A 53,976-nucleotide genomic window follows, 5' to 3' on the forward strand; every position below is an offset into this window, starting at 1 on the left:
GTCAGGATGCTTTAAGGCTGACAAGATAATATTTTTAACCTCTAATTCCTTTTGATTTGCGTTCTCTCTTATCGCTTTTAGTCTAAACTCCAGTTGATAGGTAAAGTGATGATAAATTCTGTTCCTTGACTTGGTGTCGACTTGACGTGAATAAAACTTTTTGCAAAATTGTGAAGAGTAGTTGCGGATAGCGGGTTTCTAAATCAACAACTTTGGCTTTTGCCCCCCAACGGGCGTAACAATAATAAGCTTCTGTCATGTAGACTTGAGCGATTTTTTCTTTGCCCCAATCGAGATAGAATTTGGCGGCAAGTTCGTCCGCAAGGGCTTCTTCGTTGAGGAATTGGTTTTCTTTGGCGAGGGCGATGGCGCGATCGTATTGTTCCAAGTCATCCAAAAACATCACTAATGGATGTTCAGCCTGCATAAAGACTTGAGTGAATTTCTGGAATAATAAATTAAATCTATTTTGTGCTGCTGTTCCTGATAGTTCTGGGGCTGGTGGTTGCTCACCAATTATCCTGACTAATTCGGGAATGACTTCAATAATTACCTGTGCATATTGCCCAACAGCTGATACTATATTGCTTTTCCCGGCTTGCAGTTGAGCATCTGATTCTGAGAGCAATTGCCCGATCAAATTGCGAAAGGCTTGGACAAAGGCACTAAAGGGAATATTGCGCTGGAATTGATCATATTTCCCTTTAATAAAATAATGCTAAATCCTGACGATTTTCATATCTAGTATTCCCAGAGGGGTGTAGCAATTCATCATTTAAAAGAATACAAAAAATAAATTCTCCCTAAAAGGATATTTTAAAAGCTAAGGAATGTAGTAAAAAAGCTCACTCAGCGTCAACTCAAATTGTCGAAATTAGTAGCTTGGGTTTCTATAGCTTTTTTGCGTTTGCTCTGGGTGTTGCGATCGCTTATGCTAAATTAAGTCTGATTTTAATTATCTTCTGTGGACAGAAACCGCGAACCGTTTATCAGTCTGGCACTTTACCACGCCTTTAAATGGTCGGTCGTCAGCCCCATGTTTCACGCTTACTTTCGCGGCCAGATTTCTGGTGCGGAAAATGTCCCCCAATCAGGGCCGTTGCTGGTAGTGAGTAATCACGCTAGTTACTTTGACCCGCCAATTGTCTCCATGTGTGTACGTCGTCCAGTGGCGTACATGGCTAAGGAAGAGTTATTTAATATCCCCATTTTGGCGCAAGCGATTAAATTGTACGGTGCTTACCCGGTAAGTCGGGGAAATGCCGATCGCACTGCGATCCGTTCCGCCCTAGAATATCTCAATAACGGTTGGGCTGTCGGTGTTTTCTTGCAAGGCACCCGCACCTCCGATGGTCGAATTACAGACCCCAAAAGAGGCGCATTACTGCTGGCGGCGAAAGCAAAAGCCCCAATATTGCCGGTGAGTCTCTGGGGTACTGAGAGGATTTTAGAAAAAGGCTCGTCCCTACCTCGCGCAGTTCCCATCACTATGAGAATTGGTAACTTGATTGATGCCCCCAGTTCCACTAATAAAGAGGAATTGCAAGCGTTAACCCAAAAATGTACTACGGTAATTAACGAGATGCATGATTTAGGACGATGAAGTTAGAAGAGACGCGATTAATCGCGTCTGTACAGGAGTTAGGAGTTAATAAATAGTAATTAATAAACCTATTGCGAAAATACTTGAACTGCCAGGGACTCAAGTCCCTAGCTAATAGCAAAAGTGCGTTGAAACGGACTGAAACTACTGTAAGTAGTCTGTTTAAACCGAGTTAAGCTATTAGCCCTAAAATAAATTTTCGGGCGGGTGTTCAAATTTTGCAATAGCTCTAAGTAGAGCGGCGTGAATAATTCAAGGTTTGTAGTAAGGACTTTAGTCCTAATTTGTTCGCGTAGCGTCTCGTAGAGAGGGCTGAAGCCCTCACTAGGAATACATCTCAACATTTTTTACATTACTTAATCTACTTTGATTTATTCTCACCTACTTACTTAATGTAAAATAGTTTGTTAGCCAAGAAAAATTGATAAATGATGTCGGATTTAAGAGCGGAATTAACAGAAATTTTGGATGAGGCAGAGTGGGAATGGCTAATTCCTCATGTACAAAGAGATGCAGTAATTTTAGTGGCACCTGAGCTAAACTTGGTGGATGTTGGAGTAGCGATCGCTAGTGATAACATACCATCGGTGCAACAGTGGATTGATGAGCAATTGATTACTAAACCTACGATAGTACAGGTGGGAGAATGGAATGGGGAGCTACGCCAACGCGACAAGCGATTTCATACCCTCATTGTCCAGCCTTACGTTTTGGTGCAGGAAATAGTCGCTACTTAATTATTTTCTGTGTTGTTTTCACTGACGGTTGGTGTTGGAATAGTTACAGATCAATAGCTAAATCTAGAGCTTTTTGTTTACGGATAAGTCTGTTACTGATTCAGCCTAACTGAATGGTATTGGGTGATATTAGCTTGACTTAATCAAATCAACGATCGCTTTCACCAATACATCTGGATCTACGGGTTTAGAAATATGCCTTTGAAATCCTGCTGCTAGTGCTTGCTGCTGATTCATTTCCCCTGCATAGGCTGTCAGAGCGATCGCTGGTACCAATCCTCCTTGTTGAGGCGATCGCGCCCTCACTTCACGCATCAGCATATAACCGTCTGTCTTTGGCATTCCAATATCACTAATTAAAACATCTGGTATCGATTCAGACAGCGCTTGTAATGCTTCCTGTGCTGATGCTACGGGAGTTACTTCTACGCCGTAGTCTTGCAAAATAAAGGTAATCAAGTCGCGGATATCGGGTTCATCGTCCACCACCAAAATTTGAGTGTCTGAAAGCAGCGAAGATTCCGGCTGAGAATCTAAAGACTCGTTCTCTTCACGCCCAATATGTTCACTTCTGACCAAAAGCGGTAACTCAACAGTGAAGGTTGCACCCAATCCTTCTCCAGGACTTTCGGCTTGAACATTTCCCCCATGCATCTCTACAACTTTACGTGCGATCGCTAATCCTAAACCTAATCCACCAAATGTCCGCGTAGTTGTACTATCAGCTTGGCGAAAGTAATCGAACAGATAAGGCAAAAACTCTGGCGGAATTCCCTTACCTGTATCGCTAACCTGAATCTGAGCCTGCTTATCAGCTTCCATGAGTCGAATTTCTACCCGTCCTCCTATTGGTGTAAATTTTACTGCATTGGATAGTAAATTCCACACAACTTGTTGAAGCCGATTTGAGTCGCCCATCACTTGTCCTAAAGTGGGATCAAATATGGTCTGAATTTGAATTGACTTAGCTTGTGCTGCTAGTTGTACGGTTTCTAGTGCTGCTTCAACTACCATTACCAAGTTCACCGGACAGATATTCAGATTTAATTTTCCTTGGAGGATGCGAGACACATCTAACAAATCTTCAATTAGCTGGGTTTGTAACTTGGCGTTGCGTTCAATGGTTTCCAAGGCGCGGTTAGTGGTTTTTTCATCAAACTTGCCAGTCCGCAGCATTTTCGACCACCCCAGGATGGAGTTGAGTGGGGTTCGCAGTTCATGGGAGAGAACCGCCAGAAACTCATTTTTGATTTTGTTGGCGATTTCTGCTTCTTTACGGGCTGTCCGTTCTCGTTCGAGTAAATGAGCGTATTCTTTGGAGTGATTTGGCAGATTCAAGGCTGTGGATGTCCCCTGTTCAAGATGACATAGAATGTCATACTCAACAACTTGAATCTGAGGATTTTGTGCTGCTATTGCCAGTTTTGTTCCTAGTTCTGTTAATTTTTCCTCAAGCGCTGCTTGTCTTTGTTGATAAGATATTTCTGATTGCTCTAACTCAGCTACACGCTGCCGCATAACTACTAATTCATTAGTCAGTTCATCGTTAATTTTATGAATATTTAGCATTTTTTACACCGCTCATAACTCAACAATACCAATTTGAAGAGTAGGCATTCGCTAATTTTATTAAGTATGGATTTTTAAGCTCATAAATGCAATCCATCAAAAGGCACATAAACACTTCAAAATTCAAAATTTAACCTTTTAAAATCTAATTCTAATAACCGTAGTGGTGAACACTGTTACAAGCATATAAATCTATCTTTTCAGCATCGGTAAATAATGACCAGCCGACAAAAATTGCTAAGTACCTGAAGAAAGCTTATCTCTTCAGACGCATGAAACCTGCACCAATTAATAATCCTGCAATCTGCCCCCAGAAGACAACACCCGATTGATTTACACCAAGGGGGGGAATATTTAAACTGCCAATACTATAAAATAATTGTTGTGCAAACCACCAAAATATATAGAAAAAGGCGGGAACTTCGATAGGGATATACAAAATTATTAGGGGCAAAATTGTGTCAATTTTAGCTTGAGGAAACTTCATGACATATGCTCCTAAAATAGCTGCGATCGCGCCATTGCTCCCAATTAATGGTACTGTCAAACTCGGCTCAATCAGAATTTGGACTAAAGAAGCGATCGCGCCAGCAGCTAGATAAAATCCTAGATAGCGCCTATGTCCGAGAAGATTTTCTACAGTCTTCCCAAAAACCCACAAAAATAGCAGATTTCCCAATATCTGACTAAAACTGCCATGTATAAATATTCCCAAAAATAGTGAAATTGTTCGCCAAATTACAATTATCCAAGCAGCATTGTTAAAGAAGAGTGCATTTATAATTGCCCTACTAATCTGCGCTGGAATCACCCCCCAACTATTGACAAAATAGCCCAATCCACCACTAAATTCTAGTTGAAGTTCCCATAAAAATACGGTAACATTAATGCCAATCAGCCAGTAATTAATAATTGGCTTACTCCGACAACGAATATTATCACTAATAGGAATCATACTAATTCATAATTCGTAATTTGTAATTCATAATTAGGAAATACGAGGCAAGGCTTGATATAAGGGGTTTCTTATTTGCTCCCCACTGCCTCATTCTCCCTTAACGTGTGGCAAGATTGAAATCAGATCGCATCGCACTTAAGTAGGCAAACAAGATGCTAGGAAACACACTTGTAGGAAGATACCAAATTATTAGTAACTTGGGAGGTGGGGGTTTTGGTGAAACCTTTGTGGCTTGTGATACCCAATTACCCGGTTCACCTCCATGTGTTGTTAAGAAACTTAAGCTCCAGGCAAGTGATCCAATAACTTTGGAGACAGCTAGGCGTTTATTTGATACAGAAGCACAAGTTCTATATAAATTAGGAACTCACGATCGCATTCCGCAACTTTTAGCTTATTTTGAGGAAAATGCCGAATTCTATCTTGTACAGGAATTGATTGAAGGTCACGACCTGAGTCAAGAATTAACCCCAGGTAAAACCCTAAATCAAGACCAAGTAATTTCACTTTTACAAGAACTTTTGACAATCTTAGAATTTGTCCATCAACAGAATGTAATTCACCGTGATGTTAATCCCCGAAATATCCTCAGACGCCAACCAGATGGCAAATTAATCTTAATTGATTTTGGTGCAGTTAAACAAATTACTACTCAAATTATTACTCCTCAAGGTCAAACTATAGCTACTGTTGCTATAGGTACGCCTGGATATATTCCTGGTGAACAAGCTCATGGTACGCCAAAATTAAGTAGTGATATCTATGCTACGGGAATAATTGCTATTCAAGCTCTGACTGGATTATCACCAGAGGAAATAGTAAAAGATGCTGATACTAATGAAATTATCTGGCATAATCAAGCCACGGTAACGCCAGAATTCGCTCAATTCTTAGATAAGATGGTGTGCTACGACTTTCGACAACGCTACCCTTCGGCAACTGTAGCATTACAAGCACTGAAAGAGTTAACACAACCACCCGCGCAGACAATAGCATTAACTCCTATCTCTCCTATTTCTCTACCCAAAAATATCAACAAACCTCAACCGAAAAAAGGTATATTGAGTAAAATTTTACTAGCGATATTTTTATTTGGGGTCAGCGGAGTAGCATCAATATTTATTCTGAATCACATTAATTCCAATAACGCCATAGAGTTATCCAAACAAGGAAATACGCTTTTTGATTTGCAACGCTATCAAGACGCGCTAGCAGTATATGAAAAAGCAGTTAATATTAGACCAGATTATTCTCAAGGCTGGAATGGTCAAGGCAAAACGCTGGATAAATTAAAAAAATACAAAGAAGCATTAGTGGCATATGACAAAGCAATTCAAATTCAGCCAGATTATTTAGAAGCTTGGATTGGACGGGGTTTTGTATTAGGAAATTTACAGCGATATCGAGAAGCGATCGCCTCTTTTGACAAAGCCTTACAATTAAATAATGATAACTCAGAAGTCTGGAATGCTAAAGGTGAAGCTTTCAGTAATTTAAATCAATATGACCAAGCAATTAAATCTTATGAGAAAGCGATTGAACTCAAACCAGATAATTATGAAGCTTGGTACAAAAAAGGATTAGCTTTGCAGAATTCTAAGCGATATGAAGAAGCGATCACCGCCTACCAAAAAGTTGTTGATTTAAAACCAAACTATGAGCAAGCCTGGTATAATATTGGGAATGCTCTAGTGAATTTACAACGCTACAAAGATGCATTTACGGCTTATGATAAGGCAGTGCAATACCAGCCAAATTATTATCAAGCTTGGTTGTCAAGAGGTAATGTACTGCTGAATTTACAACGTTATCCAGAAGCGATTGAATCTTTTAATGAAGTAATTAAATACAATCCTGGTAACTATAAAGCATGGTATAATTTGGGCTGGTCGTTGCATCAAACACAACGCTATGTAGAAGCAATAAAATCTTATAATAAAGCCGCAAGAATTAAGCCAAATGATTATCAATTATGGTATAATATGGGGAATTCAGAATATATATTACAGAAATACGAAGATGCGATCGCGTCTTATAATAAGGCAGTTCGTTATAAACCAGACCATTCCGAAAGCTGGTATAGCAGAGGTAATGCCCTATTCAATTTGAAACGGTATCAGAGTGCGATCGCATCTTACGATCAAGCAATAAAATACAAGCCTAATTATCAACAAGCAATAGAGGCGCGTAACCAAGCCAAAATTCAGCTGCAAGGCGAAAAATCAAAGCCTGTAATCATCGTACCAATCATCCCAGTTCCTAATCCTATTAATCCACCGCAGACGATACCCTAGAGCATCGATTCAGTAATCAAAAACCTAACCCCCCAGCCCCCTTTCCTACTAGGGAAGGAGGAGAATTTAAAGCCTCTCTCCTTGCAGAATAGAGGTTTCGAGAGCGGTTTTCTAGATCCGGTGAAAAGTCAGACCTTTAACAAGGGGCTTAATCAATTGTCTAGTTAATTGATAAGCTAAACCATCAGGACTTACGCAAACAATAGCTGAAATCCTGATTTTTAGGTAGGGGCAATTCATGTAGCTTTAGTTTCCCGCAGGGTATTGCCCCTACGCGTGTAGTTTTGCGTAAGTCCTAACCATATCTAGTTTGCATATCTAAAATTTATATAACTCTTGTGGGGTGGGGCGAAAAGCCCACCCTAATGAGAGTAGGGGCACAATATATTGTGCCCCGACAATGATTGTATTCCACGCATTTAAAAATTGCTGTAACTACCGAATATTAACTTCTTGCAGGTAATTTGCTCCCTGAAGATATTCAACCTTAGTGACTGAGTTTTTAGGAACGAATAAATTTGTTCTTTTTGCAAAAGCTACCTTTTGATTATCAGCCAGCACCCGTTGTTTTTGAGTATACTCATTTAATTTGACTTGAGCTTGAGCATAAACTAGAGTATCTTGGGGAATATTTCGGAGAAGTTTGACAGCCCGATCAAAATCACCAATAGATGCTTGTTTATATGCTTTCTGTAAAAAGTAGGCTGCTCTGATCTGCCGTTTTCGATTGTATTCAGCCAACTTTTCTTGAACTAAAGTACCAGCATGACTTTCTTGAGGAATTTGACGCAGATATTGTAATGCAGTAGAAAAATCTTTTTCCCCGGCTCTTTCGTAAGCTTTTGCTAATAAATCTTGCGTTTGTGTTTCAATGTTAACGTATGCTTGCTGAACTAATTTACCTGTTTTAGATTGCCAATATAAAATATCTGGAACTTGAGAAGCAACATAAAGAACATCTGACGATCTGCCTTCATTCAAAGCTGTTTCAGCTATTTGATATTGGTGTGCAGCTACTTGCCATTGCTCTTGCCATTCTTCAATTGTCGCTTGCGCTTCTGGATAAACATTACTGTGAGAGGGAATTGATTTAGCAAGTGCGATCGCCTCTGGCAAATCTCCTGCTTGATATTCTTGGGTTGCTTTAGATAAAGTATCTGTTTCTGAGTATGCAGGTGAAGCATTAATTAAAGAATATACACTAAATCCCATCACCAAAGAATTAGCTGCCAGTCCTACTTTCATTCCTGTTAATAATGGTGATAATTTCCCAGATGTCAGATTTTGAGAATTATCATCTTCAATCGCCGCCTCTAGCAAAAATTGAGAATCTGCTTCTAATAGTGGTGGCTGAGTTTCCCAGATTATTTGTTTGAGTACCCGCAATACCTCACCCGCAGACTGAAAGCGGTTTTGATAATCGTAGCGGATCATTTGGCTGAGAATAGCAGCTAGATAATCGTTAACTGGCGTGTTTTGAGAACGCCAAAAAATTTCATTATCCTTAGCATAAGGATCAGCTTTTAATTGTAATGGTTCTAACCCTGTTAAAGCCTGAATGGCAATCATACCCAAAGCATAAATATCACTATTGGGCTGTGTTTGTCCAATAAATTGCTCTGGCGGTATATATCCTAATGAAGTGGCAGGAATTCTATAAATGGGCAATTCCGCACCTATACCAAAATTGATCGACTGGATTGAGCCAAAGTCAATCAGAATTAACTTCCCATCGCTATTACGTCTGATCAAGTTTTCCGGTTTGATATCGCAATGGATAACGCCTTGAGAGTGAACAAATTCTAGAATACCTAAGACATCTATCAAAAATTCTACAACTTCGCTTTCACTCCACAGACACCCCCACTGTTGATTAATGGGCAATTCCGCAGTCAGCGCATGTCCTTCAATATACTCTTGCACTAAATAAAATTGCTCGTTTTCTTCAAAGCAGGCGATGAATTCAGGAATTTGGTGATGGCTTCCCAGAAGCTTCAGGGTTTGGGTTTCAGTTAGAAACAGTAACCTCAGCATCTCCAAGTAGCCGGGTTCGCAACTGCTAACTTTAATCTGCTTAACAACGCATTGGGGATTCTCTGGATAATCTACGTCTACAGCAATATATGTTTGTCCAAACACCCCTGCACCAAGGCTTTGGACAATTTGGTAACGCCCTTGTAGTAATTTACCGATTATGTGGTGGGTCATGACCTGGTTACTCAGTAAGTCCTTTTATCTAGATTTACTGAGATTTCGACGTGTTTCCGGAATCATTGAAAAATAGATTTCCAGAACATTAATACTAAAATACAAACTTGATTTATTTCAGTACTTCTACTTAAAAAAGAGTAGGATAATTTATCAAAGTTTATGAAAGTTCTTAAATATTAATATAAAGATATATTTCTATATAATTAATAAAAAATCTCAAACTTAAAAGCTATTTCTTATCTTTTTGTAAAAGATCACACGTAATTTAAAGGGACAAATGGAGAAGTTATAAAAATTATGTAAACTTTATATAAAGTTTACATAATTTTTACTTACGATATTATTTCTCGTACTATCATGCTATTAACAATTTTGTTTGATTTAATACATAAGTTACAGTGCTAATAAAATCCTAGTTCAATATTAAATTTTTCACTACGCTTAGTTACTCTGATTGTGGAGCAACTGTGTAGCTTGAAAATTAGTGATTGCATAAGAAAAATTTTTGTGAATTTCACCTAAACAGGTTCAAATTTAAGGGATATTCCATGAAAAACTGTTACAAACTGGCAATTACGGCTGCTATTGTTGGATTCGGATTAGGAACACTGAATGTAGCACAAGCAGCAACTCTTAGTTTGAGTAGTTCAAATCAAGGTTTGTGGAGTACGGTGAGTGGTAACCAGACGGAGAACGACAACTATTTTACTGGAAGATTGGGCACGGATCTTTATCATAACTTTTTTACATTCGATCTTAGCGCTCTAGCTGAAGTCTCCACAGCAACTTTGCAAATTCAACGATTTGAGGGTTCAGGAGATCGAACAAATACTTTAGGTTTTTTTGATGTTTCAACATCTGCTGATGTACTTAGTCAAAAAGAGAATAATCCTAATGTCAATATTTATAATGATTTGGGAAGTGGTAAAAATTACGGTACTTTTAACGTTAGTACCTTTGGCAATCGAGACGAAATCCTAAGTTTTATTCTCAACTCAAATGCTATTGCAGATATTAACGCTAGGAGTGGAAAATTTTTCTAAATTGGAGGTGCACTTCTGGGTGATCTTAAAATTGGAGACCCGTATCTACCGTATCCATTTCTGTTTGGAGGTAGTTCTGGTTCGTCTGCGACACTTGTGGTTAATGCGGATCTAGCCACTGTTCCAGAACCTAGCACTCTTAGCGGGGTAGTGCTTGCTGGGATTACGGGTTTGTGGCTAAAGCGTAAAATAAAAGCGTTCCAAGCTGTATAGGCTAATTTACTTTGATACTTATCCAACAAAGTATTTTTTCCTAGAAATATTTCAATGCTCTTGCTTTTTTGCAAGAGCATTTTTGATGCTAATTTGTAAAAAAAGTTTATATTTATTGAGAATCTTCTCTACTTTCTTGTTCCTCGATCGCTTCAACTTTATCTGTCAACGGCTTCACTACCCGCGCGATCGCTTCTTGAATAAAAGCCTTGATAAATTCATCTCTGCGATTAATTTGAAACTGTCGCTGTACAACTTCCGTCATCCCACCATCACCCCAATCTTGATCATGACGAAAATATTCAATAAAACTTTTACCAGCAATTCGCGTTAAATAAGCTGCTGTCACGCCTTGAATTGCTCTACCAATAATAAAAGTAGCAACATTGAGTTGCAAAGCTGTAGATAATAATTGAATTGCTCCTTTAACAATGCCCAAACTGGCGATGGTTTTCGCTAAAGAAAGGGCTAACTCTCGTCCCCGTTCCATATTCAATTCACAGCCGTAGACTCTGCCAATTTCCACAACCATTTGAGCATTTACAGCAGCTGTCGCCAATAAATCTACAACTGGTATAGGCGTAACTGATACGACACCAGCACCAATCCACTGAAACCGTTCTACGATTTTGTCAGCTTGACGGCGACGCTGGCCATCGATGAGTTTTCGCGCCTCGTCTCCCAAGCGCAGAGATTGCAAAAGAATGTTATCCGCCACCAAATCTTCGCCCTCAGCCCGTAAAACAGTAGCCGTGCGCCGCAGCAAAGGGATAATATCCGGTTCTGGCTGGAAAGTTTCGCCAGTTTCGAGTTGTGCAGATTGGGGATTAGCAGCGATCGCCACTACATCATTAGTAGCAATAAATCCCCGTACCCGTTGACGCAATCTCGCAAGGATGGCTTCTTTATCTTCATCTGTATATAAATCAGTTTTATTAAGCACCAAAAGCGATCGCTTACCAATTTCTGCTAATCCTCGCAGTGGCTCATATTCTGAGCGCCGTAAGTCATTATCCACCACAAACAACAGTAAATCTGCTTCTGTCGCCAGTTCTCGCGCCATTTGTTCCCGTTCCGTTCCCGCCACCCCTGCTTCTAAAATCCCTGGCGTATCTGTAATTAAAATTTTGCGTTCTAATCCCTTCAACCGCAGATAATAAGTTTCTCCAACTTGGGTTGTACCCATCGGTGCATCCACTTGACCAACCATGCGTCCCATAATCGCATTAACTAGGGAAGTTTTGCCAGCACTCCCGGTACCAAATACCACTACTTGAATTTCACCCCGCGCTAGATTTGCTTCAATCTCCCGCGATTTACTTAATAAAGCCTGACGTGCTACTTCATCTTGAATTTGCCCTACCTGTTGGCGCACAGCCAACAGAGTTGTAGAAGCAGCGTCAGATTTGCCAGCCGGAATTTGTGCCGCAGTCACTCGCTTCGGGTTGCGGCGCGATCGCTTTTCCCCAGATCGAATCACTAATACATAATAGACAAAAGCGGCAACCAAGGCTCCGATGAGGATAATCAGCAGCAACAGCAGTAAATTGCCCAGCAACGGCGAATAGGACAATTGCCAATAGAGGCGCGATAGGGAATCAATTAGCCATAGGGCTAGCCCCAAAATGACGATCAGACCAACAATCAGCGTTACTATGCGTGACAGAGGCATGGTTGGGAAAAATTAGTGGGTATTCAGTAGGCAGATGCTTCTAATCTTAATAGTTTCAGTATTTTTTACCAGAGTGCTAGGAAGGTGCTTTTGAGCTTCTGAGGTTGAAACTTAAGCCTTTTAGTCCATCATAATTGGAATACTGAGTCGGAGCGATCGCTTTTTAGATAAAAATCAAGTAAGTGAATCAGATAGATTATTGTTGCGATCGTTGAGAGTGAGTGCTGATTATTTAATGCTGAAAAAAACCTCTTGCATGATAATAATACTTTCACCTGCGGCTATTTGGTAAAGATAGCTAATTAGGTTTTGCTGGATCTCATCAATTGTTACGGTTAACATGAGATATGTATGTATATTTCTAGTATATCAAGTTGAGACTTTTAAGCTATAGCAACTACTATTCCAGATTTAGCAGCAGCTTTTAAGCTTAATTTAAGAAACTGCAAATTCAGTATACTGTCTGATATCGGCTGGTTGGAAGGCGAGAACAATTTGATTTTTAGGAATACCAGCGTTCACAAATTCGTTGGACATACCGTATTCTGTACTATCTCTTTGAATCCAGATTTTGTTGTTGATAATATCAATATGAACTAAGCAACCATGCACCCGTTGATTATTTTCCCAGCAAGGGTGTTAGTAGTAGGTAATGGTTGTCTAGTTAGAAGCCCGAATATAAGTAATGATTTATAACTAATGACTAACTCCTGATTTGGAAGGAGATTATCATATACTCATATTTGTTAGTGGAGTGAAAGACATGGTTGCAATCAGCGGATTGTCTGGCAATGAAATCTTCTGTCTTCGACAACAGGGTATGTATCCGGGAGATTTAGTCATTGGCAACAGTGTCTTTTCACTGGGAATAATTGGGGGAATTGCATCAGGATTGAAAACAATTGTCGGTGGAGAAGTCAGCGAAGTCACCAGCATCATTCATGAAGGAAGGCAAAAAGCTTATGCCCGGATGTTGGCGGAAGCAGAAAAGCATGGCGGAATTGGAATTACAGGCGTTAACAATGAATTAGTCCAACAAGTTGGTAATGTCGAATTCCTCTCAATTGGCTCCTGTGTACACCAAAATCAGGAAAAAGCCGAGAAATTAGAATTTTCTACCTCAGCCGACGGACAGGAACTTTACTGCCAAATTGATGCCGGATTTGCACCGAAAAAGTTCGTCTTTGGCAATGTTGCCTACTCCATTGGATTAGGTGGCGGAATACTCGGCTCACTCAAAAGTTTAAAACGTGGAGAAATTAAAGAATTCTCCACTATCTTCAACCAAACCCGTCACTTAGCCTTAAAGCGAATTCAGTCTGAAGCCCAGAATGCTGGTGCTAATGCTGTGGTTGGAATTCAGACATCGATTATTCCCTTCGCTGCAATGCAAGAGATGGTGATGATCGGTACTGCTTCCTATCATCCCGCCCTGACCTCTGGTTTTAGTCAAAGTCCCATTACTAGCGATTTAACTAATCAAGAAATGTGGAGCCTGATCAACCTGGGTTATATGCCCTTAAAGTTGGTTTTGGGTGTTTCCGTATATTCTCTTGGTTTTGTTGGCGGAATTACATCAGCATTCAAGTCATTTGTGCGTGGTGAAATTAATGAATTGACTACATTAATTTATGAAGCACGGGAACAAGCTATTGCCCACATTGCCACAGACGCTGCTAATAGTGGCGCTGACCAAGTAGTTGGGATTAAAACTTATGTTTATCAGTTAGGTAGTGGGATTATCGAGTTCATGGCGATTGGCACTGCGATCAAAAAGCTGCCAGGAGTTACCACCAACTCGACTAATTTAATACCCCAAGCAATTATTTCAGATCGAGACACCTTTATAAACACCGCCGAAGGTACTACACTGACCAAATTAAATCAAACCTCATAAACATAAGTTATAAATTTGCTGGAACGATAAGCGTATTGCAACTAGCGCGATGCCGAAGGCGGCAAGCTACGCACTTCTTACCCCTCCCATAATCCCCTACAGCAAATTTCGTGAAATATCACTACAGCCACCTAGAATCGCAAAATTAATCCCACCTATAAGCTAAATGGGGTATGGGGAAGTGCGATCGCTCATCTCGTCGGGTCATTCCTCAAAATCGGATTCCTCCCTTTATAAAGTTATATAACTTTTTGCATTATTTATAACTAATAAGTTGACTGCTATTATACGAACTGTTTGTGGCTGCTTACAAGGTAGCCATAAAAAATCAATTACTTCCGACTGTCTACTTAAACGGAATTATGAAACATCCATTTGATCTAAAAATTTCTGAACTCGAATCTGTTGATTTAAAGATTACAGCGTTAAGCGATGACGAAGCTAATCAAGTTTGTGGTGGTTTGGCAACTCTTACCAAAGCTGTAGGTGAAGAAGGTGGTAGGTTTACTACCCTAGCTCTGGGCGAAGAAGGTGGTAGGTTTACTACCCTAGCTCTGGGCGAGGAAGGTGGTAGGTTTACTACCCTAGCTCTGGGTGAGGAAGGTGGTGGGCACTTATGTAGCTCTAGGTGAAGAAGGTGGTCGCTCTTAACCCAAAAATTTTTGGGTTAAAACCTTGAATAACTGCCTTAAATCTAGCTGATGACAGCATAATATCTGGAATGCTGTCTTCCATATATTATGCTGCACTTTTATTGCAATACCTTTGCCAATTTGGTGGCGAAGTATTGTTATTGAGGAATTATTTTTCTAAAAAATTACTATTTTGAGATGAACATTTTAATTTTAGGTAATTCTCAAGATGCTCATGCATTAGCTATGCAGCAAGCTCTTACTAAGGCAGGAGCAACAGCAGATTATTTCGATACTTATTCTTTCCCAACTCAATTAAAAATATCTTGGGAGCCAAAAACACAAATAGGAAGTTTAATATTACCTCAAGGAGTTAAGTTAGAAATTGGAGAAATACATAGTGTTTTCTGGCGAAGTTTTTGTGGTGTTTATGTGCCGTTTTTAAACAATTCTCACCAGCAGGACATTGCGATCAATGATTCAATGAGTACTCTGCGCTCTTTCATGCAGGCTTGTCGGGGGCGTTGGGTAAATTCCTGGCAAGCGTACCAGCTTCATAAAGAAAAACCTCTACAACTAAGTATGGTGAACAATATAGGGGTTTCAATTCCCCAGACTCTTGTCAGTAATGATCCAGAACAAATTATTCACTTTACTGACTCTTTAGATAAAGCTATCTTTAAGCCTGTCTATGGAGGCACATATACTAAATTAGTAACAGCAGAGCATCTAGACCCAAAAAGATTGAGTTTAGCACTACGAATTTCTCCGGTTAAGATACAGGAATATATTCCTGGTACTAATATTCGTAGCTATGTAATTGGTGAGTCAATTTATGCTGCTGAGATTCGCACTAGTCAGTTAGATTTTCGCCTAGACGAAAAAACTGAATTGATTCCATTAGAACTACCTTCTTCGATTCAAAAGCAATGTTTAGACATTGCGAAAGTATTGATGTTGGAGTGGACAGCCATTGACTGGCGTCTAAAACCTAGCGGCGAATATGTTTTCCTCGAAGCAAACCCCAGTCCAATGTTTTTGCATTTTGAGGAAAAAACAGGTTTTCCTATTACTCAACAGTTAGTTAGGCTATTGATGCAGTAGCTCTGGTAAAATGCTTAATGAGCCAAGCGCTATGAATTGGCTGCTGAGTTATTCTATAGCGTTGGGTCAACAACTGGCGATTCGTGGCTGTTTTGTTCTGTTGATATCTCATTTAAACCGCAAAACACAGACAAGTTATGCCAAATTGCCAGAACCTTTTTGGGTCTATTAGTTAATTAACTCGTAATGGCAGAAAATTAGGAAACATTAGTATTCACTCCAAACTAATTTTCCACAACCCGTCTAGTAGATTGGATTGTTGGAATTGACTATCACTGCTGCCAAGCCAATTATTGTCATAGACCAACCCAACACTGAACGTGCTATTTACAGGATATTGCCCTAGTTTTCCAAAACCTTCAATATTCTTTGAGTCAGTAATTACCTGCTGGTTCAAGGTTATGGTTGTTTGGTTGCCGTCGTCAAAGTAAATTGTGGCTCGTCTGTTGTGAAAGCGTACGTGAACTTTGTAGACACCACCAGTTGCATAGTAATAAGCTCTAGCAGGCAGCTTTTGACCATCAATATTTTGTCCTTTCAACTCAACTGCCATAGCAGGCGTGCAAAGCTGCAACAGGACTGGCAAGACTAAACCTAAAAGTTTCATTGGTAGTAACAAACACTTCAATCAAACTACTTTCTACTTTAAAAGATAAAACTAATTTGTGGGTTATTAGCGATCGCTATTTCTGATTTACCTAGAAAAGATTTGACCTCGACTGCTATTTTTTGCCCATCCTTTTCTGCTGCTAAAAGTCTTTCTGCTCCTAAATCAATACGAAATTCGATACCATCTACTGTAATAGATAAAGGATCATGAGTAATAAACCAATTATCCTTTTCTAAAGCTAAACGAACTGCATTGTGAAAGATATCTTTCGCTGACATGGAAATTTAAAATAATATTTTATATCCTATCATACCTAATTTTTTCAGTAATAGACCTCTTGCAAAAGTCCCAAACACCCCAGCCTAAATCCCCTCCTCACTTGCGGGGAGGGGAGACAAAGCGTAGCTTTGGCGGGGTGGGGTTCTTAATTTTTGATTTATGCAAGAAGTCTAATGTATTCCTCCCTTTGCTCCTTTGCACTAAATACAAAAAAAGGGATAAGTCCAAAAGCCTATCCCCTAAAAAATCAATTAATCAATCATCAAGTTCCAGTAGTCCAGGAATTGATGTACTCAATTTGATCTGGTGTTAGGCTATCAATCTTAATTCCAATAGCTTCCAACTTCAAACGAGCAATTTCTTGATCCACATCAATAGGAATTGAGTGCAAACCAGGTGCTAACTTACCTTTATTCTTCACTAGGTATTCAACAGCTAAAGCTTGGTTAGCAAAGCTCATATCCATAACCGCGCTGGGATGTCCTTCAGCCGCAGCTAGGTTAATCAAACGTCCTTGTCCGAGAACGACAACTGATTTACCAGTTGTCAACTTATACTCTTCAGTGAAAGGACGGACTTCCTTGATTTCCTTAGCTTGAGAAGCCAAGTATTTCAAGTCAAGTTCAATATCAAAGTGACCGGAGTTACAAACGATCGCACCGTCTTTCATGGTATCAAAATGCTCGGCGCGAATTACGTGCTTGTTACCGGTAACTGTGATAAACAAATCACCAACTTTAGCAGCTTCTGCCATTGGCAGGACGCGGAAACCATCCATTACGGCTTCAATTGCCTTGATGGGGTCAATTTCGGTAACAATCACATTACCACCCATGCCACGGGCGCGGAGGGCTGTACCTTTACCACACCAGCCGTAACCAACTACGACAATGTTTTTACCAGCCAGCAGAATATTTGTGGCGCGGATAATGCCGTCTAGGGTCGATTGCCCAGTACCATAGCGGTTATCAAAGAAGTGCTTGGTATCAGCATCGTTGACGTTGACTGCGGGGAAGGTGAGAACGCCATCTTTGAACATGGCGCGGAGGCGCACAATTCCGGTTGTGGTTTCTTCAGTGGTGCCAATCAAATCGGCGATTTGGTGTTGGCGCTCTTGGATTAATGTCGCAACCACATCACTACCGTCATCAATGATGATGTTGGGGCGGTGATCTAGGGCGATTTGAACGTGGCGGCTGTAAGTTTCGTTATCTTCGCCTTTTTGAGCAAAGACGGGAATTTCATGATCGAGGACGAGGCTAGCGGCTACGTCATCTTGAGTTGATAAGGGATTACTAGCAATTAAAAGCGCGTCTGCACCACCGGCTTTCAGAGCGATCGCCAAATGTGCTGTTTCTGTTGTAATGTGGGCGCAAGCTACAAGGCGTAAGCCAGCGAAGGGTTTTTCTATGGCGAAGCGATCGCGGATTTGCCGCAAAACTGGCATTTCGCGTCCAGCCCATTCAATACGCTGTCTTCCCAAGGCAGCTAGGCCGAGGTCTTTAACCTCGTGCTTTAATCGGGGAGAAGTTGCGGTCATCAAAAGTTTCCTCAAAAAATTAAAAAGGCTACGTAAAATTTACGCACTCTACTAGGTTATTCTACTACTGGCGATTTTTGCTGGAAAGAAAGCAAATTACTAGTCAAGAGTCCTCAAAACTAGCTTGACGTTTGATTAGCCTAATGTCAACTTCATCTCCAGCTTCTTCCTTTTTGTTTTATCTTTGGTAAGAGTAAGACTTTTATCAGCACTAATCGTTGATTTAAACTTTTTTGTCATCTGTCTAAAGATAGATAAATAGCAAAAAAACATCATCTAAAGGGAAAACCGCAACTTCAGATAAGTACATTTACTAAAATTAATTGCGGAGGATAGTTATACAAGTAGTCAATAGTAAATTTTACTCAAGGAGGTGTTTGAGTGCGCTTTCAATTTTTGGCGATCGCTACTTCAATGGCCATAGCCGTTGTATCTGTGCCAAAAGCCACAGCCCAGATTCCTTTTTTACCGCAACTGCAAGCTCCCAGCAATGTGAGTACTGATTCAAATGATCGAGTTGTTTCGGGCTGGATTTATTTAGATGGTCGGGGGTTATTTCAGATAGCGGCATCAAAAACCAACTTTCCTGAGCGTTCAGAAGACATTCAAAAGAAGTTGAAGAAAATTAGCCAAAATTACTTTCAATCACCAGCGAAAACAGCAGTCAAGGTAGAAGTTCGCAAAGTAAACGAACTACCAGTAATTTATGTTAACGGTCAATATCTGATGACCATCACTTCCGAGGATGCCAGACTGCGACAGGTAGATATGTCAACATCGGCAGATCAAATCACCCAAAAGTTAGAAGAAGATTTGCAAGAAGCAAAGCAGGAAAGACAAACTCAATTTTTAATCGACCAAGGTAAAATTGCTGCGGGCATCGGACTGGCAATGATTGTCATGAGTTGGGGCGTATATAGCTGGCAGCGACGTTCCAAAAAGGATTTAGTATACCCTATTGCCTCCCAACCCCCCAGAGGGTTCCTAAACTCCCCAACTTCCCCAACAGATCAACCAATTACAACCCAACTGAATAAACAGCAAAAGCAGCATCTCCAAGAAGTCAAAAGACGATTGTTTCAACTAACTCAAGCCGGAATTTGGGGGAGTGGAAGCTTCTTTATTTTGGGTCTATTTCCCTATACACGAGGGTTTCAGGTAGGAATTCTCACCGCCGCCCAATTTCCCTTGCGATTAGGTGTCGTATTCCTGGGAACCTATGTAGCGATTCGTTTGACCTACGCCCTAATTGAACGCTTCACCAGCACTCTGATCATCAGTCGTGCTTTCCTAACCCCAGAAAGTTCTGAACGTCTGCAACTGCGAGTTTCCACATTTTCTGGTGTAACTAAAAGTATTGCTACTATTATCTGCGTGGTAGTTGGGATCTTACTAGCGCTGATATCATTGGGGATAGATATCGTTCCCTTGCTAGCGGGTGCCAGTTTAGTTGGTGTTGCAGTGTCTCTGGCCTCGCAAAACTTAATTAAAGATGCGATTAACGGTTTTTTGATCATTCTAGAAGACCAGTACGCTTTAGGCGATGTCATTACTGTCGGAGACGTGGGAGGTTTAGTAGAAAATCTGAATCTGCGGATGACCCAAGTCCGGGATTCGGAAGGGCGTTTGATCACGATTCCCAATGGTGAAATTAAAGTTGTTGCCAATCTTTCTAGTCGTTGGTCACGAGCGGATTTAACAATCCCGATCGCTTACCAAGCCGATACAGAAGACGCTTTAAAATTGATTGAAACTGTTGCCCAGAAGATGAATCAAGAAATGCAATGGCAGCGTCATATTTTGGAACCGCCACAAGTTTTGGGAATAGATCAATTTGGCGATCGCGGTTTGATGATTCGCGTCTGGATTAAAACACAGCCTCTCAAACAATGGGATGTAGCACGAGAGCTTCGCCGCCGCCTGAAACTTGCCCTAGACGAAGCTGGAATTTCCATTTCTGTGCCTCAACAAGCAATTTGGGTCAATGAGGATCAGTTGGTAAATTTTCACGGGAATGGCAAAGCTAATTAGAAATGCGAATTAGCCTTTGAACTCCCCTCTCCTTTGCTTCTTACAGCTATTTTCAGGTAAATAGACAAAGCAGGGTAGGGCTAGAGAAAAAGCTCATGTGTGTCAACTTAACTTCTAAGTTAGCAGGACTTACGCTAAAATCCCCTTCGTTTCGGCTTCCTAGCTTCTGGCTTATTCAAACAACAAATATTTACGCCGACCTGCTTAATGTTATTTTATGGGTTCTCCTTATGTAAGCAATTTATTCCCTGATTTAAGCAATACTCCCGCGCTTTCTGGCTTCTTTGTAGGAGGTTCCCACATTTTTCAGGCCAGCTTTAATCATTTGTTGTTCGAGGAGGGCAAAAAAACGCGCTCTATCGCCACCTTTTACTACTGCTTGATTATGCGCTTCGGCGATCGCTACAGGGTAGCCATATCCTTTTTGCACTTGTGCTAGCATTAGTCCCAATGCTTGGTCTAACATGGTTGGATTCTCTGCTACCCATGCCGGAACTTCGATTCGGGCGATTTCAGTACCAACGTGGACGTAGCAAAAGTAAATTGTTTGATCACCGTAGAGTTCGAGAATAGGGGAATTACTGCGCCACAGGGCACTGCGTTGTCCTGGTTTTAGTCGGGTTGCCCAAACAGAAGTATCTCGCAACTGTTCAAAAATTTTACAAGGTACTTTTTCTAGCTGATTTGGGCAATGACTTTTACAGTCTGGCGCTGGATGGGGACAAGCTAACAACCGTAAAAAGTTCATTGTTTCGATGCTGCGAGAGGCGCTGAGATAGCCCATCAGGGGAATTTGAGCATCACGCATCTGCTGCCAAGCTTCGAGGATGGGAGGTAAAATGCGATCGCGTGCATCCATCGGCAACTGTTCTAAAAACCAGTAAATTAACGAACCATCTACCATCGCTAGTGCTGGCGTTTCCCCTTTCGCTGCACATGCAAGTTCTGCCAACACCGTTGTTTCTGATGCAGTGCGGCGAAAACTCATCCATTCCTCAGTTTTAATTCCCCACTGCCGAGATATATATAAATCTTCTGGGCGATAAAATACTTCTGGCAAACTATCGAGTAGCGGATGGCGATTTTGTCCGTAGTGCAAGACGACTCTGCCGATATTCAGGAGATAACAGTAAGCAATTTCATGATGGTTGGGGGCAATTTGGGAACCATCAGTAGCGATGACAGTATGAATTTTTGGGGGAACTGGGATATCAATGCAGGTTTCTAGTGGTTCAATTGGGGTAGCATTAGCAAAGGAAATGCGATCGCGCCATTTTTCCTGGCGATCGATTAAATCTTGTTGACACTCGTAAGCATTTTTGAGATGTTGTTGCGCTAATTCTAAACGTTGGCGACTGGCAACAGCTTCTAAAGTAAGATGCTGACTTAAACCCTGCATTTGTCGCGCCAGTTTTGTCAGGTCAAGCATAAAGGTAAGTGAAGAGTTATGAGTTATGAGTTATTATTTCACTGAAATGGAAGCACGGAAGCTCTAATTTGTAATCCTTGTTATTTACGTACATCTTTTAAATATTCTGCTTCGTTGATTTCAGTCCATTTGAGTGCACTTCGGCTATTAGCCCGGAACTTAAGTTCCGGGCGGGATATGGGGAAAGACAACAATTCCATTGTTACAAACATCTGGGCAATGGCAAGCCCTTTTAACGTGAATGCATCAAGAGATTATTGCAACATATTTAATAGATTAAAGCCAAGCAGAGAAATTTTTGGCAAATTGAGACAGTGATAACAACTGAATCTGCCGATCATTTTGGGCAGCTTCGCGTTCTGCTTGGGTATTATAGCCCCAGTCTGCAAGGAACAGTTTCACATCTTCAAAGTCTGGTTGCTGTTGGACTAAATGCAATGTCTTGAGTCTATCTTCTACAAACCATAGACTAACTGGCTTTTTATCTGCGGCTTGAATTAATTCTCGCAGAATTTCAAATTTTGGACGCTTGACTTCTTTACCAAAAATTGCTGCTGCTGGTAAATTCACTCCCTGTTGTTGTAACAACTGCTGTATAAAACGCCCTTCTTTAGTTGTCACAATGTATAGCTTAACTCCACTGTCAAAAGTTAATTTTATTTTTTCTACTACACCCGGATAAAATCTATGCAGACTTAGCCAACCGTCTAAATCGGTGGTAATCCATTCATCCCGTTGGTTATCTAGTTTCGCACCAATTTCTCTTGCTTGTAGCTTGTCATTTAACAAAAGTTTCGGGGCGATGCTTGCCCATTCCTGAAGAATTTTTTCATCAGTAATCCCATCTACCAAGGCTTTGATTAAAACGGGCATTTCCCAACCTGTTTCAATTACAGGTCGCAGACGATAGAATCTCAAAGCTAAATCATCTGGTGGTGTGTCGTTAGCAGGCGACCAAATTTGACAGTAGGTGCGCCATGATACCTCAAAATATTCAATTAGTCCGTCGCAAATCACTCCATCAAAGTCCAGGGCTAAAATCGTGGGACTACTTGCGGTCATTGTTTTGAGGATTAAAACTGCTGTTGTCAGCTTACCTGACAAATTCAAATCATGCAGTAATTTTTGTTAGTTTTTTATAATTTATAACTTGCTCAAAAAGTATGGTGGCATTGTCCAATGTGATTTGATACTGGTAGGTTAAGGAGGATCTACAGCAGGTTTGTGATCAATAAAACGAACTTGCTTTTGCTTGACTAGTACAGTGATTAGTGCTAAAGAAGGCTTGGCTGGTCTATGAACGACTCGACCCTGAGAATCGTATTGAGACCTATGACAAGCACAAATAAAGTGATTCTTCTTAAGATCCCACTCAAATGTACATCCTAAATGGGTGCAAATTGGATTGATATGCCAAGGGAAGTGAAGGAGATTCCTACGTGAAAATGATAGAGGCGAAAACCCGCACAACTATAGAAGCATTTGGGGAAAAATATACTCTGTTTCAACCAAAGAAGTAAATTTTTTAGAGCAAATATCTAACCTAAGACGTATTCCTCTCTAATCTATTCTTAAAGTCTCTCTAGAGAAAGAACTCTTTATTTCTTCGATTTTTTAGAGTGTTACTTGTAAAGCTACGTTTTTCAATATCTGGAAAAGCTATGACTGATCAAAATCGAGGAAATGAAATTAATCAACCAGTAAGTGAAGATACAGATTTACGCGAAAAACCGAATGTGAACGAAAGAAACCTGACTGCAAATCCGGGAGATAAAATTGCTGATGAGCCTCAATCAGTTGAAGAAAAGGCTAAACAGGTAGCTGTTGATGATGTACCAGACATTACAGGCGACAAAATCACAGTTCCCACTTACTTCGTTGTGGATGAACCCAACGGCGAAAAGAAAGCACTCCACCACGTTAAAGATGCTGAAGAGATTTCTGACGTAATTCGGCAAGCACGACTTGACGAAAATGGAAATCGGATCTGGTAGTAGTCCTTCATTAAAAAGACATGGGGACACTGGGAGTTTTTTCTTTGCGTCCCCGTATTTATCTTGTTTGAGCAAGTTAGGAATAAGAATTAAATAACATACAATTTATGTCCCTGGCTTACCTCACCCTCAATCCCTCTCCTTATAAAGGAGAGGGAAGCTAGAGACAAAATGAAGTTTTCCATTTTATTTTATACTGCCAGCATTACGGAAAATTTTGCTAACTAAATTAGGGATACACTCAGCAGCGAGTCCGAAATAATGGTTTCCGTGCTGAAAAGCTGCGGCGGGAAGGAAAATTTACACTTTACTCAGAAGCGATCGCAATATAACAATCCAGCATCGACGGCGCAAGGCTGTGAGTTAAATTTGCCACAATTTACGTAAGGGCGATCGCTAAAACTTCAACATATTTTGATTAAAAACATTTTTTAGCGACCAAAGATTAAAGGTTCCAAGAAGTCGTTACTTGCACCTTTGACATTAGAGTATATAGCTTCAATAATGTTTTTACGTAGCTTAGAAAGTCGCCAAAAAATAATAAAATCGGTAAAGTTTTTTGGACTCATAGTAACATTGTGCTGCTCACGGAATTTTTAATCACTCTACCGATTTGTACATTGATAACTTTATCCTTCTTATTGCCTTTATTCACTACTAGGTTGTTCGCTTCCATTGGAACCTCGAACCACTCTACATCGATTCCTTGGATAGATGATGCTTCTGAATGTGAACATACTAGCAGAAACTGGTGCGATCGCAAGTATTGGGATAATCAACACAATCCTATGTTCTGAATGGATACCGCACAAAGAAGTTATGCAAACTCTTCTGACAATTGCTTAATTTGACAAAATAGGTTAATAGTCTGGAAATTAGATCAAAATGGATATGTAGCCTGTTGTTTGTCCAACCTTGAATCAACCTAACTTTGTGCGTAATCTGCAAGAAACTCACTTAAATCGTGCCCGCGCCAGTCTTAGACAAGCGCTGTCTTGGTATGGATATCTTCGCAAGTCAGGACAGCTTTCATCTCACCCAGAATTGGCAGGTTTGATGAAACCGGAATTGGAAGCTTTGAATTCTACACTCAACAAGCTGGACTCTAACGTTATTAGAATTGCCGCTTTTGGTTTGGTGAGTCGTGGAAAGTCAGCAGTTTTAAATGCCTTGCTGGGAGAGAAGATTCTGCAAACTGGGCCACTCAACGGTGTTACTCAATGGCCGCGTTCCGTCCGTTGGCAGCCAGGGGGTAAGGTGTTAGTAGAGTTAATTGATACCCCCGGATTAGATGAAATTGAGGGTGAGTCACGGGCGGACATGGCACGAGAAGTGGTGTCTCAGGCGGATTTAATTTTGTTTATCGTGTCTGGTGATATCACGCGCACTGAGTATCAAGCACTGCTAGAATTGCGGCGATCGCAAAAACCGTTAATTTTAGTATTTAACAAAATAGACCTTTACCCAGATACAGACCAGGGAGCGATTTACCAAAATTTGCAACAACTGGGTGCAGGGAATCCTCAAGGGAAGCCTCTACTACCTGATGAAATTGTGATGGTGGCGGCGGAACCAGCACCAATGGAAGTACGGGTTGAGTGGTCTGATGGTCGTGTGAGTTATGAATGGGAGACACCACCACCGCAAGTAGACGAACTCAAAGAGACAATTCTGAATATTCTGAATCGGGAAGGGCGATCGCTTCTGGCTTTAAATGCACTCATCCAAGCACGAAATGCAGAAGCCGCGATCGCTCAAAAAACCATCGATTTACGCGAACAAGAAGCCGAAAATATCATTTGGCAATTTACCAAATATAAAGCTTTGGCAGTAATGCTCAATCCCATCGCTTTTTTAGATATCCTTGGCGGAACCGTTGCCGATTTGGCTTTAATTCGCGCTTTAGCTAGATTGTATGGTTTACCGATGACTAGCTATGAAGCCGGGAAAATTTTAAAAACGATTTTATTTAGTTCTGGTGGTTTGCTGCTGGGAGAATTAGGTAGTAGTTTGCTTTTGGGTTTGGGTAAGAGTACGGCGGCAATAACCAGTGGTGACAATCCCAGCAATATTACTGCCTTTGCTGGCAGTGCGATCGCTCAAGCTGGTATTGCCGGTTATGGAGCATACTCTGTTGGCAAAGCTGCTCAAGTGTATCTCGAAAAAGGCTGCACTTGGGGACAGTTGGGCGCTAGCAGCGTCATTCAAGAAATTCTTTCTCAAGTTGATCAGAACACAATTCTGTATCGTCTGCGACAGGAATTAGGATTAAAGTTATAAGATTTTTGAGTTGTGTTCGGAAAAGTTTCTGTTAATACTTCTATACGCCGAAGTGATCGCCTATTCACCACTTTAACAGCAACAATGGCGACATCAGCAAGCTAATATAACGAAGGGTAAAAAATTCTTGTGCGATCGCAATTCCTCTCTAACATCAAGCTATCATCGGATATTGGGGAATTTCCGTGCGTAACTCAGTAGCATCTATGACCGCTTCTCACTCTGAAACTCCATCTACCAAACCCGACGCGAGTACTTTTATTTCCGACCATCGACAGGTAGACCGCACCAAGCTAAGTCAAATGTACCTGCACTATGTCGAGACGAAAGATAAATATCCTCACGCCGTATTGCTGTATCGGGTAGGAGATTTCTTTGAATGCTATTTCCAAGATGCTGTAAAACTAGCGCAAGAATTGGAATTAGTCCTAACTAGCAAGCAAGCTGGGGAACAAGGACGGGTGGCGATGTCGGGTGTTCCGCATCACGCATGGGAACGCTACGCGACGCTGCTGGTAGAAAAAGGCTATGCAGTCGTAATTTGCGACCAAGTGGAAGATGCTTCGGAAGCGGCTGGTAGATTGGTGCGGCGGGAAGTAACGCGCATCTTGACTCCTGGCACTTTGCTAGAAGAGGGAATGCTCAAATCAAGTCGCAATAATTACTTAGCAGCAGTGGTAATTGCCGCAAATCATTGGGGTTTGGCTTATGCAGACATCTCCACAGGCGAATTTCTCACAACTCAAGGTAGTGATTTAGAACATTTGACACAAGAATTAATGCGCTTGCAACCTTCAGAGGTGTTAGTTCCAACAAATGCGCCCGATTTGGGTAGTTTGCTGCGTCCGGGAGAAACTTCGCCACATCTTCCCCAGTGTTTGCCAGCATCATTTTGTTATAGTTTGCGATCGCAAGTTCCCTTTTCCCAAGCTGAAGCTAGACCTAGATTATTGCAGAAATTTAAGGTGCGATCGCTCGAAGGACTCGGTTGTGATCATCTTCCTCTCGCTGTCCGTGCGGCTGGCGGTCTTCTGGAATATTTGGAAGATACTCAAAAAGAAAACCCCGTTACTCTTCAAAGACTCCGCAGCTATACTGTCACCGACTACCTAATTGTTGACAATCAAACCCGCCGTAACCTGGAAATTACTCAAACTGTCCGGGATGGCACTTTTCACGGTTCCCTACTCTGGGCGTTAGATAAAACTAGTACAGCAATGGGTGGGCGGGCTTTGCGGCGATGGTTACTGCAACCACTACTCGATATTAAAGGCATTCGGGCGCGGCAAGATACCATCCAAGAATTGATGGAAAATACGCCCCTGCGTCAAGATTTGCGGCAGTTGTTACGCCAAATTTATGACCTAGAACGCTTGACAGGAAGGGCGGGTTCTGGTACGGCTAATGCTAGAGATTTAGTAGCTTTAGCAGATTCCCTCTCACGCTTACCAGAATTATCCAGCTTAGTAACTGAGGCGCGTTCTGCATTCCTCAAAGCTTTGCAGAAAGTCCCAAGTGTGTTGGAAGAATTAGCACAAAAGTTACACGCGCATCTTGTGGAGTCGCCACCCATACAAATCAAGGAAGGCGGATTAATTCGCCATAGCGTAAATTCCCTGTTGGATGAGAGAAAAGCGACTGTAGAAGCGGATCAACAATGGATTGCCAATTTAGAAGTTGATGAGAGGGCTAAGACAGGAATTTCCACACTGAAGGTAGGATTTAACAAAACTTTTGGTTATTATATCAGTATTTCCCGCACCAAATCTGATCAAGTACCCGCTAATTATATCCGCAAGCAAACCCTGACCAATGAGGAACGTTACATCACCCCTGATTTGAAGGAACGCGAAGCCCGAATTCTCACAGCGCGGGATGATTTAAATCAGTTGGAATATGAGATTTTTACGGCATTGCGGGAAGAGGTAGCACAAGAGGCGGAAGTAATTCGCAATCTGTCTCGTGCAGTGGCGGCGGCAGATGTGTTGTGTGCTTTGGCTGAGTTGGCGGTGCATCAAGGTTACTGTCGTCCAGAAATGTTGTCAGGAAGGGAGATAAACATTGTTGATGGGCGTCATCCGGTGGTGGAACAGTCTTTACCTGCGGGTTTCTTTGTGCCGAATTCGACTCAATTGGGGAATGGGGAATCGGGAGTAGGGAGTAGTGAAGAAGAAATTTCCCCACTCCCCGATTTGATTATCCTCACCGGGCCAAACGCTAGTGGCAAAAGTTGTTATTTGCGTCAGGTGGGATTGATTCAGTTAATGGCGCAGATTGGTAGTTTTGTACCAGCTAGGTTTGCCAGATTGGGAATATGCGATCGCATTTTCACGCGTGTAGGTGCAGTAGATGATCTTGCAACTGGTCAATCTACGTTTATGGTAGAAATGAATGAAACGGCGAATATTCTCAATCATGCCACATCTAGGTCACTGGTGTTGTTAGATGAAATTGGCCGCGGGACAGCGACATTTGATGGTCTTTCTATAGCTTGGGCGGTGGCGGAATATATAGCAGTAGATATTCGGGCGCGAACGATTTTTGCTACTCATTATCACGAGTTAAATGAACTGGCTAGCATTTTACCGAATGTGGCTAACTATCAGGTAACAGTCAAAGAATTACCCGACCAAATTATCTTTTTGCATCAAGTCCAACCGGGAGGCGCTGATAAGTCTTATGGGATTGAGGCGGGAAGGTTGGCGGGTTTACCAGCAGTGGTGATTCAACGGGCAAAACAAGTTATGGGGCAAATTGAGAAACACAGTAAGATTGCGATGGGGCTGCAAAATCTGGATTAATGTCTCACCATCTTTCCTTAACAATAGACATCTCCAGAAATTAAATATGCCTTACCCAGAACCCTTGTTTTGACGTAGCACTGCTACGTCAAAACAATTCTTTTTCACTTTTATCTCTAATGCAAGCCGATGCATTGCGTGATAAATTACTTTTTAGGGCGTTTGATACGGAACAGTTGAAAGTAATTGTAATTTTGTGGTTAGGATTTCCACGTAAAGAAGGGGCGAAAAATGACTGCTACCAGGTGTTTACTAAGATGGTTGAATGAGGGACATTTCCAGACAGTTTAGATGAGTTGTTGACAGATTGTGAGGTAACGGAGGATCAAGCAGATTAGAGGTTTTCTCTGCCGTAAAATAGCTTAAAGGAGCAGGAGAGTTGCCAAGTAGTTAAAATTTTGTTATGATTTATGCTTAAAATTGCATAAGAGGTTTATTTAGCATCTACTAAAAGCTAAAGTTGACCCTTTGCAGGACTCCCGTAACCGATGCTGACTGAAATTTTGCCTTTCCGCTTTGAGTTAGACACGATCGCGATCGCCGGAGCGAGTTTGTGGTCATTGGCGCTATATCTAGGTTTATCAAGAGTCAATGAATGGGTAATCGAGCAACTCAATCGCTGGTTTAATTTTGCGGAGCGATCGCTTTATACCAGCCAGACAGAGTTTGAAAAGACTCGTAAAGCCAGAGAATCCCAAAACGCTTTTTATGCTTCTCTGTTCAGCATCGCGCCTTTTTTGGTAGTTGGTGCTTTATTGAACTGGGGTCTGGAAATTAGTTTAGGTGAGAGTTGGGGAATTAGTACAGGAATATTAGCTTGTATGGGCGCTGGCATTTATGAACTTGGCCGCAGGGATGGAGAATCTTCAGATTAATTGTTAGCAAATCAGAAGTTCACAAAGATTGTTCGAGAACCTTTTTCAAGGGTGACTTGATATTATAAGACCTTGCCTGTTCTCGAACTATCAGTTCAATAATTGCATAAGCTAGATCGTGAAAAAATGCTTTAGAAGAGCCTATTTCGCCAAATGCACCCCATCTAAAAGAAATTTCACCAGAGCCAAATATGTTGCTAACTCCAGTTTCTTGAAGCTTCAATTTTGCGCCATCAACAACACTTGGGGCGTACTCTTCAGTTATGCCAACTCTCACTATATCTAAGGATGATGCTAGAGTTGTATTGAGTTGGCGCTCAAATTCAGTTGAAATACTAACCTTTAATACTAATTTGCCAGAGTCATTTGGCTCAAAAATAGCACCTAAGCAGCCATACAAAAATCTAGCTCCTAGAGGCGCTAATATCTCAATCATTACTCCTCTTTTTGAAAATGAACCAATTTTTATATTATCAAGGATGATTTCTATCCTTTCATCTATTACAGGATAAAAAACAGGTTGGGAATCTCCAGGAAAATATAATGGTTCATCCTGCCAAATACGAGCTTTTCCCGTTAAACCTAAATCAAGTGCTTTCATATTTACTCAATTCCCCAAGCTTTTCTCCAATTTCTATTGAAGTCCTCTGGATAAGCTTTAATTACTTCAGGATGATACAAGCTGTATGGTGATATACCATAATATGCTATGGCCATAGGATGAGCCGTATACCAATCATAACCTTGTTCCATTAGTGCAGCCTCTTTTAGTTCATGAAAGTAGAAACTAGCATCAGCTCCAGAAATTTTCTGTCCCAAATCTAAAGTTTGCTCAAGTCTTTCAATCATTTTTTGGCTGGGTAAGAATTCATCAAACTTACTTATGTGCTTCCTAATAATCTCCAGTTTTTCATGCTCAAGATCATACTGTTTATCAGTTAAGGTTCCAAGAAAATTTTTGTCGGGATTTACAGACAAAAGAGTAACTCACTTTTACCTAAATGCATCACAGTTTTTCAGTATAGACATAAAAAATCACTATTTAAAATTCAAATTAATTTTTGCCCATCTCCCACGATTTATCAATTTCCTCGCCAACAATCTGTGCGATCTTCTGGGCTGCGCCGCTTTCGCCACGAATATTACGGAGTTTAGTGCGGATATTATCCAATTTTTCTGGATGCGCTAACAAGTCTAAAACCATTTCTGCAACTTCTTGCGGTTGAAGTTTACCCATAAGTTCTGGCACAATCTCTTCCTTTGCCCAGATATTTGGCCATGCTAATAAACCTTTGCGTCTCACAAATCTCAGGAATAACCAATTAATCACCTTAGCAAAGGGCGTACCTACCCCTGGCAGATTTGCCAACAACCCAGGTAAACCATCCCAAGAACGCATCGCGTCAAGTTGCTGTGTTGGCAGCAAAACAATCATTGGCACTCCTAAAGCGCCGAGTTCAGCAGTGTTTGCCCCCACTGTAGTTAAGCAGATGCAGCACTGGGATAATAAATCATATGCAGGGTTTTCTTGCCACAGTTCCACAGTTAAGCCCGTTGTTGTTTTGAGCAATGCCTTGCTTTTAGCATCCTCCGGGACAATTAAAGAAGCACTGCCAAAGCTAAAGATTTCAGCAATAGAGTTCTTTTGGGGATCAGCAAAACTAGCTAAAGTTTGTAAATCCAAAGTTGGGGCTACAGGGATCACAAATTTGGTTTGTGGTTTTTTAGCGTGGATGTATTCGGCGATCGCTAAACATAATGGCACACCTTGAGCTAATTTTGCCGCCTTTGACCCAGGTAAAAGGCCTATTAGTTCGGTCATTTGTCCTTTGTCCTTTCCTAAAGACGAATGACTACTAGCTTCTACCATCAAATCTCCGACAACGGTGAATTTGTGAGCATATTTCTGGGGAACACGGGCAGCAACTTCGGGTTTCATCACGCCAAAGCGGTCAATCCAGTTATGCCAACGGGCTGACCATTCGGCGTAAACTACTGTGCGATATCCGAGTTTTTTGCCTATGACTACGGGGAAAATTTGATCGCCACCAAGGAAAACAATTACACCGCAACTTCTCCAGTCCCAATTCTCAAATGTTTTCCCCCAAAGCAAAAATTGCCAGAAATGCTCTGCTCCTTGAACTCTATCTACTTCTGGGTAAGAAAGTGCGATCGCGGCTTCTTTTCCACTGGCATTTGAGCAAGGCGATAATACCACAGAAATCCTCACTACAGAACGGTCATCCCCTAGTTCTTGCCGCAACGCCTTCACTACTGGGCGCACCCAGGTTGTTACCTCACCTGGGGCATTTGATAAGATGAGAATATCTACTTGAGTCATTAGTTAATGGTTAAGAGTTAGGGGTCATTAGTCAAGAGGCAAATATTACTTAATTCGTTCCTAATTTATAGAGGCACAACATTAATGATATAATTGCAGACTATGTTCGATAATGTCTGCAAATTTCTCGCAGAGTCATTTTCAACCGACTTTGCAACATGGCTACTCGGTGAACCAATTACACTTACCGAACTTAGTCCATCTGAATTATCCCTCGAACCCATCCGCGCCGACGCACTAATTTTATTGCAGTCGGATGAGCTTGTTCTCCATCTGGAATTCCAAACTGTACCCAAAGCTGATATTCCCTTTCGGATGAGTGATTATCGTTTGCGGGTGTATTGAAAATTTCCCCATAAACGAATGCGTCAGGTAGTGATTTACCTAAAACCAAGCGATTCTGAGCTAGTTTATCAAACGGAATTTGTTCTAGAAAATAGTCTACACCGATTTGAAGTAATTCGACTTTGGGAACAGCCAACTGAAATATTTTTCAATTCTCCAGGTTTGCTACCGTTTGCAGCTTTAAGTCAAACTGAAGATCAAACGCGAACTTTAGAAGAAGCTGCCCAAGTTATTGAAGCACTCACCGACACTCGAATACGCAGTAATGTTGCTGCATCAACAGCAGTATTGGCTGGGCTAGTATTAGATAAAGAGTTGATTAAAAGAATTTTGCGGAGTGATATTATGCGCGAATCTGTGATTTATCAAGATATTCTGCAAGAAGGGCTTGCACAAGGTTTTGAACAAGGACTTGAACAAGGGCTTGAACAAGGTATTGAACGAGGTATTGAACAAGGTATTGAACAAAAAGCTCAAGAAATCGCCATCAAAATGATTCACAAAGGTATCGATATTGAAACAATAGTAGATTTTACAGGTTTAACTATTGAACAAGTTCAACAATTACAGAACACTGAGTATTGATTTGAATGATTATCCCGTTCCCCCTGTGGAAATATTATTGGGAATGTTGGTTTGGATGGTGCGGGAAGGTTGAAGAATAATGCAGAATTCAGAATATCGAATACTCTAGGGAACGTGGATTATCGATTCTTTTGGAAGCGTCTAATATTTCTAGCCCGATAATATTTCCATTTTCGTCGTAATCTAAAATTACCCCTGGCTTTTCTTCGTCACATCTTCTATGGGTACATTAATCAATATAATTCTTAATATATTTACTTCTGGGTCATAGATAATTTTCATATTTTTCAATCTTACTGGTTTTACTGGCAACACGGCTACCAAAAGCATCGTAGATATACTTTTGCTGGGAAGTACCAGAAGCACAAGAACTAGTCACCCCAATCGACCGATTTTCCCTGCCAACTCCCACAAAATGATATGTATTTTTAATTGGATTAATTAAAAATAAACGAACACCATCAAGAAGATCGCATAAAGATATAAAAACCATCATCGAATGATTTATATTTGATAGTTTTGAGGATATGATTCCATATCTTCCTTGAACAGTAAGATGACCTCTGCTGTAACTATCAATTTTTTCTTCAAATTCAATTTGTTCTAGTTCTATTTTAAAAATTAGCATATCAGAATCCAGAATCAATTAGTGGAGGATTCACCCAAAAGTTAAGCCAGTTGCTTGGGCAGGTTTTGAACAGGGTATTGAACAAAAAGCTCAAGATAAGAACGATCCGAAGAAGATTTTGAAACAGTTGGAAGCTAAACTTTATTCTTAGTTAAGAAATATAGTAATTAGGCGATTTCTACCACGAGCTACGCCTACACATTTCGCCAAACATTTCCAATTTTACAACCCGCTTATGCGGGTTTTGTTTTCTCAATATAATATTATACTTATATAACTATTTAACGATTAAAAATAATAAATATTACAAAAAATTTACAAACAAGTGAGCAAATACTTTTATACACAATAAATAATTACAAAGAAATATTTCGTTTTTTATATCAATTTGTGTCAGATACAGGATAAAATGCCCAGTGGGCAAGCGTTTTCTGATAAAAAACACATATTGCCGAAAAATAACGAAGTCAACTGTGGCTGATCATGCCGCTAGGAACTTCGAGTAGAGAACACGCATCAAAGGAGCCGAAGAAGCATGTTCACACACGTCAAGTCCACCATTAGACACATTGCGCCAGATAACTTACGCGGACGTAATTTAATCAAGGTGGTCTATGTCGTGCTAGAGTCCCAGTACCAGAGTGCTTTGTCGCAAGCGGTTCGCACGATTAACGCGAACAATCCCGACTTGGCGATTGAAATCAGTGGGTACTTGATTGAGGAACTCCGCGACCCAGAGAACTATGAGGAGTTCAAACGAGAAATTGAGAGTGCGAATATCTTCATCGCTTCCCTCATTTTCATTGAAGACTTAGCACAGAAAGTAGTAGCAGCAGTAGAACCACACCGCGATCGCCTGGATGTTTCCGTTGTCTTTCCCTCGATGCCAGAAGTAATGCGCCTGAGTAAAATGGGCAGCTTTTCCCTGGCACAGTTGGGTCAGTCAAAAAGTGCGATCGCGCAATTTATGCGGAAACGCAAAGAAAAATCCGGTGCGGGATTCCAAGATGGAATGCTGAAGCTTTTGCGAACCCTGCCGCAAGTGCTGAAGTTTCTACCAATGGAAAAAGCCCAGGATGCCCGAAATTTCATGCTCAGTTTTCAGTATTGGCTAGGTGGTTCTCCAGAAAATCTGGAAAACTTCTTGCTGATGCTAGCTGATAAATACGTATTTAAAGGTTTAGAGAAACAAAATTTTGCACCTTCTACATATCAGCAGCCGGTGGTTTATCCCGATTTAGGGATTTGGCATCCTTTGGCTCCCAGTATGTTTGAGGATGTCAGAGAGTACCTCAACTGGTATACATCTCGTAAGGATATCTCTAATGATCTCAAAGATCCCTTAGCTCCTTGTGTCGGGTTGGTATTGCAACGCACTCACCTAGTTACAGGTGATGATGCCCATTATGTAGCAATGGTGCAGGAATTGGAAGCATTAGGCGCACGGGTATTACCTGTGTTTGCTGGTGGCTTGGATTTCTCCAAACCTGTAGATGCGTACTTCTACGAACCAACTACCAACATACAGTTAGTAGATGCAGTAATATCACTGACTGGTTTTGCTTTAGTGGGTGGCCCAGCCAGACAAGATCATCCCAAGGCAATTGAGTCACTCAAACGCTTAAACCGTCCTTACATGGTGGCGTTACCTTTAGTTTTCCAAACCACAGAAGAGTGGATGGATAGCGATTTAGGGTTACATCCGATTCAAGTAGCTTTGCAAATTGCGATTCCCGAATTGGATGGGGCAATTGAGCCGATTGTCTTATCAGGTAGGGATGGGACTACAGGGAAAGCGATCGCACTGCGCGATCGGGTTGAAACTGTGGCCGAACGTGCCTTAAAATGGGTTAACCTCCGTCGCAAGCCGAAGCTGGATAAAAAAGTCGCCATCACCGTTTTTAGCTTCCCGCCAGATAAAGGCAACGTCGGAACCGCCGCTTACTTGGATGTATTCGGCTCAATCTACGAGGTGATGAAAGCCCTCAAAAATAACGGTTACGACTTACCAGAATTGCCAGAATCAGCCGAAGCGTTGATGCAAGAAGTTATCCATGATGCCCAAGCGCAGTACAACAGCCCGGAACTCAACGTTGCTTACAAAATGTCGGTTCCTGAGTATGAGGCGCTGACCCCTTACTCTCAACGCTTAGAAGAAAACTGGGGACCACCTCCGGGACATCTCAACAGCGATGGGCAAAACTTGCTGATTTATGGTAAGCAATTCGGTAACGTCTTCATCGGCGTGCAACCTACATTTGGTTACGAAGGCGATCCGATGCGGCTGTTGTTCTCCCGTTCAGCTAGTCCTCACCACGGTTTTGCTGCCTACTACACGTACCTAGAGCAAGTTTGGAAAGCTGATGCAGTACTGCACTTTGGTACTCACGGTTCCTTGGAATTTATGCCAGGTAAACAGATGGGGATGTCTGGTGACTGTTATCCAGATAACTTAATTGGTTCAATTCCCAACTTGTATTACTACGCAGCTAATAATCCGAGTGAAGCGACAATTGCCAAACGCCGGAGTTATGCCGAAACAATTTCTTACTTGACACCTCCGGCAGAAAATGCTGGTTTGTATAAAGGTTTGAAGGAACTCAGCGAATTAATCGCTTCTTACCAAACCTTAAAAGATAGTGGACGCGGTGTTTCCATTGTCAACAGCATCATGGATAAATGCCGGATCGTGAATCTGGATAAGGATATTAATCTGCCAGAAACCGATGCCAGAGAGATGAGTGCCGACGATCGCGATAATATTGTTGGCAACGTCTACCGCAAGTTGATGGAAATTGAGTCCCGGTTGTTGCCTTGTGGTTTGCACGTCATTGGTAAACCGCCAAGTGCAGAAGAGGCGATCGCAACTCTGGTCAATATTGCTAGTCTAGATCGTCAGGAAGAAAGACTTCAAGGCTTACCCGGAATTATCGCCAATAGCATTGGGCGTAATATTGACGATATTTATCAAAGTAATGACAGAGGCATTTTAGAAGATGTCCAGTTATTGCAAGATATCACCTTGGCAACCCGTGCAGCAGTTACCGCCCTTGTCCAAGAGCAAATCGACGCGGAAGGACGAGTTTCTCTGGTTTCCCGGTTGAATTTCTTCAACATGGGCAAAAAAGAACCTTGGGTAGAATCATTGCATAAAGCAGGTTATCCCAAAGTTGATACCGCTACACTCAAACCCTTATTTGAGTATTTGGAATTCTGCCTGCAACAAGTTTGTGCCGACAACGAACTAGGAGCATTACTCAGAGGCTTGGAAGGTGAATACATCCTACCCGGCCCTGGTGGCGATCCCATCCGCAACCCGGATGTATTGCCCACAGGTAAGAATATCCATGCACTCGACCCCCAATCCATCCCAACAACAGCAGCAATCCAATCGGCCAAAATCGTCGTAGATCGGCTTTTGATCCGTAACAAAGCAGAAAACGAAGGAAAATGGCCAGAAACTATCGCCTGCGTCCTGTGGGGAACCGATAACATCAAAACTTACGGTGAATCCCTAGCGCAAATTATGTGGATGGTGGGTGTGCGTCCAGTTCCCGATGCCTTGGGACGTGTGAACAAGTTGGAATTGATATCTTTAGAAGAGTTGGGACGTCCCAGAATAGATGTGGTAATCAACTGTTCTGGTGTATTCCGCGATTTGTTCATCAACCAAATGAACCTGCTAGATCAAGGCGTTAAAATGGCAGCCGAGGCAGATGAACCCTTAGATATGAACTTTGTTCGCAAACACGCTTTGCAACAAGCTGAGGAAATGGGAATTAATCTGCGTCAAGCAGCAACGCGCGTTTTCTCCAATGCTTCTGGTTCCTACTCGTCAAATATTAACTTGGCCGTAGAAAACAGCACTTGGGATAGCGAAGCCGAGTTGCAGGAAATGTATCTCAACCGGAAATCCTTCTCCTTCAATTCCGATAACCCCGGAATTATGGACGAATCACGCGGGATTTTTGAAAGCACATTGAAAACTGCTGATGCAACTTTCCAAAATCTCGATTCTTCCGAGATTAGCTTAACGGACGTTTCCCACTACTTCGACTCCGATCCCACTAAGCTGGTGGCAAGTCTGCGCGGTGATGGTAAAAAACCAGCATCTTATATTGCAGATACAACTACAGCTAACGCGCAAGTGCGGACATTATCGGAAACCGTACGTTTGGATGCTCGTACTAAATTATTAAATCCCAAATGGTACGAGGGGATGCTGTCTCACGGTTACGAAGGTGTGCGCGAACTCTCCAAGCGGTTGGTGAATACAACAGGTTGGAGTGCGACAGCTGGCGCTGTAGATAACTGGATTTACGAGGATACTAACGAAACCTTCATTAAAGATGAAGAAATGCAGAAACGGTTGCTGAACCTTAATCCCCATTCTTTCCGCAAGATTGTATCAACTTTGTTGGAAGTTAATGGACGCGGTTATTGGGAGACTAGCGAGGATAATTTAGATCGTCTGCGCGAGTTGTACCAAGAAGTTGAAGACCGGATTGAAGGGATAGAATAGCTATCAAAAATAGAGGCGTTCTCTAGAACGTCTCTATTTTGCCAACCATTTTTACAGATTACAAAAAATGCGCCTTAAATGAACGTTAGTTCGACAAATCTTTTTTGACCTCTCCCCCAGCCCCTCTCCGACGCGGAGAGGGGAGCAAAAAGCCTAATTTTTCATACTCCTCCCTTTCTGTTTCGGAGAGGGAGGCTGGGAGGGAGAGGTTCATTGAACTCACGTTAAATGAAAAAAATAAATATAATTAGGGGTATGTATGTCTGCTAAAGATGTTTTTCATGAAGTTGTCAAAACAGCTTTACAGAAAGACGGTTGGCAAATTACTAACGATCCACTCACAATTAGCGTGGGGGGAGTTAATCTTTCTATTGATTTAGGCGCAGAAAAGCTGATTGCAGCAGAACGTGAAGGACAAAAAATTGCAGTCGAAGTCAAATAGTTTTTTAGAGAGGTCGTCTGCTATTTCAGAATTTCATACAGCATTAGGACAGTTTATTAATTATAGAGGTGCATTACGACGACGGCAACCGGGGCGTGTTTTGTATTTAGCACTACCTTTAACAACTTACAAAACATTTTTTCAACTTGATTTTCCTAAAGAGATGATAGCAGAAAATCAAGTGAAAATGCTTATATACGATGTAGAGCAAGAGGTGATTTTCCAATGGATAAATTAACTCGATATCGCCAGCTTGTACAGCAGATATTACAGGAATATAGTGAGCAAAAACCCGCTTACGGAAATATAGAAGTTGAAACAATTTTTGATACAGTACGTGACCATTATCAAATAGTTAATGTAGGCTGGGAAGGTCAAGACTGGGTACATAGTTGTATTATTCATATTGATATTAAGGGTGGAAAAATTTGGCTTCAGTGGAATGGTACAGAAGATGATATTGCAGCTAATTTGGTAGCTGCGGGAGTTCCCAAGGAAGACATTGTGTTAGGGTTCCAGTCTCCTTTTATGAGGCAGTTTACAGAATATGCAGTGAGTTAAGAGATGTTTTGAAAATCTCCAAGCGCTACTTAATGAATCTTAACCCCATTCTTTCTGCAAGGTTGTATCAACTTTGTTGGAAGTAAATGGATACGGTTATTGGGAGACTAGCGAGGACAATTTAGATAGTCTGCGCGAGTTGTACCAAGAAGTTGAAGACCAGATTGAAGGGATTGATTAGGTTATAACCATGTATAAATACAAAATCAAGATGTAGAGACGTTATATCTAACGTCTCTACATCTTATAGACGATATTAGTACTTGTGATTTATATCACAGTAATGTATTTTTGTAATATGGTATAGTTAGCAACTGAATCACTTGTTTACTAATTTCTACAACAAAATCTATTTATAATACAGTTAGGAAAAATACATGGCTGGCAACGATAGCATAGTTCTCGATAACATTATCAAGCAAAAAATAAATAAAAGTGGCAATACATTACCTGATGATGAATTCTTTGAAATATTTACATTTGAACAAATATTAAAAAAACACGATCTTTCGTATGACGAGTTAAATTATGGAAAGATAGGAGGAGGCGATGATGGTGGAATAGATGGATTTTTCCTTTTTATTAATAATGATTTTGTGAGTGAGGATACAGAGTTAGATAACTTTAAAAGAAGTCCTCGCATACAATTATTTTTAATTCAATCAAAACGGTCTGATTCTTTTTCTGAGAAAGCTATTGAAAAATGGCTTTCAACTACGATGAATATTTTTGATTTAGAAAAGAATATTGAGCAAATCAAAAAATATTATAACTCAGAGTTAATTAATAAAGTCACTTTTTTCCGCGAATTGTATCTCAATTTGGCATCACAACATCCTTCTATTGAAATAACGTATGTATATGCAAGTAAAGGTGACGTATCAGCTATAAATCAAAAGATATACAATCAATCTGAAGTTTTAAAAGAAAATACTGGTAGATATTTTACCGGAGCCAAGGTTAATGTTAGCTTTGTTGGAGCACGAGAACTAATAGATTCTTCTCGTCTTGAAAAAAGCTATACTTTACAGCTAAAGTTTATTGAAAATTACATTTCGAGAGGTGAAGATAATTACGTTATTTTAGCGTCTTTAAAAGATTATTATAATTTTGTTACTTATGATAATGATGAGTTACGCACATATATATTTGCGTTTAATGTTCGAGATTATCAAGGTAGTAATGTAGAAGTTAATAAAGATATAAAGGCAACTTTAGAATCAAATGAAAAACTAGACTTTTGGTGGCTAAATAATGGAATTACTATTTTATCTTCCAGAGCAAGTGTTGCTGGTAAAACTATTAGCTTAGATGATGTACAAGTTGTAAATGGGTTACAAACAACAAATACTATTTATCATTATATAAAGAATAGAGAAGCTGAAAACAATAATACATTGAATGAAGAAAGATCTGTTCTTATAAAAATAGTTGTCACAAATGATCCAGAAACTAGAGACCGCGTTATCAAAGCAACAAATTTTCAAACTCCTATTCCACCAGCCTCTTTAAAAGCTACAGATCCAATACAGTTAGACATAGAAAATTTCTTTCTAAATCATGAATGGTTTTATGATCGACGAAAAAATTATTACAAGAACACAGGTAAACAACTTGATAGAATCATTAGTATTCCATACCTAGCACAGTCGGTAATAGCAATAGTTTTTCATGAACCAGATATCGCACGTTCTAGACCATCGTCAATACTCAAGAAAGATAATGATTACAAACGTGTTTTCAGTCAAAAAATTAGTCTTGAAGTGTATCTGCTCTGTGCGAGAACGATGAAAAACTTAGAAAGCTCTATTCGTAACTTGATGTCGAGCAAATCAAACGATGTAACTATTAATAAACAGTGGAAACATGCATCACCAATTCGTATATTGATGTTTCATTTAGGGATGCTACTAGTAGTAAAAATACTTCAGAAACGTGATTATAAACCGAAAGATGTAGAATCAATTAAAAATATTGATTTTTCTAATGAGCTTATTATGAATACATTAGCTGAGTTAATTCAATTAACTAATGATTATGTAAACTCCAAAGAAATACCAATCAACATTGGTATCAAGCAAAAAGATTTTGTCACATTTATATTAGAAAATGTGTTGCTAAATCACTTATAAAGCACTAACTCTTCCAAAACAGGCGATGTCTAACGATAAGCTGCTACGTGTCTACGCAGTGTTTTTGAGGTTTTCAGTAAGGCGATCGCCTGCGATCATACAATCAGCGATCACATTATTTTTCATGTTTTCTGCAAGGCGATCGCTCTTGGGAGTGTGCAGAAGTGCGAGCGCTTTGTTTTTGAGGTTTTCTGCAAGGCGATCGCTCTTGGGAGTGTGCGGAAGTGCGATCGCTTTATTTTTGAGGTTTTCTGCAAGGCGATCGCTTTTGGAAATATACGAAGTGCGATCGCACTTACTCTTCCACAGCAAGCGATCGCATTTGCTATTTCAGCGACTACATTTGCTACTTCGCCCACAGCATTTGCTATTTCAGCGATCGCATTTGCGATTTCAGCGACAGCATTTGTTACTTAGGCGACAGTATTTGCTATTTCAGCAATCGCTTTTGGGAATGTGCAAAGTGCCCTCTTCGTAGCTTACTGAAGGTATCGCTTTGTTTTTGAGGTTTCCTGAAAGGCGATACCTACGGTGAGCTTCGCTAACGCACTCACTCTTACACAACAGCGATCGCATTATTTTTGAGGTTTTCTGAAAGGCGATCGCTTACTCTTCCCTAACACGCGATCGCCTACAATGCCATCATACAATCAGCGATCGCAACATACAAAAAAGACTCAAACTATGAGTGTATCCAACACTAACACTGATAACGCTGGTAAAGACGGCAACCGCGCATCATTTGTCAAGAATAATGATGCACCTCCACGAATAGCAGTAGCCATCTGAATAGCATCTGGAGTTCTTAAATTATAATCTGCCCTTAGTTGTGCAGCATTTTCAGCAATATCAGGAAAAACTTCGATAGTAGTCAAACCTTGGGAATTGAGCAGAATGTCACGATATTGTTGAGCTAATACTGTGTTTCCTTGTCGCAAGGGATAGACTAACACTTCCGTGATAGTCAAAACTGATGTTACAACACTAAACTTGCCAGAAAACATTGCTTCAAAAAAAGCATCTGTAACATCCAAATAATTAGGATTTTCTTCAATAAAGTAAATCAGTGGAGCAGTATCCAAGCCCACAATTTGCCCCTGTAGCTGGACTAGCCATTCCATGAATCACGTTCCTGATTAACGTATTCTTGAGCATCAACATCATTCCAAATTTCTTTACCCAAGCCACGCAATTCCAGAATGCTACGCTTTGGCTTAGGTGTCATCGTTACCCGTTGACGAATTAAACTTGACAAGTCTTCAATTAAACGTATTTGCTCCTCAGGAGTTAGGTTTTGAGCTTGCTGTAGTACTTCTTGATAATTAAACATAAATACACTTTAGGCGATCGCTTGCCGCTAGTATCATCATAGAATAAGTTTTGTTTTTGAGGTTTACTGAAAGGCGATGCCAACTCTTGGAGACGCTACGCGAACGGCGGGCTACGCCTACGCTTTTGAGAATGTGCGAAGTGCGATCGCTTTGTTTTTGAGGTTTTCTGCAAGGCGATGTCTACGACGGGCTTCGCCTACGCTGTTGGGAAGTGCAAAGTGTGATCGCTTTTGCTGTGGGTTATGAGGTGTGATTACTCTTGGGGAGATTTTGGGAATATGCAAACTGCGATCGCTCACTCTTTCACAATAAGCGTAGGCGTAGCCCGCCTAAGGCATCGCTTTTTTTGGAGTTTTCTGAAAGGCGATGCCAACTCTTGGAGACGCTACGCGAACGGCCGGCTACGCCTACGCTTTTGGGAATGTGCGAAGTGCGACGCCGAATAGCCCGTCGTAGACATCGCCTACACTAGTATAGTGAAGCAGAAGAAGAAATTAAAGCGATTGAATAGTCTGTAAGCCCGGAGTCTTGCCTGCCTTAATTTTTCAAGCTGCTATTACCATGAATGCTTTAACCGTCAACCTAAAACCAGTACTGGAATTGACAGATGAGCAGTTTTTCCAACTTTAGTTTTATATTTATTTACATACATTGAATTTCTCTCGCCAAATTAATTAGGTAGACTACTCCAAAATCCAGGCATCCTGAAAAAAGTCGCGCTCACAAAACATAGCATAACGGTAGGTTGAATCCACAACAGCATTAGTAGTGGCATAATTGTCAACTAAACTTTCTAATTGTTTTGCTAATGGTTGAAAATCTGCGCTGCTGTAAGTACGAATCCAGTCTGCATATTGATGATTAGGAATACCGTTACGAGCCAACTGTTCTCCTAAAAAGGCATACAAACGCATACAGGGAGACATCGCCGCCGCAGTTAAACCCACATCTCCACCCCAAGCAGTTGCTAACAAAAAGTCAGTATAACGGCGGGTGGCTGTTCCTGGTTCTACAGAATGCAAATTGACTCCCCACTCAGAAGCATAGCCACTATGTAGCCGCAGTTCTTCTAAAACTCCACTAGCTAAGTTATGAAATGTGGTGAAACCTAACCAGTCTGGTGCTTTAGCTGCGGCGATACTATACGCACGGGCAAAAGCTTCTAAGAAAAAAGCATCTTGCCCTACGTAGTAAGCAAATTTCACCTGCTCAAGAGTACCATCGCCAATGCCTTTAACAAAAGGATGCTCTAGGCAAGCTTGGGCTAAATCTTGATTAGTTGTCCATAATTTGTTAGATAAAGTCATCTGTTATTATCCGTTTGTTCTTTCAACTCTCCCCCTGAAAACAGAAGCACTCAAAAAGGTAAGAACTGGAGCAAGACTGAGCCAAGACTTCCCAAAAAGTCAACGAAACTGGGGCTACCAGCGCTTACCTTGTCATTTACGGGTGCTTGCAGTTCTTTAATAAAAGCTTGGGCTGTTTGCGTTCCCAGGCTGTTGCTTTGGGATGTAAACAATTTTTCAGCAACTTGGGCATCTTGGAATGCACCTGGTCTATCTAGTATTTGGTAACGGGCGATACCACGAGCTAAATAAGCACCCGCATATTCTGGTTTAATAGCGATCGCTTGATTAAAATAACTGATTGCTTGCTGTTCGTTGCCTTTTTGCCCTTCTGCTACGCCCCAAGCATAAAATTCTTCTGGTGAAGCAATTTGTAATGGTATACCAACTGCACCCTGGAAGTTAGCGCCATTCAAGTTTGCACCAGTCAGTTCTGCATTTGGTAAATAAGTATTTCTCAAATCAGCACCCGTCAAATTTGCTCCACCAAATTTAGCTTGGCTCAGGTTAACACCAAATAAACTAGCGCCAGTCAAGTTTGCACCCCGCAAATCTGCGCCGCTCAAGTTTGCACGGCTGAGGTTAGCACCTGTGAGATTAGCACCGCTCAAATTGGCTCCAGATAAGTCAGCCATCACTAAACCTGCACTGGTCAAATCACAATTTTGACATTGTTTGGTTGCCAATAACTGTTTGATATGTTCAGAATTTGCGGCTTGTACACTTGTTGTCAAAATAATCGTCGTTAAAAATGTGGCTGCGCTGAAAATTTGGTTTTTCATATTTGCGTAATATTTCTTACTCAATATTTAACATTAACTAAGACGGATTTATACCTCAGCCTATGATATGAGCAATCTCAACATTTTGCCCTCTGTAGTTGCCTATATCACTTATAAATTTGAGTATAGCGGTTCTCAGTTGGGTTCAATAGGCCCGTTGATTGGGGAGTCAGGAGAACTCTACATTATAGTTCCTGGCTTTAATTGAAGTCAGGTGTTTTTTATTCATCTAAGAATCGCTCTAAACACTTCCTGGTTGTGCAAATTTACTTCTTCAGTCTTCTGGCTTGGAGAAGATAAACTTAATTTTGTAAATAAGCTCAGGGTGAATGTTAAAATAACTGCTGTCAAACTGCTAATTATTTATACTGAGGTTAACCCTTGATCGGCGTACTGTTGCCTCTGGAGGCTAAGTACAATATTTGATTAATTTCGTAGCGAATTCTCTGCGTGCCTCTGCGCGACGGCAGTCGCTACAACGGGGGGAACCCCCGCAACGCGCTGCCTCCCCTATGGGTTTAAATTTCAACCCGGAATTCGCCACGATTTTACGCCTTCACGATAGTCAAAACAAACATTAAGATAGTCAAAAAACGTGAGTCAGCAAGACAAACTCTTAGAAAAAATTCTCTCTGGGACTTCTGATACAGATATCCCTTTCGCCCAACTGTGGCAACTCTTATATAGACTAGGCTTTGATGAGCGGATTCGTGGCGATCATCGGATTTTTGTTAAAGCCGATGTTGAGGAGATATTTAACCTGCAACATAAGAGAGGAAAAGCCAAAAGCTATCAAATTAAACAAGTTCGTGCAGTGATTCTCAAATATAAGCTAGGAACTACAAATGATGTTTCGCTATGAAATTATTCTCTACTGGAGTGAATTAGATCAAGCCTTTATTGCTGAAGTGCCAGAGTTATTAGGTTGTGCTGCTGATGGCGATAATTATCAAGAAGCCCTGCATAATGTAGAATTAGTTATGCAGGAATGGATAGAAACAGCTAAGAATTTAGGGCGTCTAATTCCTGAACCTAGACCGCGTTTGATGTATATTTAATTGATACACAAGCCAAATCTAAACAAACTTTGGTATTTTAGCTCATAAAACCGCTTCGGTTGTTGCTGCTTCTGAACTTATATTGATGTTTCAACTAAAGTACCTGAGGCCAACCTCTACAGTTCCGTCGGGCAGTATATAGCGTTTCCTAATCACATGATGTACATCATAGCCCCCTCATCGCTTGCTCTTAGGGGGTTGGGGGTGGGGTTCTTGTACCTCAGTCAACTGAGAACCGCTATAGTTTTCCAGAAAAAAGCGCCATGTTTTCATCGGAAATCTTGAAATTACAGCAGAATTCAAGTATTTGAACCACATCTGTCGTAGGGGCACAGAAAAAGCTCATTGGTGTCAACTTAACGTAGAAGTTAGGGTTGGCAAGCTTTCGAGGTTTGACCCCCAGCCCCTCTCCCAAAATTGGGATTCGGGGTTAGGGGATGAGGGCAAAACGTCTTCTCAAAGCAGATTTTTTCTTAAGTTGACACGTATGAGCATTGCTGTGCCCCTAGCGCGTGGTCTATTTACCTGAAAATAGCTGTAAGGGACTGGCAAATAATAAAAATACTCAACTACTGATTGTGGGGTGGGTGTAGCCAAAGGGGGGCAAGACTTTCCTGCGGAACGCTACGCGAACGGTGTGAGCGCTCAGTCGAACGTTGCCCACCCCATAAGATTGGATAATTTATTATAGGACTTACGCAAAAGTAGACGCACTCTGGGGCAATTCATGTAGCTTTAGCTGACCGCAGGGTATTGCCCCTACCTGAAAATAAGGGTTTCGGTTATTGTTTGCGTAAGTCCTATATTTGTTGGAAGTCGCTTATACCATTGCAGAAAAATCCCGATCAGATTCACTTCCCCAGTTTGGCCAATTGGTTTTTTACAATTATTACAATCAAAGTAGGAGATAATTTTTCAAAGATACAGGGGTAAATACCATTGGTTCAGCAACCAGAACTCCAGGAAACTTCATCGATCCAGTCAACCGGGCGCGTGCTTAAAAGTTTGAGTACTTACCGATGGACTTCGCTGGGAGCCTTAGCCAGCCTGTTGCTGTTGACGATCGCAAACGCAATTACCCCACAACTATTTCGCTGGGGAATTGATCAGGGGATCATCAAACAAAACCTCCAAATTGTGCTATATAGCGCCGCCTGGATGGTAGTCGCCGCGATCGCTCGTGGTATATTTAACTTTGGACAAAGCTATTTAGCAGAAGCAGTGTCTCAGGGTGTAGCTTATGACCTGCGAAACAAAATTTTCAGCCAGATTCAAAATCTCAGTTTCAGCTATCATGACCAAGCCCAGACTTCCCAACTGCTAACCCGTGTCACCAGCGACATTGAGCAGATCCGTACCTTTGTTGGCACCAGCTTAATTCAAGTCATTGGTGGAATTGTGACATTGGTAATTGTTTCGCTGATTTTGCTGGTGATGAACTGGAAACTCGCACTGATTACGCTAACGGTAATACCCTCAGCCGCATGGTTGATGGCGCGATTTATCAACCGAAATAACAAACTTTTTCGGCAAGTACAAGAGCAACTGAGCGACCTAAATGCAGTATTACAAGAGAACTTATTCGGAATCCGAGTAGTGAAAGCCTTTGTGCGGGAGTCAACCGAAAGGTCGCGTTACACGACGATGAATGATGCCCTACTCAAGGCAAACATGAAGACCATTAGCGCGATTCGTGATACCTTCCCATTGATATTTTTGCTGAGTAATTTGGTAACACTGGCAGTTTTCGCCTATGGGGGAGCGCAGGTGATTGGGCACAGATTCTCCATTGGCGAACTCGTGGCGTTTAACTCCTACCTAGCGTTGATTCTTCAACCTATTTTGTTGATTGGATTTGCTGCACCCGCGATCGCTCAATCAGCTGCTTCCGCCGAACGAGTCTATGAAGTTGTAGATGCAGAGGTAGAAATTCGCGATCGCCCCGATGCTGTCCCATTTGACACCTGCGGAGGTAGAATTACCTTTGAAAATGTTTCCTTTCGCTATCCCGGAGCGACAACTGAAACTCTTAAAGAAGTTTCCTTTGAAACGAAACCCAACGAACTGATCGCGGTTCTCGGAATGACTGGTTCGGGAAAAAGCACAATTATGAACCTAATTCCCCGCTTTTACGATGTCACAGGGGGAGCAGTTCGCATTGACGGACGAGATGTCAGAAGTTTTACACTAAAAAGCCTGCGATCGCGTATTGGGATTGTATTTCAGGAAACCACCCTCTTCTCTGGCACAATCCGCGAAAATATTGCCTATGCAAAACCTGATGCAACCCTAAAGCAGGTGATTGAGGTTGCAAAAACCGCACAAATGCACGATTTTATTACCAGTCTACCTGATGGCTACGAGACGATTGTGGGTGAACGGGGCGTGGGCTTGTCTGGTGGACAAAAACAAAGAATTGCGATCGCACGTACCTTACTAACCGATTACAGTATTCTCATTTTGGATGATAGTACCTCGGCCGTGGATGCTAAAACTGCTGCCCAAATTCAAGCCAAACTAGATGACTTAATGCGCCAAAAAGCTTGTACAACTTTTGTAGTAGCTCAACGCATTAGTACCGTCAAGAATGCCGATCGGATTTTTCTCATGGATAAAGGACGATTGGTGGCACAAGGCACCCACGAAGAATTGATGCAAACCAGCCCGCTCTACGGTGTGATTTTAGAATCTCAGGTGAAGCCCAAGCAAAAAATAATGCCAATTTAGCATAAATAACGCGATATGCGACTTATTCTTTTGCGATCGCACCCAACCACAAAGCAAAAACCCTCACTGCTTGAGGCAAAATAAGGCTTTAGGGGGAGTGAATGGAATATTTGGTTTTTATCAATCATTCTTTGATGGTAAATAACCGGCGCTGTAGGGGCAATTCATGTAGCTTTAGCTTCCCGTAGGGTATTGCCCCTACGACAGATGTGGTTTTTCGAGCTATCCATATTTAATCTTTCCTGTCAATGCGTAAGTCCTATATTGTTAGAAAGAGTGATAGTCCTCGAACTGAGTAGTCGGTTATCTGATCCAATCAAGTGTCCATTCTAGTTTTTAAACAAAGTTGCTTTCCTATAGCCACCAGACCACTGATTATTGGCTTGGTAGTTTGTCATGTGTATCAACGTAACTGTATTGTAGTATGAGGAATTGAGATACTGACTAGTAAAATTTACCACTGAAGATTGTCAATTATTTATTTAGCAAATATATTAAGAAATATATAGATGTGGGATGTTGCGATCGCACTGCGGTCTGTGGTGGGTGGCGGGGTGGTGGGACGGCGCTGTTTTCTAAGGACTTCAAAAAACAATGGGTATTATTGATAATGATGAGATGTGTTTAGGCGAAACTAGAGACTGTGGCAGAAAAAGTAAAAGCACGCTCGGATGATTAAAAATGACAGCACAAGAAAGAGAACAGTTAATTAAAGATATCAACGTACTGCTACATCAAGCTTATGATAGTACTTTAGATGAAATTCACGCATACTTAAAAAGAATCGATGATCTAGACGATGAAGAAGACTTAAAAGCCATTCAAGAAGCAAGGATTGATATACGCATTAATGGCACTGTGTCTTGGGATGAAATTCAAAAGGAAATCAGAAATGAAATAAACAAGGATGTTGCGTGAGTTACGAAGTTAAATTTTAAAAGGGTGCAAAAAAGCAGTTTAGGAAATTACCTCTAGATGTACAACAGCGCATACAGACTAAAATCAATGACTTGGCAATAGAACCGCGTCCAAACGGGGTAAAAAAATTACTTGGTGATGATAATTCATATCGTGTTTGAGTCGGTGATTATCGAGTTATTTATCAACTTGACGACGATATTTTGATAGTAACTGTAATAAAAGTAGGACATCGTAGCGAGATTTATAAAGATGAAAGTTAAGTAGGTAGGTGCAATTAATAGCTAACTGGTGAAGGCTGTCATTTGTCCTTTGTCATTAGTCATTGGTAAGGGTTTTAAGCCTGTTTACGTTTCAAAACAATAGTTTGGTTTATTCCCACCAACTTACTTAGTGGGATATGTTCATAGTATTGCTTAAGATTTTTATACAGCCTTGTAATCAAAACAAAGACTTTTAATCCAAAATCCAAAATCTAAAATCTAAAATTTTTATGAGAGTCACAGTTCCCGTTGTTGCATCTGAGGAAAAAGCGAGTCAGCAACTTTCCACCCTGCGGCGCTTTTTGCAATACCTGCAACTCTATCGCAAAGAAATTCCCATCGCCCTGACATTAGTATTTATTGGTGCCCTAACCCAAGCAATTGGCCCATTCTTTCTCGGCTGGTCGATTGATCACCTAATTGCACAAGGGAATTTGCAAGGACTACTGCTATTATTAGGGCTACTAGCGCTCAACTACGGACTTGGTATTTTAGCAATCCGGGGTCAAATTCTTCGAGTCGGCTGGATTATGCAGCGATTGCTAGCTCAACTGAGGCAAGATATTTTCACTAAAATTCAAAGTCTGCCACTCAGCTTTTTCGATCGCAGCGAAGCAGGCGATTTAATGAGCCGCTTGCTGAATGATGTTAATACTGTAAATCAGGCATTTGGACTGACGATCGCCCAAATGCTGGGCAACACTTTCAGTTTAGTCGGCATTGTCATTGCTATGCTCTCAATCAACCTGAAACTTGGCTTGTTGAGCAACCTAGTTGTGCCACTGATGATTTTTACCACAAGCTTATTTGCACGTTGGGCAAGAGTCAAGTTTCGCGTTACCCGACAGACGATTGGCGAGCTTTCCGCCAAGTTGGAAGAAGATATTGGCAGTGTGCGAGAAGCACAGGCATTCAATCGTGTACAGATGAACATCGCAGAATTTGACATTCTCAACGCTGCTAATCGTGATGCCAATGTCGAAGCTGTGGTAATTACTTCAGCCTTTTTACCCTCGATTGATTTTCTCAACACACTAGCAACCGCAGGTGTGCTAGCCTATGGCGGCTATCTCGCGGTAACAGGATCTGCAACAGTGGGTGTGGTGACAGCCTTTTTACTTTACGTCCAGCTATTCTTCCGCCCTATCCAGATTCTCAGCCAGTTTTATACCCAAGCTCAATCTGCATTCGCCGGATTAGAGCGAATCTTTCTATTACTAGATGAACCATCAGAACTCAAAGATGCACCCGATGCAACAGAAATGTTGCCCATTCAAGGTGAGGTGACATTCTCGAATGTCAAGTTTGGCTACAACCCAGAGCAACTGGTTCTCAAAGGGGTGAATTTGCACGCCTATCCTGGGCAGATGGTTGCGTTAGTCGGGCAGACCGGTTCGGGAAAAAGTACGATCATTAACTTGATTTTGCGCTTCTATGATGTATCTAGCGGTGCAGTCAAAATTGATAATATTGATGTGCGTAGTGTTACTCAAGCAAGTCTGCGGCGTCAAATTGGCATCGTCCTGCAAGACAATATTCTGTTTAGCGGCACCGTCGCCGAAAACATTGCCTTTGGCGCTCCCCATACTACCCAAGCTGATATCGAAGCGGCTGCACAGATGGCAAATGTGCATGAGTTCATTACCTCACTACCACAGGGTTATACAACTCAATTGGGTGAACGAGGCGCACCCCTGAGCCAAGGACAGCGACAACTGATCAGTATTGCGCGTGCGGTGTTGATCAACCCCCGAATTCTGATTCTGGATGAAGCCACCAGCAGCATCGATACCCGCACAGAAGCGCTAGTACAAACTGCGATCGCCCGCTTGCTGCAAGGTCGTACCAGTTTCGTAATTGCCCACCGCCTCAGTACAGTTACTCAGGCAGATCAGGTATTAGTAATGCAGCAGGGACAAATTCTCGAGCAGGGTACCCACGCTGAACTGATTAATCAGCAAGGTGTCTATGCCAATCTCTATGCCCTGCAACTGGGTGCAGCAGACACAATGGTTCTTCAAAACGAAAGGTAAAATATAAAATATATATAGCTCAAATTTATCACTTGCCAGCAAAAAAATGAAGCTACCTAACCTCGATTCACAAACCATCAATCGCATCATTGAAATGGCATGGGAAGACAGAACATCTTTTGATGCTATTGAGGCTCAGTTTGGGCTACTGGAGAAACAGGTAATTGCCCTAATGAGGCGCGAAATGAAAGAATCTAGTTTCAAGATGTGGCGAGAGCGAGTTACCAAACGCGATACAAAGCATTTATCTAAGCGAGAATTTATTGCAGGTCGGTTTAAATCGCACAATCAAAAAATGTAAGTAATCGGATGAGCGTAGGCGTAGCCCGCACTTCTCTAGGAGACGCTGCGCGTAGCTTGCTTCCACATTCGCGGAGCGTCTCGTAGAGAAGTGGTACGACAAAGTGACACAGTGAGACACAGTGAGCCTGTCGAACTGCTCAGTGACCATCGTAGACATCGCTATGATGTGATGTGTTTAATTAAAATATCGCAGAACCATCAGAGGCTAAAATACTTGAGAAGAAATCAGCCTGCGATCGCGCTTCCACTAATTGAGTGAAAACTACCAAATTCAAAAGCACAATGACGAAAGTTACACTCTACATAGCAGCTAGTTTGGATGGCTACATTGCTCGCAGTGATGGCGGAATTGATTGGCTATCAATCCTTGACACAGAAGGCGAAGACTACGGTTACGCTGCTTTCTACGAATCGATTGATACTATTGTTTTGGGCAGCAAGACGTATGAAATTGGACTTAGTTTTGATGAATGGCCTTATCCAGAAAAAAAATCCTTCGTTTTCACCCAGCGTCATCTCAAATCCGACCGCGAAGAAGTTGTGTTTGTTTCTGACACAGTGAAGCACGTCTTAGAAAATATAGAGGCTCAAGGCTTGGAAAACATTTGGCTAGTTGGTGGCGGAGCATTAATCAATTCGTTTCTTCAGCACAACTTGATTGATGAATATATTATTTCAACTATTCCAATTATCTTAGGTGGTGGTGTACACCTTTTCCCACCGTCTAGCGCTGAAGAAAAATTGGAGCTGATTAACTCAAAACAATATCCGAGTGGTTTACTGCAATCACATTACAGGCGAAAAGTAAATCTTTAAAAATTTCTAATTAGACATAGGAGTGAAAAAGAATTGTTTTGACGTAGCAGTGCTACGTCTCTACAAGGGTTCTGGGTAACGCATATTTAATTTCTGGAGATGTGTATTGTGTATTAAGTGGTAAGAAGTCCGAGCCTCGGAAGCCGACCCTCGGACTTCGGGGAATTTAAACTTCACCTGAAACGTTACTGCCGTTATTAGGCATCAGGTAGAAATCCTTTTTAATTACGAATTAGCTAAAGAAGCTTCTGAACAGCGTTGCTGAAGTCTTCGTAAGGGGAAACTCCCACGATAGTTTCAGCTAAAACACCATCTTTGAAAATTAAAACTGCCGGAATACTGCGAAGACCAAATTTTTTGAAAATCGGCTTGTTGCTGTCAACGTCTACCTTAACGACTTTAGCGCGACCTTTGTATTCCTGGGCGAGTTGCTCCATTAATGGACTGATCAAGCGACAGGGGCCACACCAAGTAGCAGTAAAGTCAACAACAACGACTTTCTCTTCACTTTCAGTTAAAACAGCATCAAATTCACTTTCTTGAACGTAAGCAACGATGTGAGTATCAGTGGACATTTTTTAATTCCTTAGTGCTAAACTAAAACTTCAGTAAAAAGCTAACTATACAAACTATACTCCCTTCTGCCTGTCAGATTTACCTGTAACCGATATCGGGAAACCCCCGCAACTGACTTTTGATTAGTAGCCTGGATTTAACAACCGACAACTTTTGTACGTAGGGTGCGATCGCGTTAATCACCTTTTGTTAATAAGACTATTTTTAGCTTTCTCATTTTCTGTACTTGTTTATCTTTATATAGTTTGGTGTTTTCGTACCTATCTACTTATATTTGTTGACTATTTTATCAGTAAAAATACTTATTTCTCAAAAATTTCTTTATTTAATAAGCCAGATATATACATTAATACTAAAACATTTTATAACCGTCATACATAAAATTACCATACTAATCTTTGTATAAAAAATATTCTAATTAAATTAATTAATGTTAATATTTATAACAGTAGTATGTTAATAAGGATATATTAAGTATGGTAATTTTATGTATGA

48 protein-coding genes and 6 pseudogenes are annotated in these 53,976 nt (G+C 41.2%); 31 read left to right on the plus strand and 23 right to left on the minus strand.

Going from position 1 to position 53,976, the window contains the following annotated elements; translation table 11 throughout:
* Positions 1–367 precede the first annotated feature (367 nt).
* Positions 368–715, minus strand: a pseudogene (locus V7K15_RS18520) (AAA family ATPase); the annotation flags it as partial.
* 249 nt (positions 716–964) lie between these two features.
* Between V7K15_RS18520 and V7K15_RS18525 the strand changes: the two are divergent.
* Positions 965–1,603, plus strand: coding sequence for a lysophospholipid acyltransferase family protein (locus tag V7K15_RS18525; protein ID WP_334907464.1), 639 nt, complete (start codon positions 965–967; stop codon positions 1,601–1,603).
* A 431-nt stretch (positions 1,604–2,034) separates the two neighbouring features.
* The gene (locus V7K15_RS18530) at positions 2,035–2,340 is read left to right on the plus strand and encodes a DUF2288 domain-containing protein (protein WP_334907545.1); all 306 of its coding nucleotides are present in this window, start codon (positions 2,035–2,037) and stop codon (positions 2,338–2,340) included.
* 129 nt (positions 2,341–2,469) lie between these two features.
* Here the strand turns inward: V7K15_RS18530 and V7K15_RS18535 are convergent.
* Positions 2,470–3,642, minus strand: a pseudogene (locus tag V7K15_RS18535) (hybrid sensor histidine kinase/response regulator); the annotation flags it as partial.
* 523 nt (positions 3,643–4,165) lie between these two features.
* Complete coding sequence (locus V7K15_RS18540) at positions 4,166–4,864, minus strand: rhomboid family intramembrane serine protease (protein WP_334907466.1); 699 nt, start codon at positions 4,862–4,864, stop codon at positions 4,166–4,168.
* A gap of 155 nt (positions 4,865–5,019) precedes the next feature.
* Between V7K15_RS18540 and V7K15_RS18545 the strand changes: the two genes are divergently transcribed.
* Positions 5,020–7,161, plus strand: a complete 2,142-nt coding sequence (locus V7K15_RS18545) for a tetratricopeptide repeat protein (protein WP_334907468.1) — start codon at positions 5,020–5,022, stop codon at positions 7,159–7,161.
* Between the two features lie 435 nt (positions 7,162–7,596).
* Here V7K15_RS18545 and V7K15_RS18550 read toward each other — a convergent pair whose 3' ends face one another.
* A complete protein-coding gene (locus V7K15_RS18550; RefSeq protein ID WP_334907470.1) occupies positions 7,597–9,369 on the minus strand; it encodes a serine/threonine-protein kinase in 1,773 nt (590 codons plus the stop codon).
* 551 nt (positions 9,370–9,920) lie between these two features.
* Between V7K15_RS18550 and V7K15_RS18555 the strand changes: the two genes are divergently transcribed.
* Both V7K15_RS18555 and V7K15_RS30035 read left to right on the plus strand, forming a co-directional pair.
* Entirely contained in the window at positions 9,921–10,415 is a 495-nt protein-coding gene (locus V7K15_RS18555; protein ID WP_334907472.1) for a hypothetical protein, read from the plus strand.
* Positions 10,416–10,511: 96 nt separating this feature from the next.
* Positions 10,512–10,628 (plus strand): PEP-CTERM sorting domain-containing protein, encoded by a 117-nt coding sequence (locus V7K15_RS30035; protein ID WP_442949694.1) that lies wholly within the window; start codon positions 10,512–10,514, stop codon positions 10,626–10,628.
* Between the two features lie 112 nt (positions 10,629–10,740).
* Here V7K15_RS30035 and V7K15_RS18560 read toward each other — a convergent pair whose 3' ends face one another.
* Entirely contained in the window at positions 10,741–12,300 is a 1,560-nt protein-coding gene (locus V7K15_RS18560; RefSeq protein ID WP_334907474.1) for a YcjF family protein, read from the minus strand.
* Between the two features lie 435 nt (positions 12,301–12,735).
* A complete protein-coding gene (locus V7K15_RS18565; protein ID WP_334907476.1) occupies positions 12,736–12,912 on the minus strand; it encodes an element excision factor XisI family protein in 177 nt (58 codons plus the stop codon).
* 151 nt (positions 12,913–13,063) lie between these two features.
* Between V7K15_RS18565 and V7K15_RS18570 the strand changes: the two genes are divergently transcribed.
* The 3 genes from V7K15_RS18570 to V7K15_RS18580 all read left to right on the plus strand — a co-directional run bounded on the left by V7K15_RS18570 (position 13,064) and on the right by V7K15_RS18580 (position 15,933).
* The gene (locus tag V7K15_RS18570; protein ID WP_334907478.1) at positions 13,064–14,197 is read left to right on the plus strand and encodes a heavy metal-binding domain-containing protein; all 1,134 of its coding nucleotides are present in this window, start codon (positions 13,064–13,066) and stop codon (positions 14,195–14,197) included.
* 362 nt (positions 14,198–14,559) lie between these two features.
* The gene (locus V7K15_RS18575; RefSeq protein WP_334907480.1) at positions 14,560–14,829 is read left to right on the plus strand and encodes a hypothetical protein; all 270 of its coding nucleotides are present in this window, start codon (positions 14,560–14,562) and stop codon (positions 14,827–14,829) included.
* A gap of 198 nt (positions 14,830–15,027) precedes the next feature.
* The gene (locus tag V7K15_RS18580) at positions 15,028–15,933 is read left to right on the plus strand and encodes an MvdC/MvdD family ATP grasp protein (protein WP_334907482.1); all 906 of its coding nucleotides are present in this window, start codon (positions 15,028–15,030) and stop codon (positions 15,931–15,933) included.
* Positions 15,934–16,147: 214 nt separating this feature from the next.
* Here the strand turns inward: V7K15_RS18580 and V7K15_RS18585 are convergent, their stop codons facing one another.
* The 3 genes and pseudogenes from V7K15_RS18585 to ahcY all read right to left on the minus strand — a co-directional run bounded on the left by V7K15_RS18585 (position 16,148) and on the right by ahcY (position 18,362).
* The gene (locus V7K15_RS18585) at positions 16,148–16,540 is read right to left on the minus strand and encodes a hypothetical protein (protein ID WP_334907484.1); all 393 of its coding nucleotides are present in this window, start codon (positions 16,538–16,540) and stop codon (positions 16,148–16,150) included.
* A gap of 77 nt (positions 16,541–16,617) precedes the next feature.
* A pseudogene (locus V7K15_RS18590) lies at positions 16,618–16,821 on the minus strand (element excision factor XisH family protein); the annotation flags it as partial.
* 263 nt (positions 16,822–17,084) lie between these two features.
* The gene (ahcY, locus tag V7K15_RS18595; RefSeq protein WP_334907486.1) at positions 17,085–18,362 is read right to left on the minus strand and encodes an adenosylhomocysteinase; all 1,278 of its coding nucleotides are present in this window, start codon (positions 18,360–18,362) and stop codon (positions 17,085–17,087) included.
* Between the two features lie 381 nt (positions 18,363–18,743).
* On the opposite strand from ahcY, the gene V7K15_RS18600 reads away from it, so the two are divergent.
* Positions 18,744–20,393, plus strand: a complete 1,650-nt coding sequence (locus tag V7K15_RS18600) for a mechanosensitive ion channel family protein (RefSeq protein ID WP_334907488.1) — start codon at positions 18,744–18,746, stop codon at positions 20,391–20,393.
* Positions 20,394–20,646: 253 nt separating this feature from the next.
* On the opposite strand, the gene V7K15_RS18605 is transcribed toward V7K15_RS18600, so the two are convergent.
* The 3 genes from V7K15_RS18605 to V7K15_RS18615 form a co-directional block, all read right to left on the minus strand.
* Complete coding sequence (locus V7K15_RS18605; RefSeq protein ID WP_334907490.1) at positions 20,647–21,822, minus strand: DNA double-strand break repair nuclease NurA; 1,176 nt, start codon at positions 21,820–21,822, stop codon at positions 20,647–20,649.
* A 276-nt stretch (positions 21,823–22,098) separates the two neighbouring features.
* The gene (locus tag V7K15_RS18610) at positions 22,099–22,884 is read right to left on the minus strand and encodes an HAD family hydrolase (RefSeq protein ID WP_334907547.1); all 786 of its coding nucleotides are present in this window, start codon (positions 22,882–22,884) and stop codon (positions 22,099–22,101) included.
* Between the two features lie 138 nt (positions 22,885–23,022).
* The gene (locus V7K15_RS18615; RefSeq protein ID WP_442949695.1) at positions 23,023–23,292 is read right to left on the minus strand and encodes a Rieske 2Fe-2S domain-containing protein; all 270 of its coding nucleotides are present in this window, start codon (positions 23,290–23,292) and stop codon (positions 23,023–23,025) included.
* Between the two features lie 191 nt (positions 23,293–23,483).
* Between V7K15_RS18615 and V7K15_RS18625 the strand changes: the two genes are divergently transcribed.
* From V7K15_RS18625 to V7K15_RS18655, 7 genes are all read left to right on the plus strand, one after another.
* Positions 23,484–23,816: a hypothetical protein gene (locus V7K15_RS18625; RefSeq protein WP_334907492.1), complete on the plus strand. Its 333-nt coding sequence runs from the start codon at positions 23,484–23,486 to the stop codon at positions 23,814–23,816.
* Between the two features lie 261 nt (positions 23,817–24,077).
* Entirely contained in the window at positions 24,078–24,203 is a 126-nt protein-coding gene (locus V7K15_RS18630) for a hypothetical protein (protein WP_334907494.1), read from the plus strand.
* Positions 24,204–24,530: 327 nt separating this feature from the next.
* Entirely contained in the window at positions 24,531–24,662 is a 132-nt protein-coding gene (locus V7K15_RS18635; protein ID WP_334907496.1) for a hypothetical protein, read from the plus strand.
* Positions 24,663–24,749: 87 nt separating this feature from the next.
* Positions 24,750–26,096 carry a GTP-binding protein gene (locus tag V7K15_RS18640; RefSeq protein WP_334907498.1) on the plus strand — a complete coding sequence of 449 codons (1,347 nt, stop codon included), beginning with the start codon at positions 24,750–24,752 and terminating at the stop codon, positions 26,094–26,096.
* A gap of 206 nt (positions 26,097–26,302) precedes the next feature.
* Positions 26,303–28,897, plus strand: a complete 2,595-nt coding sequence (mutS, locus tag V7K15_RS18645) for a DNA mismatch repair protein MutS (RefSeq protein WP_334907500.1) — start codon at positions 26,303–26,305, stop codon at positions 28,895–28,897.
* A 119-nt stretch (positions 28,898–29,016) separates the two neighbouring features.
* On the plus strand, positions 29,017–29,166 hold the full coding sequence (locus V7K15_RS18650) for a type II toxin-antitoxin system YhaV family toxin (protein ID WP_442949696.1): 150 nt from the start codon (positions 29,017–29,019) through the stop codon (positions 29,164–29,166).
* A gap of 219 nt (positions 29,167–29,385) precedes the next feature.
* Positions 29,386–29,772: a hypothetical protein gene (locus tag V7K15_RS18655; RefSeq protein WP_334907501.1), complete on the plus strand. Its 387-nt coding sequence runs from the start codon at positions 29,386–29,388 to the stop codon at positions 29,770–29,772.
* 19 nt (positions 29,773–29,791) lie between these two features.
* Here V7K15_RS18655 and V7K15_RS18660 read toward each other — a convergent pair whose 3' ends face one another.
* From V7K15_RS18660 to V7K15_RS18670, 3 genes are all read right to left on the minus strand, one after another.
* Positions 29,792–30,373 (minus strand): hypothetical protein, encoded by a 582-nt coding sequence (locus V7K15_RS18660; RefSeq protein ID WP_334907503.1) that lies wholly within the window; start codon positions 30,371–30,373, stop codon positions 29,792–29,794.
* Positions 30,374–30,375: 2 nt separating this feature from the next.
* Positions 30,376–30,750 carry a hypothetical protein gene (locus V7K15_RS18665; RefSeq protein WP_334907505.1) on the minus strand — a complete coding sequence of 125 codons (375 nt, stop codon included), beginning with the start codon at positions 30,748–30,750 and terminating at the stop codon, positions 30,376–30,378.
* A gap of 76 nt (positions 30,751–30,826) precedes the next feature.
* Entirely contained in the window at positions 30,827–32,113 is a 1,287-nt protein-coding gene (locus V7K15_RS18670; RefSeq protein ID WP_334907507.1) for a lipid-A-disaccharide synthase, read from the minus strand.
* A 102-nt stretch (positions 32,114–32,215) separates the two neighbouring features.
* Here V7K15_RS18670 and V7K15_RS18675 point away from each other — a divergent pair.
* A pseudogene (locus V7K15_RS18675) lies at positions 32,216–33,043 on the plus strand (Rpn family recombination-promoting nuclease/putative transposase).
* Positions 33,044–33,131: 88 nt separating this feature from the next.
* Here the strand turns inward: V7K15_RS18675 and V7K15_RS18680 are convergent.
* Positions 33,132–33,233: a DUF2283 domain-containing protein gene (locus tag V7K15_RS18680; protein WP_334907552.1), complete on the minus strand. Its 102-nt coding sequence runs from the start codon at positions 33,231–33,233 to the stop codon at positions 33,132–33,134.
* A gap of 75 nt (positions 33,234–33,308) precedes the next feature.
* Positions 33,309–33,671 (minus strand): hypothetical protein, encoded by a 363-nt coding sequence (locus V7K15_RS18685; RefSeq protein WP_334907509.1) that lies wholly within the window; start codon positions 33,669–33,671, stop codon positions 33,309–33,311.
* A gap of 535 nt (positions 33,672–34,206) precedes the next feature.
* Between V7K15_RS18685 and V7K15_RS18690 the strand changes: the two genes are divergently transcribed.
* The 5 genes and pseudogenes from V7K15_RS18690 (at position 34,207) to V7K15_RS18710 (ending at position 41,806) form a co-directional block, all read left to right on the plus strand.
* Positions 34,207–38,193, plus strand: coding sequence for a magnesium chelatase subunit H (locus V7K15_RS18690; RefSeq protein ID WP_334907511.1), 3,987 nt, complete (start codon positions 34,207–34,209; stop codon positions 38,191–38,193).
* A gap of 259 nt (positions 38,194–38,452) precedes the next feature.
* Positions 38,453–38,873, plus strand: a pseudogene (locus V7K15_RS18695) (XisH family protein).
* Entirely contained in the window at positions 38,861–39,196 is a 336-nt protein-coding gene (locus V7K15_RS18700; protein WP_334907513.1) for a XisI protein, read from the plus strand. Before V7K15_RS18695 ends, V7K15_RS18700 begins: the two are co-directional and overlap by 13 nt.
* A gap of 377 nt (positions 39,197–39,573) precedes the next feature.
* Positions 39,574–41,328, plus strand: coding sequence for an AIPR family protein (locus V7K15_RS18705; protein WP_334907515.1), 1,755 nt, complete (start codon positions 39,574–39,576; stop codon positions 41,326–41,328).
* 25 nt (positions 41,329–41,353) lie between these two features.
* Positions 41,354–41,806 (plus strand): hypothetical protein, encoded by a 453-nt coding sequence (locus V7K15_RS18710; protein WP_334907517.1) that lies wholly within the window; start codon positions 41,354–41,356, stop codon positions 41,804–41,806.
* 199 nt (positions 41,807–42,005) lie between these two features.
* Here the strand turns inward: V7K15_RS18710 and V7K15_RS18715 are convergent, their stop codons facing one another.
* From V7K15_RS18715 to V7K15_RS18735, 5 genes are all read right to left on the minus strand, one after another.
* On the minus strand, positions 42,006–42,449 hold the full coding sequence (locus V7K15_RS18715; RefSeq protein ID WP_334907519.1) for a type II toxin-antitoxin system VapC family toxin: 444 nt from the start codon (positions 42,447–42,449) through the stop codon (positions 42,006–42,008).
* A complete protein-coding gene (locus V7K15_RS18720; RefSeq protein ID WP_334907521.1) occupies positions 42,437–42,658 on the minus strand; it encodes a hypothetical protein in 222 nt (73 codons plus the stop codon). Before V7K15_RS18720 ends, V7K15_RS18715 begins: the two co-directional genes overlap by 13 nt.
* 117 nt (positions 42,659–42,775) lie before the next feature.
* Positions 42,776–42,958, minus strand: coding sequence for a hypothetical protein (locus V7K15_RS18725; protein WP_334907523.1), 183 nt, complete (start codon positions 42,956–42,958; stop codon positions 42,776–42,778).
* A gap of 384 nt (positions 42,959–43,342) precedes the next feature.
* Positions 43,343–43,966, minus strand: coding sequence for a TenA family protein (locus tag V7K15_RS18730; RefSeq protein WP_334907525.1), 624 nt, complete (start codon positions 43,964–43,966; stop codon positions 43,343–43,345).
* Between the two features lie 50 nt (positions 43,967–44,016).
* The gene (locus V7K15_RS18735) at positions 44,017–44,787 is read right to left on the minus strand and encodes a pentapeptide repeat-containing protein (RefSeq protein ID WP_334907527.1); all 771 of its coding nucleotides are present in this window, start codon (positions 44,785–44,787) and stop codon (positions 44,017–44,019) included.
* A 67-nt stretch (positions 44,788–44,854) separates the two neighbouring features.
* Between V7K15_RS18735 and V7K15_RS18740 the strand changes: the two genes are divergently transcribed.
* From V7K15_RS18740 to V7K15_RS18780, 9 genes and pseudogenes are all read left to right on the plus strand, one after another.
* A complete protein-coding gene (locus V7K15_RS18740) occupies positions 44,855–44,995 on the plus strand; it encodes a hypothetical protein (RefSeq protein ID WP_334907529.1) in 141 nt (46 codons plus the stop codon).
* Positions 44,996–45,382: 387 nt separating this feature from the next.
* Positions 45,383–45,649 carry a type II toxin-antitoxin system HicA family toxin gene (locus V7K15_RS18745; protein ID WP_334907531.1) on the plus strand — a complete coding sequence of 89 codons (267 nt, stop codon included), beginning with the start codon at positions 45,383–45,385 and terminating at the stop codon, positions 45,647–45,649.
* A complete protein-coding gene (locus V7K15_RS18750; protein WP_334907533.1) occupies positions 45,633–45,845 on the plus strand; it encodes a type II toxin-antitoxin system HicB family antitoxin in 213 nt (70 codons plus the stop codon). Before V7K15_RS18745 ends, V7K15_RS18750 begins: the two co-directional genes overlap by 17 nt.
* A 939-nt stretch (positions 45,846–46,784) precedes the next feature.
* On the plus strand, positions 46,785–48,572 hold the full coding sequence (locus tag V7K15_RS18755; protein WP_334907535.1) for an ABC transporter ATP-binding protein: 1,788 nt from the start codon (positions 46,785–46,787) through the stop codon (positions 48,570–48,572).
* A 681-nt stretch (positions 48,573–49,253) separates the two neighbouring features.
* Positions 49,254–49,490 (plus strand): hypothetical protein, encoded by a 237-nt coding sequence (locus tag V7K15_RS18760; RefSeq protein WP_334907537.1) that lies wholly within the window; start codon positions 49,254–49,256, stop codon positions 49,488–49,490.
* 173 nt (positions 49,491–49,663) lie between these two features.
* Positions 49,664–49,753 (plus strand): annotated as a pseudogene (locus tag V7K15_RS18765) (type II toxin-antitoxin system RelE family toxin); the annotation flags it as partial.
* A gap of 230 nt (positions 49,754–49,983) precedes the next feature.
* Positions 49,984–51,786 carry an ABC transporter ATP-binding protein gene (locus tag V7K15_RS18770; RefSeq protein ID WP_334907539.1) on the plus strand — a complete coding sequence of 601 codons (1,803 nt, stop codon included), beginning with the start codon at positions 49,984–49,986 and terminating at the stop codon, positions 51,784–51,786.
* Between the two features lie 46 nt (positions 51,787–51,832).
* Positions 51,833–52,087 carry a TIGR03643 family protein gene (locus tag V7K15_RS18775; RefSeq protein ID WP_292833723.1) on the plus strand — a complete coding sequence of 85 codons (255 nt, stop codon included), beginning with the start codon at positions 51,833–51,835 and terminating at the stop codon, positions 52,085–52,087.
* Positions 52,088–52,371: 284 nt separating this feature from the next.
* Entirely contained in the window at positions 52,372–52,905 is a 534-nt protein-coding gene (locus tag V7K15_RS18780; RefSeq protein ID WP_334907541.1) for a dihydrofolate reductase family protein, read from the plus strand.
* 236 nt (positions 52,906–53,141) lie between these two features.
* On the opposite strand, the gene trxA is transcribed toward V7K15_RS18780, so the two are convergent.
* On the minus strand, positions 53,142–53,480 hold the full coding sequence (gene trxA / locus V7K15_RS18785; RefSeq protein ID WP_334907543.1) for a thioredoxin: 339 nt from the start codon (positions 53,478–53,480) through the stop codon (positions 53,142–53,144).
* Between the last annotated feature and the right edge of the window lie 496 nt (positions 53,481–53,976).

The organism is Nostoc sp. (assembly GCF_036919815.1).
GTDB lineage: Bacteria > Cyanobacteriota > Cyanobacteriia > Cyanobacteriales > Nostocaceae > Nostoc.

Excerpts from the sequence above, each read along its gene's own strand:
- V7K15_RS18530 (WP_334907545.1), top strand. The coding sequence starts at position 2,035 with ATGTCGGATTTAAGAGCGGAATTAACAGAAATTTTGGATGAGGCAGAG.
- V7K15_RS18540 (WP_334907466.1), bottom strand. The coding sequence starts at position 4,864 with ATGATTCCTATTAGTGATAATATTCGTTGTCGGAGTAAGCCAATTATT.
- V7K15_RS18545 (WP_334907468.1), top strand. The coding sequence starts at position 5,020 with ATGCTAGGAAACACACTTGTAGGAAGATACCAAATTATTAGTAACTTG.
- V7K15_RS18550 (WP_334907470.1), bottom strand. The coding sequence starts at position 9,369 with ATGACCCACCACATAATCGGTAAATTACTACAAGGGCGTTACCAAATT.
- V7K15_RS18555 (WP_334907472.1), top strand. The coding sequence starts at position 9,921 with ATGAAAAACTGTTACAAACTGGCAATTACGGCTGCTATTGTTGGATTC.
- V7K15_RS18560 (WP_334907474.1), bottom strand. The coding sequence starts at position 12,300 with ATGCCTCTGTCACGCATAGTAACGCTGATTGTTGGTCTGATCGTCATT.
- V7K15_RS18570 (WP_334907478.1), top strand. The coding sequence starts at position 13,064 with ATGGTTGCAATCAGCGGATTGTCTGGCAATGAAATCTTCTGTCTTCGA.
- V7K15_RS18575 (WP_334907480.1), top strand. The coding sequence starts at position 14,560 with ATGAAACATCCATTTGATCTAAAAATTTCTGAACTCGAATCTGTTGAT.
- V7K15_RS18580 (WP_334907482.1), top strand. The coding sequence starts at position 15,028 with ATGAACATTTTAATTTTAGGTAATTCTCAAGATGCTCATGCATTAGCT.
- V7K15_RS18585 (WP_334907484.1), bottom strand. The coding sequence starts at position 16,540 with ATGAAACTTTTAGGTTTAGTCTTGCCAGTCCTGTTGCAGCTTTGCACG.
- ahcY (WP_334907486.1), bottom strand. The coding sequence starts at position 18,362 with ATGACCGCAACTTCTCCCCGATTAAAGCACGAGGTTAAAGACCTCGGC.
- V7K15_RS18605 (WP_334907490.1), bottom strand. The coding sequence starts at position 21,822 with ATGCTTGACCTGACAAAACTGGCGCGACAAATGCAGGGTTTAAGTCAG.
- V7K15_RS18610 (WP_334907547.1), bottom strand. The coding sequence starts at position 22,884 with ATGACCGCAAGTAGTCCCACGATTTTAGCCCTGGACTTTGATGGAGTG.
- V7K15_RS18625 (WP_334907492.1), top strand. The coding sequence starts at position 23,484 with ATGACTGATCAAAATCGAGGAAATGAAATTAATCAACCAGTAAGTGAA.
- V7K15_RS18630 (WP_334907494.1), top strand. The coding sequence starts at position 24,078 with ATGGTTTCCGTGCTGAAAAGCTGCGGCGGGAAGGAAAATTTACACTTT.
- V7K15_RS18635 (WP_334907496.1), top strand. The coding sequence starts at position 24,531 with ATGATGCTTCTGAATGTGAACATACTAGCAGAAACTGGTGCGATCGCA.
- mutS (WP_334907500.1), top strand. The coding sequence starts at position 26,303 with ATGACCGCTTCTCACTCTGAAACTCCATCTACCAAACCCGACGCGAGT.
- V7K15_RS18650 (WP_442949696.1), top strand. The coding sequence starts at position 29,017 with ATGCAAGCCGATGCATTGCGTGATAAATTACTTTTTAGGGCGTTTGAT.
- V7K15_RS18655 (WP_334907501.1), top strand. The coding sequence starts at position 29,386 with ATGCTGACTGAAATTTTGCCTTTCCGCTTTGAGTTAGACACGATCGCG.
- V7K15_RS18660 (WP_334907503.1), bottom strand. The coding sequence starts at position 30,373 with ATGAAAGCACTTGATTTAGGTTTAACGGGAAAAGCTCGTATTTGGCAG.
- V7K15_RS18670 (WP_334907507.1), bottom strand. The coding sequence starts at position 32,113 with ATGACTCAAGTAGATATTCTCATCTTATCAAATGCCCCAGGTGAGGTA.
- V7K15_RS18685 (WP_334907509.1), bottom strand. The coding sequence starts at position 33,671 with ATGCTAATTTTTAAAATAGAACTAGAACAAATTGAATTTGAAGAAAAA.
- V7K15_RS18690 (WP_334907511.1), top strand. The coding sequence starts at position 34,207 with ATGTTCACACACGTCAAGTCCACCATTAGACACATTGCGCCAGATAAC.
- V7K15_RS18700 (WP_334907513.1), top strand. The coding sequence starts at position 38,861 with ATGGATAAATTAACTCGATATCGCCAGCTTGTACAGCAGATATTACAG.
- V7K15_RS18705 (WP_334907515.1), top strand. The coding sequence starts at position 39,574 with ATGGCTGGCAACGATAGCATAGTTCTCGATAACATTATCAAGCAAAAA.
- V7K15_RS18710 (WP_334907517.1), top strand. The coding sequence starts at position 41,354 with ATGTCTAACGATAAGCTGCTACGTGTCTACGCAGTGTTTTTGAGGTTT.
- V7K15_RS18715 (WP_334907519.1), bottom strand. The coding sequence starts at position 42,449 with ATGGAATGGCTAGTCCAGCTACAGGGGCAAATTGTGGGCTTGGATACT.
- V7K15_RS18720 (WP_334907521.1), bottom strand. The coding sequence starts at position 42,658 with ATGTTTAATTATCAAGAAGTACTACAGCAAGCTCAAAACCTAACTCCT.
- V7K15_RS18730 (WP_334907525.1), bottom strand. The coding sequence starts at position 43,966 with ATGACTTTATCTAACAAATTATGGACAACTAATCAAGATTTAGCCCAA.
- V7K15_RS18735 (WP_334907527.1), bottom strand. The coding sequence starts at position 44,787 with ATGAAAAACCAAATTTTCAGCGCAGCCACATTTTTAACGACGATTATT.
- V7K15_RS18740 (WP_334907529.1), top strand. The coding sequence starts at position 44,855 with ATGAGCAATCTCAACATTTTGCCCTCTGTAGTTGCCTATATCACTTAT.
- V7K15_RS18750 (WP_334907533.1), top strand. The coding sequence starts at position 45,633 with ATGATGTTTCGCTATGAAATTATTCTCTACTGGAGTGAATTAGATCAA.
- V7K15_RS18760 (WP_334907537.1), top strand. The coding sequence starts at position 49,254 with ATGACAGCACAAGAAAGAGAACAGTTAATTAAAGATATCAACGTACTG.
- V7K15_RS18770 (WP_334907539.1), top strand. The coding sequence starts at position 49,984 with ATGAGAGTCACAGTTCCCGTTGTTGCATCTGAGGAAAAAGCGAGTCAG.
- V7K15_RS18775 (WP_292833723.1), top strand. The coding sequence starts at position 51,833 with ATGAAGCTACCTAACCTCGATTCACAAACCATCAATCGCATCATTGAA.
- V7K15_RS18780 (WP_334907541.1), top strand. The coding sequence starts at position 52,372 with ATGACGAAAGTTACACTCTACATAGCAGCTAGTTTGGATGGCTACATT.
- trxA (WP_334907543.1), bottom strand. The coding sequence starts at position 53,480 with ATGTCCACTGATACTCACATCGTTGCTTACGTTCAAGAAAGTGAATTT.